Origin of the sequence: Streptomyces sp. NBC_00654, from assembly GCF_026341775.1 — a bacterium.
In the GTDB taxonomy this organism is placed as follows: Bacteria; Actinomycetota; Actinomycetes; order Streptomycetales; family Streptomycetaceae; genus Streptomyces.
Genome location: NZ_JAPEOB010000010.1, coordinates 1 through 42,116, shown reverse-complemented (window position 1 = coordinate 42,116; position 42,116 = coordinate 1). Strand labels below are relative to the sequence as shown.

At 68.3% G+C, this 42,116-nt stretch carries 32 protein-coding genes, 8 pseudogenes and 1 CRISPR repeat array; of the genes and pseudogenes, 23 read left to right on the top strand and 17 right to left on the bottom strand.

From position 1 onward, the window contains the following. The 5 genes and pseudogenes from cas3 to OHA98_RS42260 form a co-directional block, all read left to right on the top strand. Positions 1-2,053: CRISPR-associated helicase Cas3' (cas3, locus tag OHA98_RS42280; RefSeq protein ID WP_266933708.1), on the top strand; the 2,053-nt coding region annotated here is incomplete at its 5' end. Next, positions 2,050-2,547, top strand: coding sequence for a CRISPR-associated protein Cas4 (locus tag OHA98_RS42275; RefSeq protein ID WP_266933396.1), 498 nt, complete (start codon positions 2,050-2,052; stop codon positions 2,545-2,547). The genes cas3 and OHA98_RS42275, both read left to right, overlap by 4 nt. A 1-nt stretch (position 2,548) precedes the next feature. After that, complete coding sequence (gene cas1b, locus OHA98_RS42270) at positions 2,549-3,529, top strand: type I-B CRISPR-associated endonuclease Cas1b (RefSeq protein WP_266933394.1); 981 nt, start codon at positions 2,549-2,551, stop codon at positions 3,527-3,529. Between the two features lie 7 nt (positions 3,530-3,536). After that, on the top strand, positions 3,537-3,800 hold the full coding sequence (cas2, locus tag OHA98_RS42265) for a CRISPR-associated endonuclease Cas2 (RefSeq protein WP_266933392.1): 264 nt from the start codon (positions 3,537-3,539) through the stop codon (positions 3,798-3,800). Positions 3,801-3,941: 141 nt separating this feature from the next. Next, a CRISPR array of direct repeats spans positions 3,942-7,020; the repeat unit is 30 nt; unit sequence GTCCTCATCGCCCCTTCGAGGGGTAGCAAC. A gap of 159 nt (positions 7,021-7,179) precedes the next feature. After that, positions 7,180-7,602, top strand: a pseudogene (locus OHA98_RS42260) (IS30 family transposase); the annotation flags it as partial. A gap of 63 nt (positions 7,603-7,665) precedes the next feature. Here OHA98_RS42260 and OHA98_RS42255 read toward each other — a convergent pair. The 3 genes from OHA98_RS42255 to OHA98_RS42850 form a co-directional block, all read right to left on the bottom strand. After that, positions 7,666-9,018 (bottom strand): IS4 family transposase, encoded by a 1,353-nt coding sequence (locus OHA98_RS42255; protein ID WP_266933390.1) that lies wholly within the window; start codon positions 9,016-9,018, stop codon positions 7,666-7,668. A 175-nt stretch (positions 9,019-9,193) separates the two neighbouring features. After that, positions 9,194-10,204, bottom strand: coding sequence for a ParB N-terminal domain-containing protein (locus OHA98_RS42250; RefSeq protein WP_266933388.1), 1,011 nt, complete (start codon positions 10,202-10,204; stop codon positions 9,194-9,196). Positions 10,205-10,299: 95 nt separating this feature from the next. Continuing rightward, the gene (locus tag OHA98_RS42850) at positions 10,300-10,962 is read right to left on the bottom strand and encodes a ParA family protein (RefSeq protein ID WP_323179726.1); all 663 of its coding nucleotides are present in this window, start codon (positions 10,960-10,962) and stop codon (positions 10,300-10,302) included. Positions 10,963-11,717: 755 nt separating this feature from the next. Here OHA98_RS42850 and mobF point away from each other — a divergent pair. The 8 genes and pseudogenes from mobF to OHA98_RS42205 form a co-directional block, all read left to right on the top strand. Beyond that, complete coding sequence (mobF, locus tag OHA98_RS42240) at positions 11,718-13,691, top strand: MobF family relaxase (RefSeq protein WP_266933386.1); 1,974 nt, start codon at positions 11,718-11,720, stop codon at positions 13,689-13,691. A gap of 153 nt (positions 13,692-13,844) precedes the next feature. After that, on the top strand, positions 13,845-14,114 hold the full coding sequence (locus OHA98_RS42235; RefSeq protein ID WP_266933385.1) for a hypothetical protein: 270 nt from the start codon (positions 13,845-13,847) through the stop codon (positions 14,112-14,114). A 111-nt stretch (positions 14,115-14,225) separates the two neighbouring features. Continuing rightward, the gene (locus tag OHA98_RS42230; protein ID WP_266933706.1) at positions 14,226-14,471 is read left to right on the top strand and encodes a hypothetical protein; all 246 of its coding nucleotides are present in this window, start codon (positions 14,226-14,228) and stop codon (positions 14,469-14,471) included. Positions 14,472-15,028: 557 nt separating this feature from the next. Further along, positions 15,029-16,846: a group II intron reverse transcriptase/maturase gene (gene ltrA / locus OHA98_RS42225; protein ID WP_266933714.1), complete on the top strand. Its 1,818-nt coding sequence runs from the start codon at positions 15,029-15,031 to the stop codon at positions 16,844-16,846. 90 nt (positions 16,847-16,936) lie between these two features. Next, positions 16,937-17,077, top strand: coding sequence for a hypothetical protein (locus OHA98_RS42220; RefSeq protein ID WP_266933704.1), 141 nt, complete (start codon positions 16,937-16,939; stop codon positions 17,075-17,077). A gap of 4 nt (positions 17,078-17,081) precedes the next feature. Then, entirely contained in the window at positions 17,082-17,429 is a 348-nt protein-coding gene (locus tag OHA98_RS42215; RefSeq protein WP_266933686.1) for a DUF6233 domain-containing protein, read from the top strand. Between the two features lie 181 nt (positions 17,430-17,610). Continuing rightward, positions 17,611-18,561, top strand: a complete 951-nt coding sequence (locus OHA98_RS42210) for a Ku protein (RefSeq protein ID WP_266933702.1) — start codon at positions 17,611-17,613, stop codon at positions 18,559-18,561. 15 nt (positions 18,562-18,576) lie between these two features. Beyond that, positions 18,577-18,678, top strand: a pseudogene (locus OHA98_RS42205) (ATP-dependent DNA ligase); the annotation flags it as partial. 167 nt (positions 18,679-18,845) lie between these two features. Here OHA98_RS42205 and OHA98_RS42200 read toward each other — a convergent pair. The 4 genes and pseudogenes from OHA98_RS42200 to OHA98_RS42190 all read right to left on the bottom strand — a co-directional run. Further along, on the bottom strand, positions 18,846-20,264 hold the full coding sequence (locus OHA98_RS42200) for a pentapeptide repeat-containing protein (RefSeq protein WP_266933690.1): 1,419 nt from the start codon (positions 20,262-20,264) through the stop codon (positions 18,846-18,848). Between the two features lie 332 nt (positions 20,265-20,596). Continuing rightward, positions 20,597-20,785 carry a hypothetical protein gene (locus OHA98_RS42195; RefSeq protein WP_353962262.1) on the bottom strand — a complete coding sequence of 63 codons (189 nt, stop codon included), beginning with the start codon at positions 20,783-20,785 and terminating at the stop codon, positions 20,597-20,599. After that, positions 20,762-20,869: pseudogene (locus tag OHA98_RS43055) on the bottom strand (hypothetical protein); the annotation flags it as partial. The gene OHA98_RS42195 and the pseudogene OHA98_RS43055, both read right to left, overlap by 24 nt. Before the next feature lie 27 nt (positions 20,870-20,896). After that, positions 20,897-21,478: pseudogene (locus tag OHA98_RS42190) on the bottom strand (ALF repeat-containing protein); the annotation flags it as partial. Positions 21,479-21,655: 177 nt separating this feature from the next. On the opposite strand from OHA98_RS42190, the pseudogene OHA98_RS42185 reads away from it, so the two are divergent. Continuing rightward, a pseudogene (locus tag OHA98_RS42185) lies at positions 21,656-22,556 on the top strand (ATP-dependent DNA ligase). 372 nt (positions 22,557-22,928) lie between these two features. Here the strand turns inward: OHA98_RS42185 and OHA98_RS42180 are convergent. Beyond that, entirely contained in the window at positions 22,929-23,168 is a 240-nt protein-coding gene (locus OHA98_RS42180; protein ID WP_266933692.1) for a DUF6207 family protein, read from the bottom strand. 625 nt (positions 23,169-23,793) lie between these two features. Between OHA98_RS42180 and OHA98_RS42175 the strand changes: the two genes are divergently transcribed. The 4 genes from OHA98_RS42175 (at position 23,794) to OHA98_RS42160 (ending at position 26,171) form a co-directional block, all read left to right on the top strand. Continuing rightward, the gene (locus tag OHA98_RS42175; protein ID WP_266933694.1) at positions 23,794-24,018 is read left to right on the top strand and encodes a hypothetical protein; all 225 of its coding nucleotides are present in this window, start codon (positions 23,794-23,796) and stop codon (positions 24,016-24,018) included. Continuing rightward, positions 24,015-24,941, top strand: coding sequence for a sigma-70 family RNA polymerase sigma factor (locus OHA98_RS42170; protein ID WP_266933696.1), 927 nt, complete (start codon positions 24,015-24,017; stop codon positions 24,939-24,941). Before OHA98_RS42175 ends, OHA98_RS42170 begins: the two co-directional genes overlap by 4 nt. Beyond that, positions 24,938-25,753, top strand: a complete 816-nt coding sequence (locus OHA98_RS42165) for a hypothetical protein (RefSeq protein ID WP_266933697.1) — start codon at positions 24,938-24,940, stop codon at positions 25,751-25,753. Before OHA98_RS42170 ends, OHA98_RS42165 begins: the two co-directional genes overlap by 4 nt. 193 nt (positions 25,754-25,946) lie before the next feature. After that, on the top strand, positions 25,947-26,171 hold the full coding sequence (locus OHA98_RS42160; protein ID WP_266933699.1) for a hypothetical protein: 225 nt from the start codon (positions 25,947-25,949) through the stop codon (positions 26,169-26,171). Positions 26,172-26,335: 164 nt separating this feature from the next. On the opposite strand, the gene OHA98_RS42155 is transcribed toward OHA98_RS42160, so the two are convergent. Next, on the bottom strand, positions 26,336-28,864 hold the full coding sequence (locus OHA98_RS42155; protein WP_266933700.1) for a DEAD/DEAH box helicase: 2,529 nt from the start codon (positions 28,862-28,864) through the stop codon (positions 26,336-26,338). A gap of 1,411 nt (positions 28,865-30,275) precedes the next feature. On the opposite strand from OHA98_RS42155, the gene OHA98_RS42150 reads away from it, so the two are divergent. Then, positions 30,276-32,804: a DEAD/DEAH box helicase gene (locus tag OHA98_RS42150; protein ID WP_266933700.1), complete on the top strand. Its 2,529-nt coding sequence runs from the start codon at positions 30,276-30,278 to the stop codon at positions 32,802-32,804. A gap of 164 nt (positions 32,805-32,968) precedes the next feature. Here the strand turns inward: OHA98_RS42150 and OHA98_RS42145 are convergent, their stop codons facing one another. The 4 genes from OHA98_RS42145 to OHA98_RS42130 form a co-directional block, all read right to left on the bottom strand. Then, a complete protein-coding gene (locus tag OHA98_RS42145) occupies positions 32,969-33,193 on the bottom strand; it encodes a hypothetical protein (protein WP_266933699.1) in 225 nt (74 codons plus the stop codon). 193 nt (positions 33,194-33,386) lie between these two features. Beyond that, a complete protein-coding gene (locus OHA98_RS42140; RefSeq protein ID WP_266933697.1) occupies positions 33,387-34,202 on the bottom strand; it encodes a hypothetical protein in 816 nt (271 codons plus the stop codon). Then, complete coding sequence (locus tag OHA98_RS42135; protein WP_266933696.1) at positions 34,199-35,125, bottom strand: sigma-70 family RNA polymerase sigma factor; 927 nt, start codon at positions 35,123-35,125, stop codon at positions 34,199-34,201. The genes OHA98_RS42140 and OHA98_RS42135 overlap by 4 nt, the downstream gene beginning before the upstream one ends. Beyond that, entirely contained in the window at positions 35,122-35,346 is a 225-nt protein-coding gene (locus tag OHA98_RS42130) for a hypothetical protein (protein WP_266933694.1), read from the bottom strand. Before OHA98_RS42130 ends, OHA98_RS42135 begins: the two co-directional genes overlap by 4 nt. A gap of 626 nt (positions 35,347-35,972) precedes the next feature. On the opposite strand from OHA98_RS42130, the gene OHA98_RS42125 reads away from it, so the two are divergent. Next, the gene (locus tag OHA98_RS42125) at positions 35,973-36,212 is read left to right on the top strand and encodes a DUF6207 family protein (RefSeq protein ID WP_266933692.1); all 240 of its coding nucleotides are present in this window, start codon (positions 35,973-35,975) and stop codon (positions 36,210-36,212) included. Positions 36,213-36,584: 372 nt separating this feature from the next. Here OHA98_RS42125 and OHA98_RS42120 read toward each other — a convergent pair. Continuing rightward, positions 36,585-37,485: pseudogene (locus tag OHA98_RS42120) on the bottom strand (ATP-dependent DNA ligase). A 177-nt stretch (positions 37,486-37,662) separates the two neighbouring features. Here OHA98_RS42120 and OHA98_RS42115 point away from each other — a divergent pair. From OHA98_RS42115 to OHA98_RS42105, 3 genes and pseudogenes are all read left to right on the top strand, one after another. Continuing rightward, a pseudogene (locus OHA98_RS42115) lies at positions 37,663-38,244 on the top strand (ALF repeat-containing protein); the annotation flags it as partial. Then, entirely contained in the window at positions 38,221-38,544 is a 324-nt protein-coding gene (locus tag OHA98_RS42110; protein WP_266933710.1) for a hypothetical protein, read from the top strand. The pseudogene OHA98_RS42115 and the gene OHA98_RS42110, both read left to right, overlap by 24 nt. A 332-nt stretch (positions 38,545-38,876) precedes the next feature. Continuing rightward, positions 38,877-40,295 carry a pentapeptide repeat-containing protein gene (locus OHA98_RS42105; protein ID WP_266933690.1) on the top strand — a complete coding sequence of 473 codons (1,419 nt, stop codon included), beginning with the start codon at positions 38,877-38,879 and terminating at the stop codon, positions 40,293-40,295. A 167-nt stretch (positions 40,296-40,462) separates the two neighbouring features. Here OHA98_RS42105 and OHA98_RS42100 read toward each other — a convergent pair. The 3 genes and pseudogenes from OHA98_RS42100 to OHA98_RS42090 all read right to left on the bottom strand — a co-directional run. After that, positions 40,463-40,564: pseudogene (locus OHA98_RS42100) on the bottom strand (ATP-dependent DNA ligase); the annotation flags it as partial. Between the two features lie 15 nt (positions 40,565-40,579). Then, complete coding sequence (locus tag OHA98_RS42095; RefSeq protein WP_266933688.1) at positions 40,580-41,530, bottom strand: Ku protein; 951 nt, start codon at positions 41,528-41,530, stop codon at positions 40,580-40,582. 180 nt (positions 41,531-41,710) lie between these two features. Beyond that, the gene (locus OHA98_RS42090; protein ID WP_266933686.1) at positions 41,711-42,058 is read right to left on the bottom strand and encodes a DUF6233 domain-containing protein; all 348 of its coding nucleotides are present in this window, start codon (positions 42,056-42,058) and stop codon (positions 41,711-41,713) included. Positions 42,059-42,116 lie beyond the last annotated feature (58 nt).

Sequence of the window (42,116 nt, the reverse complement as noted above, 5' to 3'; positions counted from 1 at the left end):
CGGAGGCGCCGACGCGCGTAAGCTCCCCGTCTTCACCCAGTACGGCACCGACAGTGCCGAGGAATTCGCTGCCAGGTTCCTCCCCGCCGACGAGCAGCAACTCACCCACCTGATGAACTGGGTGCACCACACCGCACGCGCCAGCGCCCTGCCCGTCGACAGAGAAGTCCCTGCCGCAGACCTCCGCGAGCTCACGACGAAAGCGCACGAGCTCTTCGAAGACCTCCTGCACCGCTGGTCACAGCCCCTGGGCTTCGGAGAAGAAGACAGCGACGGCCTGTTGGCCGTCCTTCTCCTCGGAGCGGTGACCATGGCCGATCACCTCTCCTCCGCCCACGCCTCGCTCCACCAACGCCACCCACTGACCGCGGACTACCGTGCCCGCCTCACCGAACGGCTGGCCGCGAAAGGCCATACCGTCCGCCCTCAGCAGGACATGGCCGGGGACACTCACGGCCACCTTTTGCTCAGGTCATGGACCGCCAGCGGCAAGACCGAGGGCTCCCTGCTCTGGGCCAGAACCCAGATCGACGACCTCACCGCACACACCGGCGGCACCCCCCGGATCTTCTATGTCCTCCCCTACCTGGCCAGCATCAACGCGATGTCCGACCGTCTGCGCAAAGAACTCGACACACCGGACGGCATCGGAGTCGCCCACTCCAAGGCCGCCTCCTACCATCTCGCCCGCTCCCTCGCCGACGGCTGCGGCGAGGACGAGGACCGCACCGACACAGCAGCCAAAGCCCACTCACGAGCCGAAGCGACGAAGAACTTCCTCGAACTCGTGCGCGTCGGCACCCCCTACCAACTCATGCGCGGAGCACTGGCCGGCCCCGTCCACTCCAGCATCCTGATGGACAGCACCAACTCCGTGTTCATCCTGGACGAACTGCACGCCTTCGACACCCGCCGCCTCGGCATGATCCTCGCCATGATGCGCCTGTGGACACGCACCGGAGGCCGCGTCGCTGTCCTCTCCGCCACCCTGCCCACCGCCCTCGCAGAACTCGTCACCGAAACCCTCCAGCAGCCGGCCAGCTTGGTCGAAGCCCCCACCAGCGTCGCAACCCCCGCCCGCCACCGCATACACACCCGCCTCAGCCACCTCACCGACGAAACCTCCATCACCGAAATCCGCGACCAGCTCACCGACGGCCGCTCCGTGCTGGTCGTCGCCAACAACGTCAAGGACGCCATCCTCCTCTACAAGGAACTGGCACCCCTGTGCACACAACTGCACGGCAAGGACTCCGCCTACCTGCTGCATTCCCGCTACAGACGGATGGACCGCACCGCCATCGAAACCGGCATCCTGAAACGCTTCGAAGCCGGCAGCCCCAGACGCCCCGGCCTCCTGGTCGGAACCCAGGCACTCGAGGTCTCCCTGAACATCGACCTGGACCTGTGCCACACCTCCGCCGCAGACCTCGAGGCCCTGCTGCAGCGCTTCGGCCGCACCAACCGCATCGGCACACTGCCACCCGCACCCGTCGTCATCCACCAACCCACCTACGGTCCCCGGCGTGGCGGAGGCGGCGCTCTGTGGGCCGACGGAGTCTATGACGAAGCGCCCACACGCCTGGCCTGGGACATCCTCACCCGGCACGACGGAGAGATCGTCGACGAAAGGCTGACCACCACCTGGCTCGACCAGGTGTATTCCAGCGACTGGGGCCGGCAATGGCGGATCAACGTCAAAAACCACCAGCGAGACTTCGAAGACGCGTTCCTGACGTTCGGGCAGCCCTTCGACGACCGCTCCGCCCTCGCCGAGAACTTCGATGCCCAATTCGACGGCACCGAAGCGATCCTCAGCACCGACCGCGACGCCTACGCCGCCGCCCTCGACAAGACCACCGGAAACCCGAAGACCAGCCGACTCCTCGCAGACGAGTACCTGATCCCCATGCCGCACTGGGCGGGCGGACTCACCCGGTACGAGAAGAACCTCAAAACACGCGTCATCGACGGAGACTACGACCCCGTCCTTGGCCTGCTCGCCGTAAAAGGCCTGCTCCAGGAGACCTACCGCCCAGGAGAAGTCCTGTGATCGAAGCGGAAGACATCGGCGGCGTTCACATTAAGTACCTCTACCACTGCCCCCGCCAGCTCTGGCTCTACCTGCGCGGCATCCGCCCCGAACAGCTGAGTGCCACCGTCCAGCTCGGCGAGGCCACACACGACACCTCATACACCCGCAACACGCCCGTCGACCTCGGGGCAGCCCAGCTCGACTTCATTGATGGCCAGCACTGGGTACACGAGGTCAAATCCTCGTCCCGCCCCAGCCCCGCCGACCAAGCGCAGGGCCGCCACTACTGCCACCGGCTCCACCGCGTCGGCATCGAAGCCCAAGGGGCCGTACTGCACTACCCCAAAACCCGCCGGACCCAACGCTTCCCCTACACCCCGCAAGCCGCAACCCAGGCCGAAGCGGACATCACCCAGGTCCTCACCGTGGCTGCCCTCCCCAACTCACCGAGCCGACTCGCCCTCTCCGCCTGCCGCGGCTGCAGCTTCACCGACTACTGCTGGACGGACTGACATGCCTGCCACCGCCCGCACCTACTGGCTGACCAACCCCTGCCGGATCCGCCGCAAAGACGAATCCCTCATCATCGAGCGCGAGAACGCCGCCAACGTCCACATCCCCATCACCGACGTCCGCGACATCGTCGCCTGCGCCGAAACCGACATCAACACCGCAGTCGTCTCCCTGCTCAATCGACACCGCATCAACGTCCACCTCCTCAGCTACTACGGGGACTACGCCGGCTCCCTCCTCACCTCCGAGACCAGCACCTCGGGCCAGACCGTCCTCACCCAGGCGCGAACCGCGCAGGATCCCGGAACCAGCCTGAAGATCGCCCGCGACATCGTGGACGCCACCGCCTTCAACGTCAGACGCGTCGTCGACCGCAGACTGCTCACCCGCCCGTACCACGTCCTTCAGGAATCGATCGCCACAGCCGAAACTCCCTCACACCTCATGGGGGCCGAAGGAACGTTCCGACGCTCCGCCTGGGAAGTCATCGACACGAAACTCCCCGACTGGCTGCAACTCGGCGGGCGCAGCCGCCGACCGCCCAAGAACGCCGGAAACGCCTTCATCAGCTATGTCAACGGCATCACATACGCGCGAGTCCTCACCGCAGTACGCCTCACCCCGCTCCACAGCGGCATCGCCTTCCTCCACAGCAGCCTGGAACGCCAACGGCACTCCCTTGTCCTGGACCTCGCCGAAATGTTCAAACCGCTGTTCGCCGAGCGGCTCCTCCTACGGCTCGCAGGCCGCAACCAGCTCAAGGAGCACCACTTCGACCGCCAGAGCAACCAGGCAATGCTCAGCGAGGCTGGACGCAAGTACGTCGTCCAGACCGTCCGCGACGAGTTCGCTGTCACCATCGCGCACCGCAGCCTCGGCCGGAACGTCGCCTACGACGAACTCCTCTACCTCGATGCCCTCGCCCTGACCCGCCACTGCCTGGAGGGCACCCCCTACAAACCCTTCAGGATCTGGTGGTAGCCACTCCATGTACGTAGTTGTCGTCTACGACACCCTTGCCGAACGCAACTCGCGCATTCTCCGAACCTGCCGCCAGTACCTCCACCACGTCCAGCGCAGCGTCTTCGAAGGCCAACTCAGCGCAGCCCAACTCCGCCGCTTCCAGGCAGCCGTCGAATCCGTCCTCGACCTGACCTACGACAACGTCCTCGTCTACACCTTCCCGCCCGGTACCCTCCCTCAGCGTCTCGAATGGGGCGCGGTCGAACCGGCCCCGAGCGACGTGCTGTAACGAAGAGGGCCCCAGTGACGCCTCGAACCAACCTGAAATTGCAGCGCCACACCGGGGCACGCGACACTACCGGAGGTCCGCTGCAACACCCGGAGGACCAGGCCGTCCTTTACCCCCTGTCACCTGCATCTTTACCGTGGGGTCCTCATCGCCCCTTCGAGGGGTAGCAACTGGGTGACCGGTGCCGCACTGGCCGGACCGCTCGCCGGTCCTCATCGCCCCTTCGAGGGGTAGCAACGTCATGGTGACGTAGCGGCCGATGGGGAAGTATCCGGTCCTCATCGCCCCTTCGAGGGGTAGCAACTCTATGAGGACGAGGACGGCAACCACACCTTCGAGCCGTCCTCATCGCCCCTTCGAGGGGTAGCAACGCGGCGCGGACCAGGCCGTGCTCTTCCTCCAGGCGGGTCCTCATCGCCCCTTCGAGGGGTAGCAACCGCCCGGCTGCGGGCCTGTTGGGCTTGCTCGACGGTCCTCATCGCCCCTTCGAGGGGTAGCAACGTGCCGGACTCCAGCCGGGCGCTCCGCACGATCGCCCAGTCCTCATCGCCCCTTCGAGGGGTAGCAACCCTGAAGAAGCCGATGCGCTTCTCATGCCGCGCACTGGTCCTCATCGCCCCTTCGAGGGGTAGCAACGTGGTTCAGCAGCGCACGGGCACGGCGGCGGAAGCGGGTCCTCATCGCCCCTTCGAGGGGTAGCAACGTGGCCAGGGTGCGGCGGTATCCGGCCGCGCGCTGCAGTCCTCATCGCCCCTTCGAGGGGTAGCAACTCCCGCACTGCTCCTGGCGGTGGGCGAGCCGTCGCAGTCCTCATCGCCCCTTCGAGGGGTAGCAACGCTACGAGAGGGCGTTCGAGGACACCTTCGGCTGGGGTCCTCATCGCCCCTTCGAGGGGTAGCAACCTACGTGGCTGTGGCTGACACGCCTCTGGCCACCGGTCCTCATCGCCCCTTCGAGGGGTAGCAACGCCGGCGCCGCGGTCCGCCCGTCACTGCCGCCAAACGTCCTCATCGCCCCTTCGAGGGGTAGCAACGTCATTCGCCACCCCGCGCTCGTCCACTTCAGGTGGGTCCTCATCGCCCCTTCGAGGGGTAGCAACTCATCTCGATCCGGGTGGACGCGATCGTGTCCCGGCGTCCTCATCGCCCCTTCGAGGGGTAGCAACGAAGTGCATGTCGGGGGCTGCTACGCGGCGGGGGACGTCCTCATCGCCCCTTCGAGGGGTAGCAACCCGCCCGCGCCGCGCTCCTGCCGACGCCGCCGACCGGGTCCTCATCGCCCCTTCGAGGGGTAGCAACGCGACGGATGCGGGCGTGTACCAGGTCTCGGGGAGTCCTCATCGCCCCTTCGAGGGGTAGCAACTCGTCCTCCACAAGCCCACCGCTGACGTCACCACAGGTCCTCATCGCCCCTTCGAGGGGTAGCAACTTCCAGAAGGTCTTGACGAGCGCTTTAACCGAGTGGTCCTCATCGCCCCTTCGAGGGGTAGCAACATGTACGCAAGGTCGCCCCGGTGCCCGTGAGCGCGTCCTCATCGCCCCTTCGAGGGGTAGCAACATGACGTACGCGGCGATGGCGGCCGGGGTCGACGGTCCTCATCGCCCCTTCGAGGGGTAGCAACGGGTAGCACTCACCGTTGCTGCTCGGGGGACCTTGATGTCCTCATCGCCCCTTCGAGGGGTAGCAACATGCTGATGCTCTTGCGGAGTGCCATGATCGGGGTCGTCCTCATCGCCCCTTCGAGGGGTAGCAACACTATGCCGTCCTCGCCTACAACGCGCGCGCCGCGCGCGTCCTCATCGCCCCTTCGAGGGGTAGCAACAGCATGGAGGAGACGATCTCGCCGTCCCGCATGTCGTCCTCATCGCCCCTTCGAGGGGTAGCAACGGCTCGTAGAGGGACCGGCCGCCGGGATGGCGCCCGTCCTCATCGCCCCTTCGAGGGGTAGCAACCCCTCCGGGTAGATCTTTCCGGTGCGCAGGGCGCGGTGTCCTCATCGCCCCTTCGAGGGGTAGCAACAAGCAGGGGATCACCCAGAACCTCCGGCTCCGCGGCTAGTCCTCATCGCCCCTTCGAGGGGTAGCAACACCGACGCGCCGCCGTCCAGGTCGTCCAGCTCCGCGAGTCCTCATCGCCCCTTCGATGGGTAGCAACTACTCCGCCTCGCACGGCAGCAGCAGGACGTCTGCGGCGTCCTCATCGCCCCTTCGAGGGGTAGCAACTCCACGACGTCCCGGCCGAGGATGATCGGGCGGTGGCGTCCTCATCGCCCCTTCGAGGGGTAGCAACTCAGACCTGGCCCGGCCGTCGAACCGGGCCTGAGCGGTCCTCATCGCCCCTTCGAGGGGTAGCAACCCCGCCACAAGGGCCGCGCCCTCGCGTTGCTCAAGGCGGTCCTCATCGCCCCTTCGAGGGGTAGCAACGTCCAGCCGCCGCACTTGCTGCACTGGTAGAGGTATGTCCTCATCGCCCCTTCGAGGGGTAGCAACAGGCGGAGAAGCCGGACCTGATCACGATCGGAGCCGGTCCTCATCGCCCCTTCGAGGGGTAGCAACATATCGATCGCCACGGCATCGGTACACGCGGTGACGGGTCCTCATCGCCCCTTCGAGGGGTAGCAACATGTGCGCAAGGCCGCCCCGGTGCCCGTGAGCGCCGGGTCCTCATCGCCCCTTCGAGGGGTAGCAACAGCACACCCCAGTAGGCATCCGCGCTGTCCGGCAGCGGTCCTCATCGCCCCTTCGAGGGGTAGCAACTCGAACCATTTCGGGGCGGGCTCGCACTTGCGGAGGTGTCCTCATCGCCCTTCGAGGGGTAGCAACGCGGTGTGTGTGGGGACCCATGCGGGTCCGGCGCAGGTCCTCATCGCCCCTTCGAGGGGTAGCAACTTCTTCGCGTTGGTGGTGAGCTTGTAGAGCGACCCGGTCCTCATCGCCCCTTCGAGGGGTAGCAACGTGGTAGCCCAGACCTTCCCGGTCCACCGCATCCAGGTCCTCATCGCCCCTTCGAGGGGTAGCAACGCGGCCCACTCTTCGGCCCACTGCCGGGCGAGGTCGGGTCCTCATCGGCCCTTCGACGGGTAGCAACACGGCACCCAGTACGTCCTGGAAGGGCCGGTCACTAGTCCTCATCGCCCCTTCGAGGGGTAGCAACGCACGAAGCCGCGCATCTACTGCGGCCGGTCCTGCCGGTCCTCATCGCCCCTTCGAGGGGTAGTAACCTCCTCCGCCGCCGCGCTGCACCCGGGCGGGACATGACACCGGCGCAGCGGGCGCAGTTCGACATCGGTGTCCAGCGCCTCGCCGCCGATCCGTACGGCCAGGGGGCCGCCCGGATCAAGGACGACCACGACCGCCGCCAGGCCGTCGGCGCGCACGGCCGGTCCGCCATCGCAACCCTGGTCGAGCGGACCACCCGCTACACCATGCTGGTCCACCTGCCCGCCAGCTCCCACGACGCCGCAGCCGTCCGCGACGGCCTGGTCCGCACCGTCCAGACCCTGCCCCCGCACCTGCGGGGCTCTCTCACCTGGGACCAGGGGACCGAGATGGCGCGGCACAAGCAGTTCACCATGGCCACCGGGATGCCGGTCTACTTCTGCGATCCCGCCTCGCCCTGGCAGCGCAGCTCGAACGAGAACACCAACGGCTTGTTGCGCCAGTACGTCCCCAAGGGCACCGACCTGAGCCTGCACAGTCCCGAGGACCTCGAACACGTCGCCCAGGAGCTCAACGGCCGCCCACGCAAGACGCTCGGCTGGGATACACCAGCCGAGCGTCTACGTGATCTACTCACCACCTGAGGCGAGCAGTGTTGCAACGACCGCTAGAACCAACGCCGTTCAGTTAGGGCGGGGCTGGGGGTGTCAAGGGCGGCTCGTGGGCATGGTGATGCTGATGGTGGCTTTGTAGGTGGTGCGGTCGATGGCGGGTCCGCGTGCGTTGTATTTGGAGATCGCGCGTTTGACGATGCGGTCTTTGGTGCGGACCCGCCGGGTGGGCAAGAGGTGGGCCAGAATGTGGCGGCCGATCGTGCCGACGAGGTCGATGTCGGTGCCGGTGATGACGCCGGCGGCCAGGACGAGCTGGTCTCGGGCGGCGACGAGCGCGGTCGTGAAGCCGGCCCGGTCCGGGTCGGTGCCCGGGATGCTGTCGGTGGCGTCGGTCATCGCAGTGCGTAGTGCCTGGTAGGCGGTCAGCAGGGCCCAGACTTCCTGCTCGATGCCGTCCGGGGTGCGGGCCCGCAGGACGCGTCCGCCCAGGATCGTGGACTTCAGTTCCGCGTAGGCGGTCTCGATCTCCCAGCGCTCGTGGTAGAGCCGGACGAGTTCACCGGCCGGGTGGGTGGCAGGGTCGGTGAGGGTGGTCAGCAGCCGGTAGTGGCCGGTGCGGGTGCCCTGGGCGGTGCGGATGGTGATCTCGGCGTCGATGACCCGCACGGTCAGCGCTCCGATGCGGGTCAGTACTGAGCCGTCGCGGCAGCGGGCCACTGTTGGCAGTTTCCGGTTGGCCTTGCAGCGGACCAGTAGATCGGCGCCGGTGGCGGCGAGCTGGTTCAGCAGCGCGGCGGCGGAGAAGTTCCGGTCGCCCAGCAGCAGCATCCCGGCCCGAAGGTCCACCGTCAGGCGGCGGGCGTACTCCAGCTCACCGGTCGTGGCCGGACCGAACACGGCCCCGATCACCGACCTGGTTCCGCAGGCCACCAGCGCGGTCAGGCGCAGTTGCGGGTAGCCCGAGGTCCCGTTGCCGAGCCGCTGCCGGGTGAAAACCGTGAGGTTGGACGGGCAGTCCGGGACCGGCAGCAGGGTGCCGTCGACCGCGACGATTCTCAGGCCCCGCCAGCGCCCGGCGGCAGCGGTCGTGGCCGCAGGGCCGCTCACCAGATGGAACAGCGCTTTCATCGGTGCCGGCCCCAGCCGCTGGCGGGCCTGGCGAAGAGCGCTGCCGCTGGGCCGGAGCAGCGGCAGGCCCGAAAGCCCGGCACACAATCGGTCGAAGACCTGCTGGTAGCCCAGCCCGCTGAAGAGGGCCGCGGCCAGTAGGAGGTACACCGTGACCCGCGCCGGCACCAGCCGGACCCTGCGCTGCACCGCACGGGTCTCCGCCAGCACCTCGTCGACCATCTCGAACGGGACGATCCGGGTCAGCTCACCGATATGCCCCGGCGCGAACACCCCGGCCGCTACCCGCGCCGTCCTGGTTATGGCAGCCTGTTCCAACAGCGGAGCTCCTGTGGTGAGGATGTCTTGGAGGACAGACCTCTTCTACAGCAGCTCCGCTGCCTCGTTCACCAACCTTGACGAACAGCCACCGCGCCTAACTGAACGGCGTTGCCGCTAGAACTGAAGCCCAGGTACACCTGGGCGGAGGGCCGCTTTTTGCGTTGTGCGGAAGTCAGACCGTCGTTTCTCGCGCAGTGGAGCCGCTCTCGGCCTTCGGGGCTTGGTTCTCCGGACTCCTGGCGATCTGGGAGCTGTTGTATGTGATCAGTAGAGTCGTCAGCTTCTTCCGGTCAGCCGGAGCCAGCTGATCAATGACCAACTCAGCCAGCGCGGCAGGCTCCAGCGTCGGCAGGAGCGGCCCGCTCGGGCCATCATCCGAGAACGTCGACCGAGGCTCAGGCACAGACCGATCTTGCCCAGCGGCGAGCCTTGGGGTGCGATCGTGCGATTCCTCAGTGTCAGCATCAGGGTGTTGGTTTACCGCGGTAAACCGCTTCTTGGGCTCAACGAGCTCTGGCGCTGTGACTGGAGTCGATGGAACAGGCTTCGAGCTGACCGGTTGAGATGCCCGACGCCCTCTTGGTGCACGGGGCATGCTCTGCGCTGCCAAGCGGCGATTCTCTTCGTCGGACCATGCTTGTGCCTGTTCCGCAGCCGGCAGCCCGGCGATGTCTCTTGCGACGCGTACAGGCATCTCGCCACTGCTCACCAGAATCTGTAGCTCTGGCGTCAGCTTGAGCAGCTTGCGCTGCTGGCTGACCCAGCCCTTCGTCTTGGCGTAGTGATCGGCGACCCTGTCGGCTCCCCCGAGCTCTGCCACCATGATCTCGATGCCGATGGCTCGCTCGATCGGGTCGAGATCCTCGCGGTCGTTGTTCTCCGAGAGGACTGCGTCCAGGAAGTCGGCCCGGGTCTTGGCTACGTCTTCGTTGTGTACGACGTTGAGCGTCGACAGCCCGGCCAGGCGCGAACCGCGGTATCGACGCTCGCCATTGGCGATCACATACGGTGCGGCACCGACGTGCTCTTCCTCCACTGGCCAGAGCTTGAGGTACCCGGCGCGGGAAACGACCACGGCGGGCTGGAGCTGGCGCTTCTTCAGCTTCAGCCCGAACTCCTTGAGCTCCTTGTCCGTGCCGAAGTTCCGACGCGGGTTGAAGCGCGTCGGTACGAGCTTCTCCAAGGGGAGGGTAAGGAGGAGCGGGTCACTCTTGCCGGGTACTTCGTCGACCTTCTGGCCAGCGAGCGAGGCGAGGCTCGTGCGTCGTCCTGCAGCCATCACGCCCCACCGCCATAGCCGAGCTCCAGAGCCAGACGGAAGAAGTCCTCGCGTGCTTCCATGGCCACGCGATTCTTGGGGTACTGGGTGACCACGCGGCCTTCGACGGATGCTCGCGTGTGGACCTTGTAGCGACGGATCACTGTCTCCGTGCGGGGCCACTCTTCGGCGTCAATGTATGCCTTGGTGTCTTCAAGGTCGGCCACCCCGTCCCTCGGGTCCCAATTGTTGATCACAACCTTGAAAGGGAGCCCGCTGGGCACGATTACGTTCTGGATGGTCCGCGCGGTGGGGTCGAAGGCGAGGCCTTCAGGAGGCATGGGCACTATTACGTCGTGGGCGTACTTCAGTGCCTCAAGCAGGAGGTTCTCGTCCTGAAGGCTGCCTGGAGTGTCGATGAAGACGTGCTGAAGGCCGCTCTTGCTGGCCCTGAGGACATCAGCGACGACAGCTCCGAGGTTCAGAGTGGTCGTGGTCTTACCGACGCCACCCTTCTGGTTGGCGATGACATGGACCTTCGCTCCCGTGTTCTTGAGGATCGCCAAGTTCTCCGGAGTGTCGTGCTCCTGGGAGAAGTCGAACGGCAGATCCGTGATCCTGTTCGCCCACCAGACAGTGGATGCCTGGGGGTCAATGGATACGACGTAGACGCTTGCTGGCATGTGATGCTCCGTTTGCTTCCCGTAGGTTCCGGTACTTCGGGCAGTGGGCATCATTGCAGATAGACGTGGGTGGGTTTGACCCGGACGCTCATGATTCGACCACTCGTGCAGCCCGTTGACTCAGGTGCCGGTTTACCGCGGTAAACCGGCAGAGTGACGAGAGTGGCCCTTGCAGCCCGGGTGCCCCGAGTCTGCAAGGTGGCCTTCGGCCTTGGGCCGGTCCAGGATGCTGTGGGCCCGAGCGCCGTCGTGACAGGGCCCGCGACCAACTCCTGGCCGTCTGGCGCCCAGGTGAGTGCGTCGTCACCGCCGACCTCAACGCCTTGCATCTATTCGACAATGAGTTTCGGCGGTGCGTCCTCTGCCCTGTCCAGTTGAAGCCCCGCTGCGAGCGGGCCCGCCCTGCCCGGTGTCCTCGGCGCACGGACCACCACGCAGTTCGCCGCTGGCCGCAGCTTGATGGCACGCCTTCCTGAAGTTCAGTCATCAGTCTTCCGTTGAACCCGTCGACGCGCTGCGATACGGCGGAGCACGTGGGGACTGCCGGAGAGCACGTAGGGACTGCCGGAGAGCACGTAGGGACTGCCGGAGAGCACGTAGGGACTGCCGGAGAGCGATGACATTCGCTGTCCGGCCCGGGGCTGCTTCCCGCCTGACGGGCGCCGGTGAAGAAAGTTCGGCCGCTGCTCCCGCCTGGCGGGCCGTCCCGCCGATCTGCCTTTCCTTGCAGGCCAGAGCCGTGTGACGTGGTCTCCATGACAGTGGATATCAGGGTCATCCGGGCCAGTCAGATGTATCGCTATTACCTGCGCCAGACAGTCGTCGGCGACGGCCGCCGCCCGGCCCGCACGCCGCTGCGCGCCGCCCAGGAGCAGGCCGGTGTCCCGGTCGGGCGTTGGATGGGCCGCGGCCTGGCCGCGCTAGGGCTGACGCCGGGGGAGGAGGTGACCGAGGCGCAGCTGAGGAACTTGTTCGGCGAGCGGGGCCGCCATCCCGACGCGGACCGGATCGAGGCCGACCGGCTCGCCAAGGGCGAATCCCCGAAGAAGGCGTTCAAGGCCGGCGCCCTGGGACGCCGGGTGATGGTCACCGGTGTCGACTTCGCCTTTCGGCCGCAGCCGACGATCTACCTGTTGTGGGCGCTGGGGGATGAGGAGACCCGGCGGGTGATCGAGGCCGCGCACGAGCGCGCGATCGTACGGGTGCTGGAGTGGATCGAGGACGAGGTCGCGGTGATCCGGTACGGCAAGGACGGCATCTACCGGGTGCGGCCGCCCGGCGGTCTGGTCGCCGCCCGCTTCCGCCACTACGAGGCGAGATCGGGTATGCCGTTGCTCCATGACCATCTGCTGCTGTCCGTGAAGGGGCAGCGCCTGGACGGGAAGTGGGGTTCGATCCACACTCTGGCCCTGCACGAGAACACCGTCGCCGCCTCCGCGCTCTACAACGAGCTCGTGGCCGCAGAGGTCTGCGAAGAGCTGGGACTGGCCACCGAGCCGCGCACCGTCACCCCGGGGCGCCGGCCGGTCATGGAGATTGCCGGGGTGCCGCACGAGCTGATCCGCTGGACCGCCCGGCGCAGCGACCAGATCGCCGCATGCCTGGCAGAGCTGGAGCACGAGTACGTCACCGCCGTCGACGACGACGGCGAGCCGAAGTTCCTGCCCGTGGTCTCCGAGCGGACCCGCGCCAAGCTGAACGGGATCGCCGCGAAGATGACGCGCCCGCCGAAACCGAAGGCCCGGCCCCTCGCGCAGCTGTGCAAGGAGTGGAAGGAAAGCGCGATCCGCACCTCCAACGTGGCCGTCGACGTCATCAACTCCCTTCTCGAGTACGCCCGTGCCGCGGCTGTGGCGATCCGGTCCCGGGTCGCCGCCGTGGTCGACATAGCGCTGGCGGCCGTCGACGTCGCCGCGACGGTGTTCGTGATGAACGACGGCGGCCGCTTCCACCGCCGCCACCTGCTCGCCGAAGCCCGACGCCACCTCGCCCTCGTCCTGCGCGGCCGCCGCCGCGACCCCGGCCTCGACGACCAGGTCGTGGCCGCCGCCATCTCCACCCACTGCCTGGACATCAGCGAGCCGAAGACCGTACGGGGCCTGGAGGCCGGCTACCGCCTCTACACCGCCCGGTGGTCCCTGTCCGACCTCCCCGCCCGCCGCCGCCCACCCACTCCCGGGCCCGACCTGGACCGGCGACCCCCGGCCGATCCCGGCGAGCCGGCCGCACCCCAGCACTTGGGGCAGGACGCGGGGGAGTGGGAGATCCCCCGCATCCCGTTGCGCTACGACCGGGCCGTCCTTGCTGGTGCGGTGGTGCGGGAGGAGCTGCGCATCACCATCACCGCCGCCGCTGTGCGGGGCCGGGCGTACGACATCGTCCGGCACCAGCAGGCGGCGATGCCCGAGCAGCTGCTCGCGCCCGCGACTGCCGATCCCGAGAACGACGACCAGGAGCCGGGCACCGGACGCCGGGAGGCGATCGACATGACGGCGCTGCGGGCCCTACGGGAGTCCCGCACTGACATGGAAGCTCTCGGCCTCACTGCCGAACGGCTGCGCCACCTCAAGGATGCGTTCACCAAGGCGGCCGACGACTCCCGCACCCGCGCGACCCGCTACAACGAACAGGACGACGCCGACGCGGTGCGCCCGGTGCGCCCGGACGACCAGCAGGCGCACCGCCCGCCGGAGCCCGGACCGCACCGCGGCCGGGAGGCCGGCCACTGAGTGCACCCGATGGCGCGCGTCCGATGCCGTGGCGCGCACCGACGATGCTCGGCCCCAAGGTCACCCTGGGCAAGCCTCGCCCTCGGCGGCGGCGGGACAACGGGCATAAGTACCAGGCCCCGGCTGTCAGTGGTGGCTGGGAGGCTGGTGCGCATGGACAGGGATGAGGAGTTGCTGCGCGGCCGGGTCTACGGCGCCGACCACGACCACCCGGGGCCGCTGCCGCACCGCGACTACGCCGAACTGGTCGGCGGCCCGCTCGATGGGCTGCTGCTCGACATCACCGGCTGGACAGCGGACGAGATCCAGACCGGCGTCGCGCTGATGACCGATCTCGGGCAGTTCGGCGCCGACGGCCGCGCTCTGTATGAGCCGCGGCCTGGCGAGCGGATCCGCTGGGACTGGTCCGGCGACACGCCCTGAGCGGGGCGTCGTGCCCGGCTTCGTCTTCGTTGCAGGGCGGTCGGGTGATGCGGCGGCCCGGTTTCGGCGCGGTGGCTGAACGCTCTATTCGAACGCACGTATTATTAGTGTGTGTCTCAGTACGACTTTCCCCAGGACCTCCGCGACGCCCAGCTCGCTCTCCACCAGACCCGCGCCGAGTGTGAGGCCTACGCACGCACGCTGCCGTGGTCGGCGGAGCCGATGCCCGGCTGGGAGGCGGAGAAGCAGGTCCACAGCAGCTACCGGCCCGCCAAGGCGGACAGCCCCGGCTACACCGACGAGCGTGCGACACGAAGTCGCTCCGAAAGAAGTGGATACGCAATAGTGCACAGATAAACAACTAATGCATATCTCCGGCCCGTGCCAATGGCCGGTCCCCCACACTCACGTGCGTCGACAGTAATGACGGGGTGCGAAGCTGAGTGCAGAGAAACCAAAAGGCTCCGTCGACCATCGAAGGGGCCTAGGTATTGGGGGAAGAGTGGCAGGGTGAACGCAAGTGAACCTCTGTTGATGGCTCGTCAGTGTAACCCGTCGATGGTATGCAAGCAGACGGCATGGGAAGGGACACGAGAAAGTGTCGGATGGAGGCGCTGGTAGTTCGTCCACGCCTTATGGCACCATCCTCTTCCCCGGGCTATAGGAGGCACCCGCACCACTCGCATCTTCTAGGTGCGGAACGTGGAAACCCCGTTGGAGTCCGGCCACCGGTAAGCCCAACGCAAGAAGGGCAGAACTCTCCAGCGGGAACAGGAAGGCTCAAGAAGCAAATGCTGGCAGGGCGAAAGCCCGGAGGAAAGGCGCAACTGCGCTATAACTCGCTAGATACGGGACATGTGCTCGGCCTGAAAAGGAGCTGACGTGAGCCTGGTGGACCTTTGAAAAACGAAGCAATGAAACCAGCACCAAAGGGAAAGTTAGACGATGGAGCATCGCTGAAAAATAGCGAAACTTCAGAGAACGGACCGGAGGGCGTACTCCAATCCTGGCACAGTGTTGACTGGGCGAAGGCTGAGGGGAACGTACGGCGACTGAGGCAGAGAATTTTCAAGGCCGCGCAGCAAGGAAATCTGAAACAGGTACACAATCTGCAAAAACTCATGTTGCGCAGCTACTCAAGCACGCTAGTCAGCGTGAAAAGAGTCTCGCAGCTGAGTGCCGGACGCAAGACTGCTGGCATTGACGGCGTCAGATCGCTGACACCACAGCAGAGGTATGGGCTCGCTACTGAAATCCATGCAGAGGCGAGACTATCCAAAGCCGTGCCAGTGAAGCGAGTGTATATCCCGAAGAGCAATGGAAAACAACGCCCACTGGGCATTCCAGTCATCCGGGACCGCGTGTTACAGGCGCGCGTCAAGAACGCGCTTGAGCCTGAGTGGGAGTCAAAGTTCGAGGCGAGAAACTATGGTTTCCGTCCCGGCCGAGGCTGTCACGACGCGTTAGAGGCCATCTTCAACGCTGGTAGCTCCAGAGGGAAGCGAGTCTGGGTCTTGGATGCCGACCTTGCCGGCGCATTCGACCGTATCGACCATCACCACTTGATGCAGTCAATCGGCAGCTTCCCAGCCAGGGAAGCGGTTCGCGGATGGCTCAAGGCTGGAGTGATGGAGAGCGGAAGATTCACGCCGACCGAGGAAGGGGCACCACAGGGTGGAGTAATTAGCCCTCTGCTACTTAACATCGCTCTTCACGGTATGGAGAAAGCCGTCGGGTGCCGGTACAGAAAGAAAGGAGCGGGGCGGGAAATGTCCGCCGTACCGGGAACCCCTATCCTAATCCGCTACGCTGATGATTTTGTGGTCTTTTGCTACACAAAAGAAGAGGCGGAGTCGGTCCAGGAGAGGCTTGGGGAGTGGCTAGCCCCGAGAGGGCTATCCTTCAATGCGGAGAAAACCAAAACGGTGCACCTGGATCAAGGGTTTGACTTCCTCGGGTTCAATGTACGCCGTTATGGTGGTCAGCTGCTAACGAAACCAAGTCGAGCGGCAACTAAGAGAATCAAGGAGCGGCTACGCGACGAGGTGAAACACCTGCGAGGTGCAAACGCCGAAGCGCTTATAGCGAAACTCACCCCCATCATTCGGGGCTGGGCCACGTACTATCGAGTTGCCGTGTCAAGCAAAGTATTTAGTGCGCTCGACACGTACGTGTGGCGACTCACCTATAAGTGGGGACGCTACACGCATCCGACAAAGTCGAAAACCTGGGTAGTCGACAGGTATTTCGGCCGATTCAACCCGGCCAGGAATGACCGATGGGTTTTTGGTGCACAACAGGGCGCCTATTACCTGCGGAAATTCGCTTGGTCAAAGATCGTCCGTCACGACATGGTCAAAGGCTTGGCCTCACCAGACGACCCGTCACTGACGCAGTACTGGGATAAGAGGAGACGCAAGGCGATCCCGAAGGCCTTTGATAAGAAATCTCTTTCGCTTGCCTATCTGCAAAAGGGAATCTGTCCAATGTGCCGACAGGATCTGATTGCCGGAGCGGAGTACCAACCAGACAACCCACGAGAGTGGATCGACTGGTTCGCCGCCTCCAGGAAGATGGTGCATAAACATCATCTTGTCTACCGAAGTCTCGGTGGTTCTGATGAACGATCAAATCTCCGGCTTGTGCACTCCGATTGCCACCGGCAACACCACGCCAACGATCAACGGGTTGGCGGCAGGATTGTAGCGGCGCGGCCCTTGCGGTCTGCTTGAGCCGGATGCGGGGAAACTCGCAAGTCCGGTTCTGAGGGGGCCGAGGCGCAGAGATGTGCCTCGGCTACCCGACAGGCGGAGCGGCTGGCCGTGTACCGGCGCCGTCTGCTGGAGCTGAGCACCACCGTGATGACGCACCCGTTCTGGGAGACGCTGAGCGGGCCGGACCTTGTGAAGGCCAGGACGGCGCTGCGGCACGCCCACGAGCCGGTCGAGGAGAAGGCGGCGTAGCCGTATGTCCGACGGCGGCGTGCCCGATCTTCCGGCCGACCTGCCGCGGCTGTACACGCTGCGGGCCTGGCACGCCATGTGGGTCGCCCGGATCGATGAGGCCATCGCGGCCGCCGAGCAGCGCGAGAAGGAACGACTCCAGGGCGAGCGGGTCCGCCCGCCCACACCCGACTGGGTGATGGAGCACGGCATCGGTGTCGGTGCACCCGCGATGGAGATCCACGTCGGCGGCTGCTACGCGGCGGGGAAGCGGCTGAAGGTGATCAGCAGGGAGCAGGCACTGGGGGCGCTCGCGGACGGGGTCCGGGCGTGTACCCACTGCCGACCCGACACCGCACTCGGGATGCTGTAGCCCGCGTCGGGTGACAGGCGCGTCGGCACCCGGACTGTGCGGGTGCGGGGGACCGGGAGCGGCGTGAGGATCAGTAGTACGGGCAGCGGCCCGGCGCGCCCGGCCCCTGGGGCCGGCTCTCCCTTCCGGCGCTTCCGGCCCGCTTCCCGACCCGACCCGTCAGGGGGGCCTGGAGGAAGCAATGCCGCGACCCTTGTGGACCGGTGCCATCAGCTTTGGCCTGGTTACGATTCCGATCAAAGTCGTCAGTGCGACCGAGGACCGTGCGATCCACTTCCACCAGGTGCACCTGGTGGACATGGGGCGCGTCCGGACCCGGAAGATCTGCGACATCGACGGTGAGGTCGTGCCGCAGGAAGAGATCGGCAAGGGCTACCCGATCGCCACGGACCAGACGGTCCCGGTGACCGACGAGGAGCTGGACCAGATGCCGCTGCCGACGGCGAAGGCGATCGAGATCGTCGCGTTCGTCGACGCCGACAGCATCGACCCGATCCGGATCAGTGACTCCTACTACCTCGCGATCGACGGGCAGGTCGCCGCGAAACCGTACGCGCTGCTCCGCAGAGCGCTGGAGCGCTCGGACCGGGTCGCGGTCGCGAAATTCGCCTGGCACAACCGGGAGCGTCTGGGTCTGCTGCGTGTGCAGTCGGGTGCGATCATGCTGCACGCGATGCGGTGGCCCGACGAGATCCGCAGCCCCGAGTCCCTCACTCCGACGCCCGTGGAGCTGGATGAGGGCGAGATCGAGCAGGCGGTCCAGCTCGCCGACACCATGACCGTCGACGACATCTCGGGGTTCAGGGACGAGTACCGCGATGCCCTGGAGGAACTCATCGCGGCGAAGTCCGAGGGCGAGGAGCTCCCCGTGCCGGCCGAGGCCGGGGCGGGGGAGTCGGGGACGGTCGTGGATCTGATGGCCGCGCTGAACGCGAGCGTGAAGGCGGCGAAGGAGGGCCGTGGCGAGGACAGCGACGAGCACGCCACGATGCACGAGATGCGGCCCCGCAAGAAGACCACAGCGAAGGCCTCAACCAGCAAGAAGACCTCCACCCGGAAGAAGACGGCCGCGGGGAAGAAGGTCGGCACTGCCGCCAGGAAGACGACGGCGAAGAAGCGCAGCGCCTCCTGATCCGCCCCTGATGTCATGAGCGTTCTGCCCCGGATCGATCCCATGCTCGCCACCCCGGGCTGTCTGCCACCACCGGCTTCGGACGGCCGGTACGCCTATGAGGTGAAGCAGGAGGGTTCTCCAGACACTCGCCTGTGTCTCGTACGGTGCGAAGGAGGTGCGAAAGGGGGAGGCGCGAACGCAGGGAACCTGATTGGACTGCGCGGCTACCGGCCGTGTACGTGTGCTCGGCTCATCGAACCGGCCAGAGTGGGCGTAGACGACCGATTAAGCCCCCGGGGGTCCTATGGGGCTGGCAGTAGCCAAGCGGAAGGCAGGGTGACCTCCGCAGGAGTAGGTGTGCCGACGGCAGCAAGAAGCCCCTGAGGAGCCGGACTGGCCGTGTTGCGGAAGTCCACGGTGCTGCCGGAGAACACCGCGTCGCTGAAGTTCACGCTGCCGCCGGAGAATGTCGCGTCGCTGAAGGTCACGCGGCCGCCGGAGAATGTCGCGTCGCTGAAGTTCACGCTGCCGCCGGAGAATGTCGCGTCGCTGAAGGTCACGCGGCCGCCGGAGAATGTCGCGTCGCTGAAGTTCACGGTGCCGCCGGAGAACGTCGCGCCGCGGAAGCCCACGGTGCCGTCGGAGAACTCCGCGTCGCGGAAGCCCACGGTGCCGTCGGAGAACTCCGCGTCGCGGAAGTCCACGGTGCCGTCGGAGAACTCCGCGTCGCGGAAGTCCGCGCCGCGGAAGTCCACGCCGCCGCCGGAGAACACCGCGCCGCGGAAGTACACGCGGCCGCCGGAGAACGTCGCGTCGCCGAAGTTCACGCTGCCGCCGGAGAACGTCGCGTCGCCGAAGTTCACGCTGCCGCCGGAGAACGTCGCGCCGCCGAAGTTCACGCGGCCGCCGGAGAACGTCGCGCCGCCGAAGTAAACGCTGCCGCCGGAGAACGTCGCGTGGATGAAGTCCACGCTGCCGCCGGAGAACGTCGCGTCGCCGAAGTCCACGCGGCCGCCGGAGAACGTCGCGCCGCGGAAGTCCACGCGGCCGCCGGAGAACACCGCGCCGCCGAAGTCCACGTCGCCGCCAGAGAACTTCGCGCCGCTGAAGTTCATGGGGCCGTCGATGGTGACGCTGGTGAGGTCGAGATCGCAGCCTTGCCAGGATCGGCGGGTTCCGTGGGGGCGTCGATAGTGATCGCTGATGAGGCGCAGGATGGTGTGTCGGACCTCGCGGAGGGCGAGGTAGTGGTGGTGCTCCTCCAGGTGGGCGGGGCCCTCGCCGGGGTCGGGGCTATAGGGGAGCCGGAGGTAGGCGCACAGGACGTCGATGCATGTCTGGCGCAGGTTGTTGTCGGGGGCGTCGTCGGCCAGGCCTGCGAGTGCGTGGACACCACCGAGCCGAACGGCTGGGGAGTCGGAGCCGAGTTTGTCGACGGCCTGGGAGAAGCGCTCGGTGTGGAGTCGGGTGGCTTCGCGGTGGGCGCCGGCTTCGTCGACGCGCTGGCGGCGGTAGGCGACGACCAGGGCAACGAGCGCACCGGCTCCGGCGACCACACCGAAGGAGAGCTTCACCAAGTCGAAGAGCGTCTTCGCGTCGAGCTTCGTGGTGCTGTCGATCTGCTGGACGTCCAGCAGGACTGCCAAGCCGTAGAAGACGCCGCTCGCGACCAGGACCGCGGCGACGAACGTGAGGGTGAGAGCCCGGCCGACCCTCCACAACCGCAGTTCCCGTTCATTCAGTGATCGTGGCCTTCGCCTGGGCGTCATGACGATAAAGACAAGGTGCTGAGGTCAGCGGTTGCAGCCAGCACGATGACGGAAGAACCCCGCCCCATATGACCGATTCCGCCCCCCAGGTTCGATCGGAGCCGCACCGGGCGGCGAGTCCACAGAACTCTGCGAGGGCGCCAAGCCGGGACAGGGCCTGCCGGGCGGGGCCGCCGGCACACAGAGGTGCAGGCGGCCCCGCCCGGATTCTCGGCGTTCCGGCGACCGGGCGTGCGGCAGGAGGTGCCACCCGGGCGACGTGCTGTGGTGCGGCGCTGTGCCGGTCAGGCGATCTGGTACCTGCCGACTTCCAGGAAGTAGCGCAGCGCTTCGGGTGTGTTGTCGTCGAGGGCGGCGTTGGCTGCCGCGCGCAAGGCGGGGCTGATGGACGGGTCGGCGAGGATGCGGGCGATGGCGACGCGGTCGTCCTCGGCCTGGGCGATGCGGTAGCCGGTCTCCAGCCAGGCGCGCATCGCGTCGGAGTCGTTGGCGTCCAGGAGGGCGTTGACCTCGGCGATGACGCGCCGGCCGCTGTCGGGGTCGGCGAGCAGGCGCGTGATGGCGACGCGGTCGTCCTCGGCCTGGGCGATGCGGTAGCCGGTCTCCAGCCAGGCGCGCATCGCGTCGGAGTCGTTGGCGTCCAGGAGGGCGTTGACCTCGGCGATGACGCGCCGGCCGCTGTCGGGGTCGGCGAGCAGGCGCGTGATGGCGACGCGGTCGTCCTCGGCCTGGGCGATGCGGTAGCCGGTCTCCAGCCAGGCGCGCATCGCGTCGGAGTCGTTGGCGTCCAGGAGGGCGTTGACCTCGGCGATGACGCGCCGGCCGCTGTCGGGGTCGGCGAGCAGGCGCGTGATGGCGACGCGGTCGTCCTCGGCCTGGGCGATGCGGTAGCCGGTCTCCAGCCAGGCGCGCATCGCCTCGGGGTCGTTGGCGTCCAGGAGGGCGTTGGCTTCTCGTGTCACACGCCGGCCGCTGTCCGGGTCGGCGAGGATCCGGACTATGGCCACCCTCAGGTCGTCGGCGTCCGGCTCGTCCGCGGACGAGGACACCGCGGGCACCGTCACCGCGGCCGGTGCCGCCGTGGCGGCGAAGGACGGGGTGGCGAGCAGGAGGGCCGGGGCAAGGATGCCCGCGACGATGCCGGGCGTTACGCGATGCAGTCGCAAGGGGAATGCTCCTCTTCGTTCGCTACGGAGGTGAGTTGAGGACGCCTCAGGGCGTTCACATCGGTGATGCTGCCACCTGGGTCTGACAGCGGTAGTTGCCTCGCTGCGGTCGCAGGGCACCGTCGCCGCGGACGTGGTCGATTCGAGAGCAACACCGACTAGCCGACCATCCCGACGATGTCTCATGAGACACATCGAAGTCTGGAGAAGGACGGTCAGCGGGCGATCGTTTACCTGCCGGGGGACGGGACGGTGCTGTTGCGGGCTCGGTCCGGTGCCGACATTACCGTCGCCTACCCCGACCTCGCCGCGCTCGGCCGGGTGCTGGGCGGGAGGCCGGCGGGTTCTGGACGGGGAGATCGTCGCCTTGGACGAGGCGGGCCGCAGTGACCTCGAGCGGCTGCAGGCGCGGATGGGACTGGCCGGGGCACCCGCGAAGGCCGCCCGTATGGCCCGCACCGTCCCCGCCCACCTGATGCTGTTCGACGTCAGTTTCTCGACGGCACCGGCCTCACCCGGGGCCCCGTACACCGAACGCCGCGAAGCGCTCGAAGCCCTCGGCCTGACGGGACCGGCCTGGTCGTCACCCGCGGCCATCACCGGACACGGCACCCAGGCCCTGGACATGACCCGGGAAGCGGGACTGAAGGGGCTGATCGCGAAGCGGCTGCCCCCCCGCTACGAGCCAGGGGTGCGCTCCCGCGCCTGGATCAAATTCAGAAACGTCCGCACCGTCGATGTCATCGTCGGCGGCTGGGTCCCCGCCCGCGGCCACCTCACCGGACTCCCCGGAGCCCTCCTGATGGGCCAACGCGACCCGAACGGAACCCTGCGCTACGTCGGCAGCGTCGGCACCGGATGGAATGACATCGAACGCACCACCCTGGCCCAACTCCTCACCGCGGCCGCCACCGACACCTGCCCGTTCACCGACACCCCACCGGTCACCGGAGCCCGATGGGTGCTCCCGCGCCTTGTTGCTGAAATCCGCTACACGACCCGCACCCGCGCCGGACGCCTGCGCCACCCCTCCTGGCACCGCATGCGCCCCGATTTCGCCTCCGACGACATCGCCTGAGCTGGAGCGGCGACGCCGTGCTGCGCGGGGTGGTCAGTCCTGAGTCGGGGGAGTGCCCGGCCGGGTGAGCCCAGCGGCCGTTCAGGGCCCGTCGTCCGTACGGTCGGTGTGGGTGCCCCTGACAGGACGGTGCCCGTGTGCCCCGCGGGTCCGTCGCACGTTCCGCGGGGCCAAGCTCCATGTGAGGGTCAAAGCATCCAGGAGCTGCCCTCTGAAGTCAGGGTCGTGCAACCGCCGAGTCGTTCCTCGGGCGGGCTTCTGTGAGCTTGCCGCCCGGCGGTCTCTCCGCGACCCTCAGCGGAGCAGCCGCTGGTCGGGGCGCTGCCGCACGTGCGCCGCGACGAACATCTGTCGAGGTGAGTTCTCCGGTACTCACCGCGGTGGCTTTCCCGTGGTTGCTGACGGGTGGGTGCCGGGTCGACGGGTGTCGGCGTGGACGCGTGCCCTGATGCCGGGCTGTCCGGGAGTCCGGTGCCCGGTGGAGACACCGGACGTTGCCCACCGTTCCTGCAGGGCGGTCATCACGGTGTTCAGGGTGGTCTCGTCGGGTGCGGTGATGTCCAGGACCACCAGGCCGGACTCACTCAAATGCTGCTCGTGGATCGGGTGCATGCCGTCACCGACGCCCCTGCCTGCTGGGGCGGTTCGGGGAAACGCGCGGTCCCACCCGGACGAGGGAAGGCGGAGAGATGTTGCCTGTCCCTGTTCACATGAGTCACACCCGTCTCGGGTTCCGGCAGTTCATCGCCGTTGCCGGCCGCCGGTTGACTCGGTGCGGAAGGGGACGGGGGTGTGTCAGTGTCCTGCGTTACGGTCGTTGCGTCCTGCTCTGAGGGACGCGCGTTCCCGCCCGGCCTCTAAGGGGGCCGGGCGGGAACGGCTCTGCCCGCTCCCCGGTTGTTCTGGCACGGGAGCGGGCTCTTCCGGATGGAAGGCCGACACCAAGGTGTCCTGCTTCCATTGGCGGGGGTTGCCGGGGGGATTGCAAGGAAAACCGGGAACTTCACCCCTCGCGCTGACGGCCTGTCGTACAGGTGCGCCGGAGCGGTCGTCCCCGCGTATCGGCTGACGCTCCATGAAGCCTAATGTTCCGTGATTCCTTGATCACGTGGCGTAGCCGTGTGGTGTCGGTCCATCCTGTCCTCACCTTCAACAGCGGCGTGGCACCCGCTCGTTGAAGCATCCCCTTTTCCGACGTGGTCTTCCGGATGGCTGCGGCATGACCGAAAGGAGTGTGATGGACACCAGGAGGACAGTGATCACGGCGATGCTGGTCACGGTGGTGGTGTTCGGCTGGAGCACGGTGATGGCGGTGACGGGCCATACGGCGGTGCTCGCCTCGCTGGCCCCCGTCCTGGGACTGACGGTCCAGCAGGTCGCCCGCGCGTTCCGCACGCCGGCCGCACCGGCCTCGGGACACCGCGCGGCCCCGGTGCCCGACACCAAGGACGGTGCCCTGTGACGAAACCCTCCGAGCGGGCATCAGCCTTCGGACCGGTACCCGCCCCCAGAGCGGCACCGGTCCGCCCCGGCCGCAAGCTCGGCCCGGTCGTCCGCGGTGTCAGCAGCTCGCACCGGGCCTGGCTGGAGCCGGTCCGCGACACGTACCTCGACAGCGGACAGACCCTCGCCGACCTCAGCTACCGGGTACTGCTCGCCAAGTCCAAACTCTCCGAACTGCTGCGCGGCGTCGGGCTCTACCCCAGGTGGGAAGTCGTCCACCGGCTTTCCGCCGAGCTGGACATGCCCAACTGGCCCCTGTACCGGCTGTGGAGGCAGGCGGCTCTGGACGCGGGCAAGCCCCGGGAATGGATCGAACGGTCCACGGAGAATTCCGCCCCCGGCCCCGCAACCGACCGGTACCGGCCGCCCCTGGAACACGGCGCCCTGCGCGAGATGGTCGAGGACGACTACCGCTTCTACGCCCAGGTCTTCCTCTCCGACAAGTCCCGCGACGCCGCCGTGAAGGACACCTTCGCCATCCTCTGGCTCCACTGGAACACCGCCCTGTGCAGCCCGGACATCCGCTTCTTCGCCTGGTCCATCCTGCGCACCACCGTCATGGCCCGGGCCACCTACCGCGACGGCCGCCCCGAGCTGGAGACCGCCGTGTTCGACACCGTCGCACTGCGCAACCACACCTCCCCGGCCGACGGCGCGGCACAGCTGGCCGAAAGCCTGGAACTGTTCAAGGCGATCAGCCGGCTCCCCGCAGCACAGCTCGACGTCATGGTGCTGCTCCATCTGTGCGGCTTCACCGCCGAGAAGGCGTCCGGTCTTCTCGGTGTCCCGCTGGCCACTGTCCGGGCCGACGAGCGTCGGGCCGGACGGTATCTGGAGAGCGTCGTCAGTCTGCCGCCCGAGACCGAAGGACCCACCGCATGACACCGCTCGAAGAGATCCTGTCCCGGGCGCTGCTGGTACGGGAGCGTGCCGTGCCCCGCGACGTCGTTCCGAGCAGAGAGGCGCAACACCGCGCACCTCGTCCCGAAGCCGCGGGCCACGGAGTCGTAACGCCGTCGAACGCGGCGGCCGAGGACCTGCGCGCGCTGTGCGAGACACTCGTCGTGCACACCCCCGCCGAAGCCGTGGCGGACTTCGTCACCGACCAGGTGCCCGAGCCGCGCAGCGCGCTGGTTCTGGCCTGTGTCCTGCAGCTGACCGATACCGGTGACGGGGCCCGATTCTGGTGGCAGTACGCCGCCGGCGCCGGGCAGCCAGCGGCCGCGTACTGTCTCTACCTCCACCACCTCGCCCTGGGGGAGGAGGAAGCGGCCCGGTGGTGGCACGACCAGGCCGATGACGTTCAACCGCCCTCCGGCAACCGCACCCACCCCGCCCGTCCAAACCGGCTCGACACCGCGTCGACCACGACGATGCTGCGGATCCTTCGCCGTCTCGCCAAGAACACTGCCCGCCGTCCGCGCCCGGCCGTCGTCACCGAGCTCATGACGTACATGCCCACCGCGGTCGCGGTCGGATACCTTCGCGAGCCGGACATGGAACTGCCCCTGCCCGGACCCGGCTTCGCCACCACCGTCCGGGAACTCCTCGTCGCGGTCGCGGACCGCCCCGACACATCAGGCCGATGCCCGGCCCGAACTGACGGAGCCTCCCTCAGACGCCGCGACACCGACATCGTCCGTACGGCACGGACAGACCGCTCACCCCAGTTGAGAGGAACTGCGAAACGCTGAACCCATCAACGGTTCGAGATCCGGGTCCGGTGCCGCGCTGATGACCGGGCCCGCCAGCTCCGCCCCCGCAGGCGTGCCCCCGCGCGGCACACGCCGCGGCCGAGCGGGGCCGCTTCGGCTGGGCCAGCGGCACACCCCTGAACGGCCCCGGCCCGACTCGCCCAACGAACCGGTCCGGGGCACGCTGGGAGGCGTGACCAGCGCACCGATCGTCGTGCACCGGCCCTCCCGTACGGGCGGTCGGAGAGTCACCGTGCACAACTACGGCCGGGACGAGGTCCTCGGCACCGCCTACAGCGACCACGACCTGGTCGTGTTCCTCCAGGGGACCGGCGTCGCCGACCCCGATGCCATCCTGGATGACCCGCAGTGGGTGGAGTGGCGCGGCGGCCCCGCCCACCAGTTCAGCGCCGCCTGACGCCTGAACGACGGCAGCGGCCGGGCAAGGTGGTCCAGCCCAGCCCAGCCGCGGTGGCCAAGCGTTGCCCGGGTAATCGGATTCGGACAGCGTTCCGAAAGGCAGTCATGACCGGCAAATGGGCCTGACAAGAATCCCAGGCAGGCCCACTGCTGCGCCTCTTCCTACGCCCAGCGCATCCCGATCGCGGACAGCTGCTCCACGCGTTCCGACGAGAGCGTCGCGGCCCTGCTCCGCTGGTTACCGATCCAGGAGCCGAGCCTGATGGCCTGCTCCTCCTGGCCCTCGTCGTCGGCACCGACCGCGATCGTCTCCACGTGTTTGCGCGGCACCCGAAGATGCCCCTCGCGCTCGTAGAACTGCCGTGCGGCTTCCAGGTTCACCGCCCACTTGTCGGCCTGCGTACGGCGCGGGGGCGGCTTCTCGTCCTCGGTCGGGGGTGTGATGCCGAGGACTTGTTCGCACATCCATTGCTGGACGCCTGTGAGGTTGTCCCAGCCGAGCCGGACCGAGCGCACCCACCGCCCCAGGTCCTCGCCCTGGTGCACGACGTCGCCGGGCTTGGTGGGCAGCTCGCCGCCGATCTCCTCCAGGTGGAGCCGGACGAGGTGGAAGGAGCGCTGCCACTCCACGGGCCAGGCCGGGCACCAGGACGGGTCGATGGCCTCCAGCTGCTCGCGCCGCTCATGCGGCATGGCCCCGGACGACGACTCCACGGGCAGCCCTTCGGCACGCCGTTGCTCGTTCTGGGCGGCCTTGCGTGCGGCGGCGCGGGCGTTCTTCAGCCAGATGCCCACCTTGTAGCCCTGGTGGGTGGCATCCAAGGGGGCGAGCAGGTGTCCGTTCGTCTCGGCCCATCCGCGCGCGGCGGACAGGCCTTCTTCCCACGCGACGTCGAAGTGCGACCACACCATGCCCAGCTTCTCCAACTGCAGGATGCGGTGCTCGTCCATGTCGCCGCGGGCGTAGAAGCGGCGGGCGTCGGCGGTCCACTGTCCCAGCGGGAAGTTCGCCAGCGAGGTCGGCCATCCGACCCCCTCGGCTTCCTCGCCCTCCGGCACGCGGTAAGTGAACGGGACGCGCAGATCGCCGTGCTCGCGGGCGAAGATGACAGCGGCCTCCACGCCGCGACGCCAGTGTTCGTGTTCGGGGTTGAGGACGCGCAGGTTGATGAACGCTGCCAAGGCGGCCGGGTCGCGCGGCGTGGAGAACTCCAACAGGGCCTTGGCCGGGGCGCTGACGCGCTCGGAGCCCTCGCCGCTGCCGGCACCCTTCCCGCGCTCGTCCTTGCTGACGGGCTTGTAGCGGCTCGGGGCCTGCTGCTCTGCGAGGGCCTCCACGATCCGCGCGTCGTGCGCCCGCAGCGCCTCCAGGAGCTTGGCGAGCCCGCCGTACGCCCGGGAGGTGAGCATGTTGTCCGCCGTCTCGCCGGGCCCGAGCAGCACGGGCACCACGAGCGAGGCCACCTTGCCCTCGCCGGGCTGCATCCGCAGCGCGCGGCCGACGGCCTGGACGAGGTCGGGCATGGAGCCGCGCACATCCGCCCAGTAGACGGAGTCGCAGTTCTTGGTGTCGACGCCCTCGCCCAGGACCTTCGCCGAGCTGAGGTAGCACTTCTCCACGACCGTGCCGTCGGTGGCGATCCCGTCGGCGAATTCGCCCAGCAGACGCCGCCTGTGGAGCGGCTTGTGGTCGCCGCACAGCCAGTTGGCCCAGATCGTCTTGGGGTACAGCTCCGGGTCGGCGGCGTGCAGCTGCGCGGCGACGCCGGGGAGACCAGCCGCGAAGGCTTCGGCTTCCTTCACCAGGTGGTGGAAGACCAGCGTGCGGCGGAAGCCCTCTTCCGAGGACGCCTTCACTAGTGCGGTCTGCAGAGCGGCGAGCCGCGCCCCGCGGACCTCTGCCGACCGGCCCTCCGCGCCCAGGAGCTGCGCGGCCTGGAGCGCGGTGTCGGTGACGTCCACGCATACAACCTGGTAGGGGGCACAAATTCCCCGGTCGATGGCCTCCGAGAGCGTCAAAGTGAACGCCCGGCTGCCAAAGGGGCCCTCGGGGTCGTCGTCCATGCTCGCGACCAGCTCGCCGGGTGCGCCGGCCTCGTCTTCGTCCCCGAGCTGCCACAGCCGGGGCGTGGCCGTCATGTAGAGGCGCCGCAGGGACGGGATCTTCTGGTTGTCGTGGACGACCGCCCACGGCTTCCCGATCCGGCCCGAAACGCGGTGAGCTTCGTCCACGACGATCAGGTCCCAAGCCGCGAGGCCCCCGGCGTGCGCCCGCTCCAGGTTGCCCAGACCGAGGCTGGCGTACGTGGCGTACACGGTTACCTTGTCCAGGCCTCGCGCCCACTCCACCAGCTCGTCCACGTCCGTGGTGTTGGGGAAGGACACTTCCTCGCCCCGCAGCGAGGAAACCCCGATCATCGGCCCCCTGCGGCCCCCCTCGCGCCACGCGGTTTCGGTCTGTGCGAGCAGGTCCAGCGAGGGCACGAGCACCAGAACACGGCCCGCGTGGAGCTCCTCAGCGCTGCGGACCGCCACCCGGGTCTTTCCGGACCCGGTCGCCATGATCACCTGCGTTCGAAGCCCTCGTTCGGGCACAAGTGATCTTGCAGGCAATTCCAGGGCGCGCACGACCGCGTCAATAGCTTCTCGCTGGGCTGCCTCGCGCTGATCAGCGCGGTCTGTGCTCGACATATCGCCTGCCTTCTCCTGGGGTGCCGTCCGGTCGATTCGAGCGGCGCGAAACGGGGAACCTGCACGTAGAGGAGCCATAAGGGCTACGATTGGACTGACGCGATCGGCTGGTTGATCCGCCCCACCGGAACACCGGCAAGGCGGTTGAGTGGATCTCGATAACCCTCCCTGAGCGGTCCGGGGTGGTGTGCTCTCAGTCCAGAGCCTATCTCAATATCAGAAATGAAGCACAAAGAATGCGGAGATTTCCCGAACGTGGCTGAGAGCTGTTAATCATGCCTCATCCCAAGCCAATCCGGGACCTTGACGCCCCCTCAATCCTGTCCGCTTCTCCGGGTGGCCGCCCCCAAGCCTCCGTCACCCGTCCCGACGGCCTGTCACCACCCCTCCTTCTTGCTGCTGCTCGGGCCGCAGGCCCGTGGGTGGGCTGCGCGGAGCGTGGCACACCTGCCCACCCGTGGCTGTACTGGAGTTGACGGGGGATCTGGGGGGTGGCTGGAGCGCAGCGGAAGCCGCGGGTCGGCCGGAGGCCGGCCCCGGCCCGCAACGCGGGCCGTCTGCCCTGCGGTTGGTGGTGCGCACGCAGTGCGTGCCGCCTGGCGGTGAACGCAGTGAACCGCGTCCGCTCACGCGGAGCGGGAGCGGCTAGGCCCCGCAGGGGCCTAGCTCGCTTCTACGGGCGCAGCCCGTAGGGACCGCCCGCGCCGCCGCGGCGGTCCCTACGGGCTGCGCCCGTAGAAGCGAGCTAGGCCCTGCGGGCTCAGCCGCTCCCGCTCCGCGTGAGCGGACGCGGTTCACTGCGTTCACCGCCAGGCGGCACAGCACTGCGTGCGCACCACCAACCGCAGGGCAGACGGCCCGCGTTGCGGGCCGGGGCCGCCTCCGGCCGACCCGCGGCTTCCGCTGCGCTCCAGCCACCCCCCAGATCCCCCGTCAACTCCAGTACAGCCACGGGTGGGCAGGTGTGCCACGCTCCGCGCAGCCCACCCACGGGCCTGCGGCCCGAGCAGCAGCAAGAAGGAGGGGTGGTGACAGGCCGTCGGGACGGGTGACGGAGGCTTGGGGGGCCGGCCACCCGGAGAAGCGGACAGGATTGAGGGGGCGTCAAGGTCCCGGATTGGCTTGGGATGAGGCATGATTAACAGCTCTCAGCCACGTTCGGGAAATCTCCGCATTCTTTGTGCTTCATTTCTGATATTGAGATAGGCTCTGGACTGAGAGCACACCACCCCGGACCGCTCAGGGAGGGTTATCGAGATCCACTCAACCGCCTTGCCGGTGTTCCGGTGGGGCGGATCAACCAGCCGATCGCGTCAGTCCAATCGTAGCCCTTATGGCTCCTCTACGTGCAGGTTCCCCGTTTCGCGCCGCTCGAATCGACCGGACGGCACCCCAGGAGAAGGCAGGCGATATGTCGAGCACAGACCGCGCTGATCAGCGCGAGGCAGCCCAGCGAGAAGCTATTGACGCGGTCGTGCGCGCCCTGGAATTGCCTGCAAGATCACTTGTGCCCGAACGAGGGCTTCGAACGCAGGTGATCATGGCGACCGGGTCCGGAAAGACCCGGGTGGCGGTCCGCAGCGCTGAGGAGCTCCACGCGGGCCGTGTTCTGGTGCTCGTGCCCTCGCTGGACCTGCTCGCACAGACCGAAACCGCGTGGCGCGAGGGGGGCCGCAGGGGGCCGATGATCGGGGTTTCCTCGCTGCGGGGCGAGGAAGTGTCCTTCCCCAACACCACGGACGTGGACGAGCTGGTGGAGTGGGCGCGAGGCCTGGACAAGGTAACCGTGTACGCCACGTACGCCAGCCTCGGTCTGGGCAACCTGGAGCGGGCGCACGCCGGGGGCCTCGCGGCTTGGGACCTGATCGTCGTGGACGAAGCTCACCGCGTTTCGGGCCGGATCGGGAAGCCGTGGGCGGTCGTCCACGACAACCAGAAGATCCCGTCCCTGCGGCGCCTCTACATGACGGCCACGCCCCGGCTGTGGCAGCTCGGGGACGAAGACGAGGCCGGCGCACCCGGCGAGCTGGTCGCGAGCATGGACGACGACCCCGAGGGCCCCTTTGGCAGCCGGGCGTTCACTTTGACGCTCTCGGAGGCCATCGACCGGGGAATTTGTGCCCCCTACCAGGTTGTATGCGTGGACGTCACCGACACCGCGCTCCAGGCCGCGCAGCTCCTGGGCGCGGAGGGCCGGTCGGCAGAGGTCCGCGGGGCGCGGCTCGCCGCTCTGCAGACCGCACTAGTGAAGGCGTCCTCGGAAGAGGGCTTCCGCCGCACGCTGGTCTTCCACCACCTGGTGAAGGAAGCCGAAGCCTTCGCGGCTGGTCTCCCCGGCGTCGCCGCGCAGCTGCACGCCGCCGACCCGGAGCTGTACCCCAAGACGATCTGGGCCAACTGGCTGTGCGGCGACCACAAGCCGCTCCACAGGCGGCGTCTGCTGGGCGAATTCGCCGACGGGATCGCCACCGACGGCACGGTCGTGGAGAAGTGCTACCTCAGCTCGGCGAAGGTCCTGGGCGAGGGCGTCGACACCAAGAACTGCGACTCCGTCTACTGGGCGGATGTGCGCGGCTCCATGCCCGACCTCGTCCAGGCCGTCGGCCGCGCGCTGCGGATGCAGCCCGGCGAGGGCAAGGTGGCCTCGCTCGTGGTGCCCGTGCTGCTCGGGCCCGGCGAGACGGCGGACAACATGCTCACCTCCCGGGCGTACGGCGGGCTCGCCAAGCTCCTGGAGGCGCTGCGGGCGCACGACGCGCGGATCGTGGAGGCCCTCGCAGAGCAGCAGGCCCCGAGCCGCTACAAGCCCGTCAGCAAGGACGAGCGCGGGAAGGGTGCCGGCAGCGGCGAGGGCTCCGAGCGCGTCAGCGCCCCGGCCAAGGCCCTGTTGGAGTTCTCCACGCCGCGCGACCCGGCCGCCTTGGCAGCGTTCATCAACCTGCGCGTCCTCAACCCCGAACACGAACACTGGCGTCGCGGCGTGGAGGCCGCTGTCATCTTCGCCCGCGAGCACGGCGATCTGCGCGTCCCGTTCACTTACCGCGTGCCGGAGGGCGAGGAAGCCGAGGGGGTCGGATGGCCGACCTCGCTGGCGAACTTCCCGCTGGGACAGTGGACCGCCGACGCCCGCCGCTTCTACGCCCGCGGCGACATGGACGAGCACCGCATCCTGCAGTTGGAGAAGCTGGGCATGGTGTGGTCGCACTTCGACGTCGCGTGGGAAGAAGGCCTGTCCGCCGCGCGCGGATGGGCCGAGACGAACGGACACCTGCTCGCCCCCTTGGATGCCACCCACCAGGGCTACAAGGTGGGCATCTGGCTGAAGAACGCCCGCGCCGCCGCACGCAAGGCCGCCCAGAACGAGCAACGGCGTGCCGAAGGGCTGCCCGTGGAGTCGTCGTCCGGGGCCATGCCGCATGAGCGGCGCGAGCAGCTGGAGGCCATCGACCCGTCCTGGTGCCCGGCCTGGCCCGTGGAGTGGCAGCGCTCCTTCCACCTCGTCCGGCTCCACCTGGAGGAGATCGGCGGCGAGCTGCCCACCAAGCCCGGCGACGTCGTGCACCAGGGCGAGGACCTGGGGCGGTGGGTGCGCTCGGTCCGGCTCGGCTGGGACAACCTCACAGGCGTCCAGCAATGGATGTGCGAACAAGTCCTCGGCATCACACCCCCGACCGAGGACGAGAAGCCGCCCCCGCGCCGTACGCAGGCCGACAAGTGGGCGGTGAACCTGGAAGCCGCACGGCAGTTCTACGAGCGCGAGGGGCATCTTCGGGTGCCGCGCAAACACGTGGAGACGATCGCGGTCGGTGCCGACGACGAGGGCCAGGAGGAGCAGGCCATCAGGCTCGGCTCCTGGATCGGTAACCAGCGGAGCAGGGCCGCGACGCTCTCGTCGGAACGCGTGGAGCAGCTGTCCGCGATCGGGATGCGCTGGGCGTAGGAAGAGGCGCAGCAGTGGGCCTGCCTGGGATTCTTGTCAGGCCCATTTGCCGGTCATGACTGCCTTTCGGAACGCTGTCCGAATCCGATTACCCGGGCAACGCTTGGCCACCGCGGCTGGGCTGGGCTGGACCACCTTGCCCGGCCGCTGCCGTCGTTCAGGCGTCAGGCGGCGCTGAACTGGTGGGCGGGGCCGCCGCGCCACTCCACCCACTGCGGGTCATCCAGGATGGCATCGGGGTCGGCGACGCCGGTCCCCTGGAGGAACACGACCAGGTCGTGGTCGCTGTAGGCGGTGCCGAGGACCTCGTCCCGGCCGTAGTTGTGCACGGTGACTCTCCGACCGCCCGTACGGGAGGGCCGGTGCACGACGATCGGTGCGCTGGTCACGCCTCCCAGCGTGCCCCGGACCGGTTCGTTGGGCGAGTCGGGCCGGGGCCGTTCAGGGGTGTGCCGCTGGCCCAGCCGAAGCGGCCCCGCTCGGCCGCGGCGTGTGCCGCGCGGGGGCACGCCTGCGGGGGCGGAGCTGGCGGGCCCGGTCATCAGCGCGGCACCGGACCCGGATCTCGAACCGTTGATGGGTTCAGCGTTTCGCAGTTCCTCTCAACTGGGGTGAGCGGTCTGTCCGTGCCGTACGGACGATGTCGGTGTCGCGGCGTCTGAGGGAGGCTCCGTCAGTTCGGGCCGGGCATCGGCCTGATGTGTCGGGGCGGTCCGCGACCGCGACGAGGAGTTCCCGGACGGTGGTGGCGAAGCCGGGTCCGGGCAGGGGCAGTTCCATGTCCGGCTCGCGAAGGTATCCGACCGCGACCGCGGTGGGCATGTACGTCATGAGCTCGGTGACGACGGCCGGGCGCGGACGGCGGGCAGTGTTCTTGGCGAGACGGCGAAGGATCCGCAGCATCGTCGTGGTCGACGCGGTGTCGAGCCGGTTTGGACGGGCGGGGTGGGTGCGGTTGCCGGAGGGCGGTTGAACGTCATCGGCCTGGTCGTGCCACCACCGGGCCGCTTCCTCCTCCCCCAGGGCGAGGTGGTGGAGGTAGAGACAGTACGCGGCCGCTGGCTGCCCGGCGCCGGCGGCGTACTGCCACCAGAATCGGGCCCCGTCACCGGTATCGGTCAGCTGCAGGACACAGGCCAGAACCAGCGCGCTGCGCGGCTCGGGCACCTGGTCGGTGACGAAGTCCGCCACGGCTTCGGCGGGGGTGTGCACGACGAGTGTCTCGCACAGCGCGCGCAGGTCCTCGGCCGCCGCGTTCGACGGCGTTACGACTCCGTGGCCCGCGGCTTCGGGACGAGGTGCGCGGTGTTGCGCCTCTCTGCTCGGAACGACGTCGCGGGGCACGGCACGCTCCCGTACCAGCAGCGCCCGGGACAGGATCTCTTCGAGCGGTGTCATGCGGTGGGTCCTTCGGTCTCGGGCGGCAGACTGACGACGCTCTCCAGATACCGTCCGGCCCGACGCTCGTCGGCCCGGACAGTGGCCAGCGGGACACCGAGAAGACCGGACGCCTTCTCGGCGGTGAAGCCGCACAGATGGAGCAGCACCATGACGTCGAGCTGTGCTGCGGGGAGCCGGCTGATCGCCTTGAACAGTTCCAGGCTTTCGGCCAGCTGTGCCGCGCCGTCGGCCGGGGAGGTGTGGTTGCGCAGTGCGACGGTGTCGAACACGGCGGTCTCCAGCTCGGGGCGGCCGTCGCGGTAGGTGGCCCGGGCCATGACGGTGGTGCGCAGGATGGACCAGGCGAAGAAGCGGATGTCCGGGCTGCACAGGGCGGTGTTCCAGTGGAGCCAGAGGATGGCGAAGGTGTCCTTCACGGCGGCGTCGCGGGACTTGTCGGAGAGGAAGACCTGGGCGTAGAAGCGGTAGTCGTCCTCGACCATCTCGCGCAGGGCGCCGTGTTCCAGGGGCGGCCGGTACCGGTCGGTTGCGGGGCCGGGGGCGGAATTCTCCGTGGACCGTTCGATCCATTCCCGGGGCTTGCCCGCGTCCAGAGCCGCCTGCCTCCACAGCCGGTACAGGGGCCAGTTGGGCATGTCCAGCTCGGCGGAAAGCCGGTGGACGACTTCCCACCTGGGGTAGAGCCCGACGCCGCGCAGCAGTTCGGAGAGTTTGGACTTGGCGAGCAGTACCCGGTAGCTGAGGTCGGCGAGGGTCTGTCCGCTGTCGAGGTACGTGTCGCGGACCGGCTCCAGCCAGGCCCGGTGCGAGCTGCTGACACCGCGGACGACCGGGCCGAGCTTGCGGCCGGGGCGGACCGGTGCCGCTCTGGGGGCGGGTACCGGTCCGAAGGCTGATGCCCGCTCGGAGGGTTTCGTCACAGGGCACCGTCCTTGGTGTCGGGCACCGGGGCCGCGCGGTGTCCCGAGGCCGGTGCGGCCGGCGTGCGGAACGCGCGGGCGACCTGCTGGACCGTCAGTCCCAGGACGGGGGCCAGCGAGGCGAGCACCGCCGTATGGCCCGTCACCGCCATCACCGTGCTCCAGCCGAACACCACCACCGTGACCAGCATCGCCGTGATCACTGTCCTCCTGGTGTCCATCACACTCCTTTCGGTCATGCCGCAGCCATCCGGAAGACCACGTCGGAAAAGGGGATGCTTCAACGAGCGGGTGCCACGCCGCTGTTGAAGGTGAGGACAGGATGGACCGACACCACACGGCTACGCCACGTGATCAAGGAATCACGGAACATTAGGCTTCATGGAGCGTCAGCCGATACGCGGGGACGACCGCTCCGGCGCACCTGTACGACAGGCCGTCAGCGCGAGGGGTGAAGTTCCCGGTTTTCCTTGCAATCCCCCCGGCAACCCCCGCCAATGGAAGCAGGACACCTTGGTGTCGGCCTTCCATCCGGAAGAGCCCGCTCCCGTGCCAGAACAACCGGGGAGCGGGCAGAGCCGTTCCCGCCCGGCCCCCCTTAGAGGCCGGGCGGGAACGCGCGTCCCTCAGAGCAGGACGCAACGACCGTAACGCAGGACACTGACACACCCCCGTCCCCTTCCGCACCGAGTCAACCGGCGGCCGGCAACGGCGATGAACTGCCGGAACCCGAGACGGGTGTGACTCATGTGAACAGGGACAGGCAACATCTCTCCGCCTTCCCTCGTCCGGGTGGGACCGCGCGTTTCCCCGAACCGCCCCAGCAGGCAGGGGCGTCGGTGACGGCATGCACCCGATCCACGAGCAGCATTTGAGTGAGTCCGGCCTGGTGGTCCTGGACATCACCGCACCCGACGAGACCACCCTGAACACCGTGATGACCGCCCTGCAGGAACGGTGGGCAACGTCCGGTGTCTCCACCGGGCACCGGACTCCCGGACAGCCCGGCATCAGGGCACGCGTCCACGCCGACACCCGTCGACCCGGCACCCACCCGTCAGCAACCACGGGAAAGCCACCGCGGTGAGTACCGGAGAACTCACCTCGACAGATGTTCGTCGCGGCGCACGTGCGGCAGCGCCCCGACCAGCGGCTGCTCCGCTGAGGGTCGCGGAGAGACCGCCGGGCGGCAAGCTCACAGAAGCCCGCCCGAGGAACGACTCGGCGGTTGCACGACCCTGACTTCAGAGGGCAGCTCCTGGATGCTTTGACCCTCACATGGAGCTTGGCCCCGCGGAACGTGCGACGGACCCGCGGGGCACACGGGCACCGTCCTGTCAGGGGCACCCACACCGACCGTACGGACGACGGGCCCTGAACGGCCGCTGGGCTCACCCGGCCGGGCACTCCCCCGACTCAGGACTGACCACCCCGCGCAGCACGGCGTCGCCGCTCCAGCTCAGGCGATGTCGTCGGAGGCGAAATCGGGGCGCATGCGGTGCCAGGAGGGGTGGCGCAGGCGTCCGGCGCGGGTGCGGGTCGTGTAGCGGATTTCAGCAACAAGGCGCGGGAGCACCCATCGGGCTCCGGTGACCGGTGGGGTGTCGGTGAACGGGCAGGTGTCGGTGGCGGCCGCGGTGAGGAGTTGGGCCAGGGTGGTGCGTTCGATGTCATTCCATCCGGTGCCGACGCTGCCGACGTAGCGCAGGGTTCCGTTCGGGTCGCGTTGGCCCATCAGGAGGGCTCCGGGGAGTCCGGTGAGGTGGCCGCGGGCGGGGACCCAGCCGCCGACGATGACATCGACGGTGCGGACGTTTCTGAATTTGATCCAGGCGCGGGAGCGCACCCCTGGCTCGTAGCGGGGGGGCAGCCGCTTCGCGATCAGCCCCTTCAGTCCCGCTTCCCGGGTCATGTCCAGGGCCTGGGTGCCGTGTCCGGTGATGGCCGCGGGTGACGACCAGGCCGGTCCCGTCAGGCCGAGGGCTTCGAGCGCTTCGCGGCGTTCGGTGTACGGGGCCCCGGGTGAGGCCGGTGCCGTCGAGAAACTGACGTCGAACAGCATCAGGTGGGCGGGGACGGTGCGGGCCATACGGGCGGCCTTCGCGGGTGCCCCGGCCAGTCCCATCCGCGCCTGCAGCCGCTCGAGGTCACTGCGGCCCGCCTCGTCCAAGGCGACGATCTCCCCGTCCAGAACCCGCCGGCCTCCCGCCCAGCACCCGGCCGAGCGCGGCGAGGTCGGGGTAGGCGACGGTAATGTCGGCACCGGACCGAGCCCGCAACAGCACCGTCCCGTCCCCCGGCAGGTAAACGATCGCCCGCTGACCGTCCTTCTCCAGACTTCGATGTGTCTCATGAGACATCGTCGGGATGGTCGGCTAGTCGGTGTTGCTCTCGAATCGACCACGTCCGCGGCGACGGTGCCCTGCGACCGCAGCGAGGCAACTACCGCTGTCAGACCCAGGTGGCAGCATCACCGATGTGAACGCCCTGAGGCGTCCTCAACTCACCTCCGTAGCGAACGAAGAGGAGCATTCCCCTTGCGACTGCATCGCGTAACGCCCGGCATCGTCGCGGGCATCCTTGCCCCGGCCCTCCTGCTCGCCACCCCGTCCTTCGCCGCCACGGCGGCACCGGCCGCGGTGACGGTGCCCGCGGTGTCCTCGTCCGCGGACGAGCCGGACGCCGACGACCTGAGGGTGGCCATAGTCCGGATCCTCGCCGACCCGGACAGCGGCCGGCGTGTGACACGAGAAGCCAACGCCCTCCTGGACGCCAACGACCCCGAGGCGATGCGCGCCTGGCTGGAGACCGGCTACCGCATCGCCCAGGCCGAGGACGACCGCGTCGCCATCACGCGCCTGCTCGCCGACCCCGACAGCGGCCGGCGCGTCATCGCCGAGGTCAACGCCCTCCTGGACGCCAACGACTCCGACGCGATGCGCGCCTGGCTGGAGACCGGCTACCGCATCGCCCAGGCCGAGGACGACCGCGTCGCCATCACGCGCCTGCTCGCCGACCCCGACAGCGGCCGGCGCGTCATCGCCGAGGTCAACGCCCTCCTGGACGCCAACGACTCCGACGCGATGCGCGCCTGGCTGGAGACCGGCTACCGCATCGCCCAGGCCGAGGACGACCGCGTCGCCATCACGCGCCTGCTCGCCGACCCCGACAGCGGCCGGCGCGTCATCGCCGAGGTCAACGCCCTCCTGGACGCCAACGACTCCGACGCGATGCGCGCCTGGCTGGAGACCGGCTACCGCATCGCCCAGGCCGAGGACGACCGCGTCGCCATCGCCCGCATCCTCGCCGACCCGTCCATCAGCCCCGCCTTGCGCGCGGCAGCCAACGCCGCCCTCGACGACAACACACCCGAAGCGCTGCGCTACTTCCTGGAAGTCGGCAGGTACCAGATCGCCTGACCGGCACAGCGCCGCACCACAGCACGTCGCCCGGGTGGCACCTCCTGCCGCACGCCCGGTCGCCGGAACGCCGAGAATCCGGGCGGGGCCGCCTGCACCTCTGTGTGCCGGCGGCCCCGCCCGGCAGGCCCTGTCCCGGCTTGGCGCCCTCGCAGAGTTCTGTGGACTCGCCGCCCGGTGCGGCTCCGATCGAACCTGGGGGGCGGAATCGGTCATATGGGGCGGGGTTCTTCCGTCATCGTGCTGGCTGCAACCGCTGACCTCAGCACCTTGTCTTTATCGTCATGACGCCCAGGCGAAGGCCACGATCACTGAATGAACGGGAACTGCGGTTGTGGAGGGTCGGCCGGGCTCTCACCCTCACGTTCGTCGCCGCGGTCCTGGTCGCGAGCGGCGTCTTCTACGGCTTGGCAGTCCTGCTGGACGTCCAGCAGATCGACAGCACCACGAAGCTCGACGCGAAGACGCTCTTCGACTTGGTGAAGCTCTCCTTCGGTGTGGTCGCCGGAGCCGGTGCGCTCGTTGCCCTGGTCGTCGCCTACCGCCGCCAGCGCGTCGACGAAGCCGGCGCCCACCGCGAAGCCACCCGACTCCACACCGAGCGCTTCTCCCAGGCCGTCGACAAACTCGGCTCCGACTCCCCAGCCGTTCGGCTCGGTGGTGTCCACGCACTCGCAGGCCTGGCCGACGACGCCCCCGACAACAACCTGCGCCAGACATGCATCGACGTCCTGTGCGCCTACCTCCGGCTCCCCTATAGCCCCGACCCCGGCGAGGGCCCCGCCCACCTGGAGGAGCACCACCACTACCTCGCCCTCCGCGAGGTCCGACACACCATCCTGCGCCTCATCAGCGATCACTATCGACGCCCCCACGGAACCCGCCGATCCTGGCAAGGCTGCGATCTCGACCTCACCAGCGTCACCATCGACGGCCCCATGAACTTCAGCGGCGCGAAGTTCTCTGGCGGCGACGTGGACTTCGGCGGCGCGGTGTTCTCCGGCGGCCGCGTGGACTTCCGCGGCGCGACGTTCTCCGGCGGCCGCGTGGACTTCGGCGACGCGACGTTCTCCGGCGGCAGCGTGGACTTCATCCACGCGACGTTCTCCGGCGGCAGCGTTTACTTCGGCGGCGCGACGTTCTCCGGCGGCCGCGTGAACTTCGGCGGCGCGACGTTCTCCGGCGGCAGCGTGAACTTCGGCGACGCGACGTTCTCCGGCGGCAGCGTGAACTTCGGCGACGCGACGTTCTCCGGCGGCCGCGTGTACTTCCGCGGCGCGGTGTTCTCCGGCGGCGGCGTGGACTTCCGCGGCGCGGACTTCCGCGACGCGGAGTTCTCCGACGGCACCGTGGACTTCCGCGACGCGGAGTTCTCCGACGGCACCGTGGGCTTCCGCGACGCGGAGTTCTCCGACGGCACCGTGGGCTTCCGCGGCGCGACGTTCTCCGGCGGCACCGTGAACTTCAGCGACGCGACATTCTCCGGCGGCCGCGTGACCTTCAGCGACGCGACATTCTCCGGCGGCAGCGTGAACTTCAGCGACGCGACATTCTCCGGCGGCCGCGTGACCTTCAGCGACGCGACATTCTCCGGCGGCAGCGTGAACTTCAGCGACGCGGTGTTCTCCGGCAGCACCGTGGACTTCCGCAACACGGCCAGTCCGGCTCCTCAGGGGCTTCTTGCTGCCGTCGGCACACCTACTCCTGCGGAGGTCACCCTGCCTTCCGCTTGGCTACTGCCAGCCCCATAGGACCCCCGGGGGCTTAATCGGTCGTCTACGCCCACTCTGGCCGGTTCGATGAGCCGAGCACACGTACACGGCCGGTAGCCGCGCAGTCCAATCAGGTTCCCTGCGTTCGCGCCTCCCCCTTTCGCACCTCCTTCGCACCGTACGAGACACAGGCGAGTGTCTGGAGAACCCTCCTGCTTCACCTCATAGGCGTACCGGCCGTCCGAAGCCGGTGGTGGCAGACAGCCCGGGGTGGCGAGCATGGGATCGATCCGGGGCAGAACGCTCATGACATCAGGGGCGGATCAGGAGGCGCTGCGCTTCTTCGCCGTCGTCTTCCTGGCGGCAGTGCCGACCTTCTTCCCCGCGGCCGTCTTCTTCCGGGTGGAGGTCTTCTTGCTGGTTGAGGCCTTCGCTGTGGTCTTCTTGCGGGGCCGCATCTCGTGCATCGTGGCGTGCTCGTCGCTGTCCTCGCCACGGCCCTCCTTCGCCGCCTTCACGCTCGCGTTCAGCGCGGCCATCAGATCCACGACCGTCCCCGACTCCCCCGCCCCGGCCTCGGCCGGCACGGGGAGCTCCTCGCCCTCGGACTTCGCCGCGATGAGTTCCTCCAGGGCATCGCGGTACTCGTCCCTGAACCCCGAGATGTCGTCGACGGTCATGGTGTCGGCGAGCTGGACCGCCTGCTCGATCTCGCCCTCATCCAGCTCCACGGGCGTCGGAGTGAGGGACTCGGGGCTGCGGATCTCGTCGGGCCACCGCATCGCGTGCAGCATGATCGCACCCGACTGCACACGCAGCAGACCCAGACGCTCCCGGTTGTGCCAGGCGAATTTCGCGACCGCGACCCGGTCCGAGCGCTCCAGCGCTCTGCGGAGCAGCGCGTACGGTTTCGCGGCGACCTGCCCGTCGATCGCGAGGTAGTAGGAGTCACTGATCCGGATCGGGTCGATGCTGTCGGCGTCGACGAACGCGACGATCTCGATCGCCTTCGCCGTCGGCAGCGGCATCTGGTCCAGCTCCTCGTCGGTCACCGGGACCGTCTGGTCCGTGGCGATCGGGTAGCCCTTGCCGATCTCTTCCTGCGGCACGACCTCACCGTCGATGTCGCAGATCTTCCGGGTCCGGACGCGCCCCATGTCCTCCAGGTGCACCTGGTGGAAGTGGATCGCACGGTCCTCGGTCGCACTGACGACTTTGATCGGAATCGTAACCAGGCCAAAAGAAATGGCACCGGTCCACAAGGGTCGCGGCATCGTTCCTCCAGGCCCCCCTGGCGGGTCGGGTCGGGAAGCGGGCCGGAAGCGCCGGAAGGGAGGGCCGGCCCCAGGGGCCGGGCGCGCCGGGCCGCTGCCCGTACTACTGATCCTCACGCCGCTCCCGGTCCCCCGCACCCGCACAGTCCGGGTGCCGACGCGCCTGTCACCCGACGCGGGCTACAGCATCCCGAGTGCGGTGTCGGGTCGGCAGTGGGTACACGCCCGGACCCCGTCCGCGAGCGCCCCCAGTGCCTGCTCCCTGCTGATCACCTTCAGCCGCTTCCCCGCCGCGTAGCAGCCGCCGACGTGGATCTCCATCGCGGGTGCACCGACACCGATGCCGTGCTCCATCACCCAGTCGGGTGTGGGCGGGCGGACCCGCTCGCCCTGGAGTCGTTCCTTCTCGCGCTGCTCGGCGGCCGCGATGGCCTCATCGATCCGGGCGACCCACATGGCGTGCCAGGCCCGCAGCGTGTACAGCCGCGGCAGGTCGGCCGGAAGATCGGGCACGCCGCCGTCGGACATACGGCTACGCCGCCTTCTCCTCGACCGGCTCGTGGGCGTGCCGCAGCGCCGTCCTGGC

What these genes read in the sequence shown, in the direction of transcription:
- cas1b (WP_266933394.1), top strand. Translation starts at nt 2,549, where the DNA reads ATGCCTGCCACCGCCCGCACCTACTGGCTGACCAACCCCTGCCGGATC.
- cas2 (WP_266933392.1), top strand. Translation starts at nt 3,537, where the DNA reads ATGTACGTAGTTGTCGTCTACGACACCCTTGCCGAACGCAACTCGCGC.
- OHA98_RS42850 (WP_323179726.1), bottom strand. Translation starts at nt 10,962, where the DNA reads ATGCCAGCAAGCGTCTACGTCGTATCCATTGACCCCCAGGCATCCACT.
- mobF (WP_266933386.1), top strand. Translation starts at nt 11,718, where the DNA reads ATGACAGTGGATATCAGGGTCATCCGGGCCAGTCAGATGTATCGCTAT.
- OHA98_RS42235 (WP_266933385.1), top strand. Translation starts at nt 13,845, where the DNA reads ATGGACAGGGATGAGGAGTTGCTGCGCGGCCGGGTCTACGGCGCCGAC.
- ltrA (WP_266933714.1), top strand. Translation starts at nt 15,029, where the DNA reads ATGAAACCAGCACCAAAGGGAAAGTTAGACGATGGAGCATCGCTGAAA.
- OHA98_RS42215 (WP_266933686.1), top strand. Translation starts at nt 17,082, where the DNA reads ATGTCCGACGGCGGCGTGCCCGATCTTCCGGCCGACCTGCCGCGGCTG.
- OHA98_RS42210 (WP_266933702.1), top strand. Translation starts at nt 17,611, where the DNA reads ATGCCGCGACCCTTGTGGACCGGTGCCATCAGCTTTGGCCTGGTTACG.
- OHA98_RS42195 (WP_353962262.1), bottom strand. Translation starts at nt 20,785, where the DNA reads ATGCGCGCCTGGCTGGAGACCGGCTACCGCATCGCCCAGGCCGAGGAC.
- OHA98_RS42180 (WP_266933692.1), bottom strand. Translation starts at nt 23,168, where the DNA reads ATGCACCCGATCCACGAGCAGCATTTGAGTGAGTCCGGCCTGGTGGTC.
- OHA98_RS42175 (WP_266933694.1), top strand. Translation starts at nt 23,794, where the DNA reads ATGGACACCAGGAGGACAGTGATCACGGCGATGCTGGTCACGGTGGTG.
- OHA98_RS42165 (WP_266933697.1), top strand. Translation starts at nt 24,938, where the DNA reads ATGACACCGCTCGAAGAGATCCTGTCCCGGGCGCTGCTGGTACGGGAG.
- OHA98_RS42155 (WP_266933700.1), bottom strand. Translation starts at nt 28,864, where the DNA reads ATGTCGAGCACAGACCGCGCTGATCAGCGCGAGGCAGCCCAGCGAGAA.
- OHA98_RS42150 (WP_266933700.1), top strand. Translation starts at nt 30,276, where the DNA reads ATGTCGAGCACAGACCGCGCTGATCAGCGCGAGGCAGCCCAGCGAGAA.
- OHA98_RS42140 (WP_266933697.1), bottom strand. Translation starts at nt 34,202, where the DNA reads ATGACACCGCTCGAAGAGATCCTGTCCCGGGCGCTGCTGGTACGGGAG.
- OHA98_RS42130 (WP_266933694.1), bottom strand. Translation starts at nt 35,346, where the DNA reads ATGGACACCAGGAGGACAGTGATCACGGCGATGCTGGTCACGGTGGTG.
- OHA98_RS42125 (WP_266933692.1), top strand. Translation starts at nt 35,973, where the DNA reads ATGCACCCGATCCACGAGCAGCATTTGAGTGAGTCCGGCCTGGTGGTC.
- OHA98_RS42095 (WP_266933688.1), bottom strand. Translation starts at nt 41,530, where the DNA reads ATGCCGCGACCCTTGTGGACCGGTGCCATTTCTTTTGGCCTGGTTACG.
- OHA98_RS42090 (WP_266933686.1), bottom strand. Translation starts at nt 42,058, where the DNA reads ATGTCCGACGGCGGCGTGCCCGATCTTCCGGCCGACCTGCCGCGGCTG.